Origin of the sequence: Pseudomonas putida, assembly GCF_002741075.1 — a bacterium.
GTDB lineage: Bacteria > Pseudomonadota > Gammaproteobacteria > Pseudomonadales > Pseudomonadaceae > Aquipseudomonas > Aquipseudomonas putida_T.
Genome location: NZ_CP016634.1, coordinates 5,306,381 through 5,364,051 on the forward strand (window position 1 = coordinate 5,306,381; position 57,671 = coordinate 5,364,051).

Sequence of the window (57,671 nt, forward strand, 5' to 3'; positions counted from 1 at the left end):
TCTCACATAGGCTGCCGCCAGCCCTGACAGCAACAGAAACAACGAGGGCAGGAAATGGCTCGCGCGTACAGCGGATAAACGAAACAAAAGGCAATCTCCGACCCGGCAGATCAATAATAGCATTGTGCCTCTACTTCATCGGCAGCGCACATGAATAGATGAATACATCGGGCGATCTGTGCAGACGGGAACTGTGTCCGGGCATGTCGGATAGCGGGTCGTCAGGACTCGCTGTAATGGCGCCTGCCCGTGAAAGGGCCTGGACAGGCAATACCCGCTGGGTTGGTACGCGGGCATAAAAAAACCGCCTGCCGGTGAAGGCAGGCGGTTTTTCAGGCTACTGCTTGGCTCAGCAGGACAGACCGAAGTCTTCTTCCTTCATGGCCATCAGGTTGCCCGCGCCGGACAGCATTGCTGCCACGTGTGCACGGGTACGCGGCAGAATACGCTGGAAGTAGAAGCGCGCGGTTTGCAGCTTGGCGGTGTAGAACGCCTCTTCGCTGGTGCCGGCTGCCAGCTTCTCGGCGGCCAGGCGGGCGATGTCGGCCCAGAAGTAGGCCAGGCAGGCGTAGCCGGAGTACATCAGGTAGTCCACCGAGGCGGCACCGACTTCTTCACGGTCTTTCATCGCGGCCATGCCCACTTTCATGGTCAGCTCGCCCCATTCCTTGTTCAGCGCTGCCAGTGGCTCGACGAACTCCTTGACGGCTTCGTTGCCTTCCTGGGCCTGGCAGAACTTGTGCACGATCTTGGTGAAGCCTTTGAGTGCCTCACCTTGGGTCATCAGCACCTTGCGACCGAGCAGGTCCAGCGCCTGGATACCGGTGGTGCCTTCATAGAGCATGGAGATACGGCTGTCGCGCACGTTCTGCTCCATGCCCCATTCGGCGATGAAGCCGTGGCCACCGTAGATCTGCACACCGTGGTTGGCGGCTTCGAAGCCGACTTCGGTCATGAAGGCCTTGGCGATCGGGGTCATGAAGGCCAGCAGGGCGTCGGCTTTCTTGCGCTCTTCCTCGTCCTGGCTGTACTTGACGATGTCCACCTGTTTGGCGGTGAAGTAGACCATGGCGCGGTTGCCTTCGGCGAAGGCCTTCATGGTCAGCAGCATGCGACGAACATCTGGGTGCACGATGATCGGGTCGGCGGCTTTTTCCGGGGCCTTAGGACCGGTCAGCGAACGCATCTGCAGACGCTCGCGGGCGTATTTCAAGCCGCCCTGGAACGCCACCTCGGCATGGGCCAGGCCCTGCAGCGCAGTGCCCAGGCGAGCGGTGTTCATGAAGGTGAACATGCAGTTCAGGCCCTTGTTGGCAGGGCCGATCAAGAAGCCGGTGGCGCCGTCGAAGTTCATCACGCAGGTAGCGTTGCCGTGGATACCCATCTTGTGCTCGAGGGAGCCACAGCTCACGGCGTTGCGCTCGCCCACACCACCTTCGGCGTTGGGCAGGAACTTCGGCACGATGAACAGCGAGATGCCCTTGGTGCCCGCCGGGGCATCGGGCAAGCGGGCCAGGACGATATGGACGATGTTGTCGGCCATGTCGTGTTCGCCAGCGGAAATGAAGATCTTGGTGCCGGAGACCTTGTAGGAACCATCCGCCTGAGGCTCGGCCTTGGTACGCAGCATGCCCAGATCGGTGCCGCAGTGCGGCTCGGTGAGGCACATGGTGCCAGTCCACTCACCGGTCACCAGCTTGGTCAGGTAGGTGTGCTGCTGCTCGGCGGTGCCATGGGCAGACAGGGTGTTCATGGCGCCATGGGAGAGGCCAGGGTACATGCCCCAGGACCAGTTGGACTCACCGACCATTTCGCTGATGGCAAGGCCCAGGGACTCCGGCAGGCCTTGGCCGCCGTGTTCGACGTCATGCGCCAGGCTTGGCCAGCCGCCTTCTACGAACTGCTGGTAGGCCTCTTTGAAACCGGTGGGGGTCTTAACGCCCGACTCGCTCCAGGTGCAGCCTTCCAGGTCACCGACGCGGTTCAGCGGAGCCAGTACCTGTTCACAGAATTTCGCGCCTTCCTCGAGGATCGCGTCGACCATGTCGGGCGTGGCGTCCTGGCAACCCGGCAGGCTCTGATAATGCGCCTCGTAGCCGAGCAACTCGTCACGAACGAAGCGAATATCACGCAAGGGGGCTTTGTATTCAGGCATAGCGATGAACCTCTGTGATGAGTCCAGTGAAGAGACCGCAGATACCAACCAGCTCTTGGCGGCTTTCGGTCAAACAGTTGTTTGAAACTTACGTTTAGCTCAGCCCAATGTCAAGGATGGACCATCGTTCCATTTACGCCGCGAAACATGACATAAACGCCATCGGCTCAGATAACGGCGCAGCCGCGGATTTACCCGCGAACAGGGCTATGCAGACAACGGAGTGTCTGACCTCAGAAAATCAGCGTGCAAGACCACCGCTCCACAAGGAGTCTAGGCGGTACGTGAGGGGTTGGATCAGGCGTAGGTATCGATGAACCGGCCAAGCATTTCGTCCGAGGCCTTGGCGACTTTCACGCCCAGTGCGACTTCATGCTTGCCCAGCGCCAACTCGACGGTGCTGGTGGCCATGTCCATCTGCTGGCTGCGATCGACCGCGCGCAAGCGCTCGGCCTGATAGTCGCTGGACTGGCTGGTGGCGGCACGCTCGACGGTGCTGCTGGCGATTTGACTGGCGGCTTGGTCGACTCGGTTCTGCCCGGCCTGGATAGCGCCAAGGCCCGCGTAATAGGCAGTACTACCGGTGATTTCCATGTCAGGACTCCAAAGACGCAGGATGCAAGGTCAGGCTTATTAAAGCAGCCGATCGCGCAAAAGGCCCGTTTAAATACCTAATAGCCTTGTGCCACTCAATAGACAATATTGTCGGTTTCAATCCAGCAGATCCAGATGCAGGTGCTCCGCCACCGCCTCGGCCGTGGCCTGCTTGAGCCTGGGTACCCGCCCTAGGCAAGGGGCCGGCAACCGCTCGGCGAGGCTTGCGAGATTTTCTTCCAGGCGCGAGGTCCTAGGATCGACGATGTTGGCCACCCAACCTGCCAGTTGCAGCCCATCACGGGCGATCGCTTCCGCGCTCAACAGCGCGTGGTTGATGCAGCCCAGGCGCACACCCACCACCAGGATCACCGGCAGCTTCAAGGCGATGGCCAAGTCCGACAGGTTGGCATGCGCAGACAACGGCACCCGCCAGCCCCCCGCGCCTTCCACAAGGGTGAAGTCGGCGCCTTGGGCCAGTATGTGATGCATGGCCGTCAGCAGCACGGGGACGTCCAGGCTGACACCCGCCTCCCGCGCAGCCACATGAGGCGCGATGGCCGGCTCGAATGCGAACGGGTTGACCTGTTCATAAGGCAGCTTCACCGAACTCTCGGCGATCAGCGCCAACGCGTCGGCGTTGCGCAGGCCCTTGCCCCCCACTGTACAACCAGACGCCACCGGCTTGGCGCCCAGGGTGCTCAAACCCTCCAGACGCGCGGCGTGCAACAGCCCGGCGGCGATGGTGGTCTTGCCGACATCGGTGTCGGTGCCAGCGATGAAATAGGCCTGGCTCATCTCATGCCTCATCTGCCAAGGGGTTGCGCAGCACGCCGTAGACCACCTGGTAGGTGGCCGGCAGGCCCTCGGGCTGGCGGAAGCCTTCGTAGGCCTGCAACAAGCCCTGCATCCGCGCCCGCCCGGTCAGGCCCGAAGGCCGCCCAGGGTTGAGGTTGTGCGCCCCCAAGGCCTTGAGCTCGTGGGTCAGGCTGCGCACGTCCGGGTAATGCAGTACATGCGGGCGACGCTCCAGGCCCAGCACCTGCAGCCCACTTTGGCTACAGAGTCGCTGGTAGTCCTCGAAGCGTCGGAAGCGATTGACGTGAACCAGGCCGTCTACCGCCTGCCAACTGGCGCGCAACTCATCCAGGGTGCCGACGCATAGACTACTGAACGCCAGCACGCCGCCTGGACGCAGCACACGGCGGGCTTCGCTCAGCACACTGCCAAACTGGTCGCACCATTGCACCGCAAGGCTCGAGAACACCAAATCCACACTTCCATCGCGCAGCGGTAGCCGTTCTGCATCGCCGGCAACGTGGTGACGCGCACCGCCCTGTTCACGGGCATGGCGCAGCATGCCTTCGGCGATGTCCACCGCCACACCGGTCGCCGCGCTGAAGCGCTCGGCCAGCGCACGGCTGAAATGCCCGGTGCCACTGCCAAGATCGAGCCAGTGCGCAGGCTGCAGATCGGCAGGGAGCTGGTCGAGCAGCGCCAGGCCCACCGCCCGCTGCAGGGCCGCCACGCTGTCGTAGCTGGCCGCGGCGCGGGAGAACGAGGCCGCCACCTGGCGCTTGTCCGGCAGGGTGCCGGGCAGGGTCGGACGGGAAAGATCAGTCATCGCCACTCTCATGCAGGAAACTCTTGATGCCCGCCGCCAGCTCCTGTGGATATTCCAGCAGGAAGGCGTGGGAACTGTCTTCGACCAGGCCGACTTCCACGTCAGGCAACAGCTCGCTCAAGGCCTTGGCTGCCTCCGCCGGTACCAGCGCATCGCTGCCGGCGAACAGGTGCAACTGAGGCCCGCCGTATTGCTCCAAGGCGTTGCGGGTATCCAGCTTGGCCAAGACTTCCAGCCCTGTGGCCAGGTAAAGCGGATCGGTGTCCGGCACGCCGACACCCAATTGGCGCAGCAGCGTGCGCGGCATCTGCGCGCCATCGCTGCACAGGCTGCGGAACCGCTTGAGGGTCACCTGGGGGTGGCTGCGACATCCATCGAGAAAGGTGCCGAAGGTGTCTACCGCCATGCCGTGGGGCCAGTCGAGACGTTGGACGAAGCTCGGGTTGCTGCCGAGCGTCACCAGGCCACAGCAGTGATCGCCGCGCTTGTGCGCCAGCGCACTGGCGAGCATGCCGCCGAACGACCAGCCGCCCAGCCAGCTGTCGGTGGGCAGCTTGCGGTCGAGGTAGTCGACCCAGGCCTGGACATCGTCATCGGCAAGCTCCGGCAGCGGCATCAGCTCGACCTGCAGACGCGAATCCTGGGCCCTGAGACTTGCTGCCAGTGGCTCCAGTGCAGCGGTGCCCAGGCCCCAGCCGGGCAAGAGGATCAGTCGGTTACGCATCGGCGGACTCCAGCAGTGGGTAACACTCGGCCAATGCATTCAACAATAGCTGGACCTGGGCCTCGCTGTGGGCTGCACTCAAGGTCACGCGCAGGCGGGCGCTGCCGGCGGGAACAGTCGGCGGGCGGATCGCGGTCACCAGCAATCCCCGCTCGCGCAGCATCCGCGACAACTGCAGGGCGCGCGCGCTGTCGCCGATCAGGATCGGCTGGATCGCGGTCGGGCTGTCCATCAGCGCCAAGCCAATCTGCTCGGTGCCCTCGCGGAACTGGCGGATCAACGCCGCCAGGTGCTCGCGACGCCACGTCTCGCGGCGCAGCAGCTCCAGGCTCTTGAGCGTGGCGCAGGCCAGCGCCGGCGGCTGACTGGTGGTGTAGATATAAGGGCGGGCGAACTGCACCAACGCTTCGATGAGCTCCTCGCTGCCAGCCACGAAAGCGCCAGCGGTGCCGCAGGCTTTGCCCAGGGTGCCGATCAGCACCGGGACGTCCTCCACGCCGAGCCCGAAATGCTCGACGATGCCGCCACCGTGGGCCCCGAGCGTGCCCAGACCATGGGCGTCATCGACCATCAGCCAGGCGTCACGGGCGCGGGCGGCCTTGGCCAGCGCGGGCAGGTCGGCCAGGTCGCCATCCATGCTGAACACGCCATCGGTGACCACCAGGGTATTGCCGCTCGCCTTTTCCAGGCGGCTGGCCAGGCTCACGGGGTCGTTGTGCAAGTAGCGGCTGAAGCGCGCGCCACTGAGCAGACCGCCATCGAGCAGCGAGGCATGATTGAGACGATCCTGCAGCACGGTGTCGCCCTGCCCCACCAATGCGGTGATGGCGCCGAGGTTGGCCATATAGCCGGTGGAAAACAGCAGCGCACGTGGGCGCCCGGTCAGCTCGGCCAGGGCTTCTTCCACCTGGTGATGAGGCGTGCTATGGCCGACCACCAGGTGCGAGGCGCCCCCGCCCACACCCCAGCGCTCGGCACCTGCACGCCAGGCGGCGATCACTTCGGGGTGGTTGGCCAGACCCAGGTAATCGTTGCTGCAGAAGGCCAGCAGCGGCTGGCCGTCGACCACGACTTCCGGCCCCTGGGGGCTTTCCAGCAACGGCCGCTGCCGGTATAGGTCCGCGGCGCGCCGTTCGGCCAGGCGCGCCGCCAGGTCGAAGGCCATGTCAGGCCTGTGCTGCGTCGTAGAACAGCTCGCTGCTGCGTTGCTCGACCAACGCCTGCTCGATGGCCGCCTGGTGCACTTCATCGGCGTGCTCTTCACGCGCTTCGGGCTGGATGCCGAGACGGGCGAACAGTTGCATGTCCTTGTCGGCTTGCGGGTTGGCGGTGGTCAGCAGCTTCTCACCGTAGAAGATCGAGTTGGCGCCAGCCATGAACGCCAGGGCCTGCATCTGTTCGTTCATCTGTTCGCGGCCGGCAGAGAGGCGCACATGGGACTTGGGCATCAGGATGCGTGCTACCGCCAGCATACGGATGAAGTCGAACGGGTCGACGTCTTCTTCTTCGGCCAGCGGCGTACCGGCAACTTTGACCAGCATGTTGATCGGCACCGACTCCGGGTGCTCCGGCAGGTTGGCCAATTGGATCAGCAGGCCTGCACGATCATCGAGCGACTCACCCATGCCCAGGATGCCGCCGGAGCAGATCTTCATTCCGGCATCGCGCACATAAGCCAGGGTCTGCAAACGCTCGCCGTAGGTGCGGGTGGTGATGATGCTGCCGTAGAACTCCGGCGAGGTATCCAGGTTGTGGTTGTAGTAGTCCAGGCCGGCTTCGGCCAGGGCCTTGGTCTGCTCCTGGTCGAGCTTGCCGAGGGTCATGCAGGTTTCCAGACCCATGGCCTTGACGCCTTTGACCATCTCCAGCACGTACGGCATGTCCTTGGCCGAGGGGTGTTTCCAGGCAGCGCCCATGCAGAAGCGGGTCGAGCCGATGGCTTTGGCCCGAGCGGCCTCTTCCAGCACCTTCTGCACTTCCATCAGTTTCTGTTTTTCCAACCCGGTGTTGTAGTGACCGGACTGCGGACAATATTTGCAATCTTCCGGGCAGGCACCGGTCTTGATCGACAGCAGCGTAGAGACCTGCACACGGTTGGGGTCGAAGTGGGCGCGATGCACGGTCTGCGCCTGGAACAGCAAATCATTGAACGGCTGTTGGAACAGAGCTTTGACCTCGGCCAGGGACCAGTCGTGACGTGTTGTTGCAGTTGTGCTGGCGCTCATTGGCGTTTCCTTGTTTAGGCTCTTGCTGGCGCCGGGACAGGAACAGCCCGCCAGCGCATCACGGATAGCTCGCATACTCAGGGAAGGCCCATGAACTGTCAACCACTCGCGAAATACCTGGTTTACAAGTGTACAAATATTAGTCAGCACTGTTTGCTTTGCGACGAACCCACTGACCTGGCCTACCCTCTGTGTACCGAATGCGAGCACGCGCTGCCGTGGCTGGATGATCACTGCACCCGCTGCGCGCTGCCGCTGCCCATGGCCGATTTGACCTGCGCTCAGTGCAGCCGCCGCACACCGGCCTTCGACCAGGTTGTGGCACCTTGGTATTTCGGTTTTCCCATCGACACGCTGGTGAGCCGGTTCAAGCATCACAGCCAATGGCCACTCGGTCGGTTGATGGCGCGATTGCTGGGTCAGGCGCTACTGCATCGCTTCGCCGAAGGCTTGGCAAAACCTGACCAGTTGTTGCCTGTGCCCCTGACTGCCCGTCGACTGCGCCGACGAGGCTTCAATCAGGCGGCCTTGCTGGCGAAATGGCTGGGCGTACAGACGGGCATTCCCTGCAACGAGCAGTTGTTGCGACGGACGCTCGACACCCCTGCCCAACAAACCCTCGGCGCCAAGGCCCGTCGACGCAACCTGCGCCAGGCATTCGGGCTTGTGTCCGATGCGCGGCTCGACGGCCTGCACCTGGCTGTCGTCGATGATGTCCTGACCACCGGCGCTACCGCCCAGGCCATCGCCGCGCTGCTGCGCAGGGCCGGTGCCCGTCAGGTCGATGTGTATTGCCTGGCGCGCACGCCCAAGCCAGGCCAGGTGTGAGGGCCACATCGCCGACACCTTCGCGGGGAAACCCGCACCCGCAGTTGCAATGCAGCCACCTTGTCTTGACTTGCCAGCAGGCCAACGGCACCGTCTGAGCATCTTCACCGAGACCGACGCCTGCCATGTCCCTACCTGCCCTGCTCACCCAGCACATCGCCCGTCGTCCCCAGCGCATCGCCTTGCTCCAGCATGTCGCCGAACAAGGCTCGATCACCCGCGCAGCCAAGGCCGCCGGCATCAGCTACAAAGCGGCCTGGGACGCCATCGATGAGCTCAACAACCTGGCCACCCAGCCGCTGGTGGAGCGCAGCACGGGAGGTCGCGGAGGTGGCGGCGCACGCCTGTCGGTCGAAGGTGAACGGGTATTGCGCTTGTATCAACGCCTGCAGACCCTGCAGGCACAGCTGCTGGAAGCCGCCGAAGACAGCAGCGACCTGGACCTGCTCGGCCGCCTGATGCTGCGCACCAGCGCGCGCAACCAACTGCAAGGACGTATCAGCGGGTTGCGCCGCGAAGGGCGGCATGACCGCGTCAGCCTGAACCTGGGCAGCGGGCTGCAGATCGAAGCGCTGATCACCCGCGGCAGTACCGAACGCCTGGAGCTGGCGCTCGATACCACGGTGGTCGCGCTGCTCAAGGCCGGTTGGGTGCAGCTACTGGTCGCGTCCGACCCGGTCGAAGCGGGGAGCAATTGCCTGAAGGCGACCGTCGAACATGTACTGGCCGACGACGATGGGCCCAGCGAAGTGCGGCTGGTCCTGGGCAACGGGCAGACCTTGTGCGCCTTTGCCGAAGTGGACTGGCTGGCACAGCACCAGGTGCAGACCGGTAGCACAGTGCGGGTGCAGTTCCATCCGTCCTATGTGCTGCTCGGGGTGCCGGTGTAACGGAGCCGCTCCTACACGGGCCGGGCGCGGCCGCTGGGCAACCTGCGGTACCATGGCACCTTATCCTGCCGCCGTGCCCGGAGCCTTCATGTCCCACCCCTTCGATACCCTCACACCCGACCTGGTCCTGGACGCCGTGGAAAGCCTGGGCTTTCTCAGCGATGCCCGGGTGCTTGCCCTCAACAGCTATGAGAACCGGGTCTATCAGGTAGGTATCGAAGGCGCGCAACCGCTGATCGCCAAGTTCTACCGGCCCGGGCGCTGGACGGACGACGCCATCCTCGAGGAACACCGCTTCAGCGCCGAACTGGCCGAATGCGACGTCCCAGTGGTAGCCCCCCTGCTGCACGAAGGTCGCAGCCTGTTCGAACATCAGGGCTTTCGCTTCACGCTGTTTCCACGCCGCGGTGGTCACGCCCCGGAGCCGGGCAACCTCGATCAGCTCTACCGCCTGGGCCAATTACTCGGTCGCCTGCACGCGGTAGGCGCTGCCCGTCCTTTCGAGCATCGCGAAGCCCTGGCGGTGGATAACTTCGGACACGCCTCGCTGCAAACCTTGCTCGACGGCAATTTCGTGCCCAACGAATTGCGACCGGCGTTCGAGTCCGTGGCCCGCGACCTGTTGCAACGGGTCGAGCGCCTCTATGCCCGCACCCCACATGAGGTGATCCGCCTGCACGGCGATTGCCATCCAGGCAATCTGATGTACCGCGACGAGGCCTTCCATATCGTCGATCTGGATGACTGCCGCATGGGCCCTGCCGTCCAGGACCTGTGGATGATGCTCGCCGGCAGCCGCGAAGAGCGCATGGGGCAGTTGGCGGAGCTGATCGATGGCTATAACGAATTCCACGACTTCGACCCACGCCAGCTGGCCTTGATCGAACCCTTGCGCGCCCTGCGTCAGTTGCACTACAGCGCCTGGCTGGCAAGGCGCTGGGACGATCCGGCGTTCCCACCGAGCTTCCCCTGGTTCGGCCAGCCGCGCTACTGGGGCGACCAGATCCTCGCCCTGCGCGAACAGATCGCTGCACTCGATGAAGAACCACTGAAATTGTTTTAGAAGCGATAGGCGGTCTGTCTACAATAGGCGTGCAGTATTTAGCTACCTAAGCAAGGAATCTCCATGCACGCCGCCAACCCGCGCCGCGGGTATATCCTGGGCCTGAGCGCCTACATCATCTGGGGACTGTTCCCCCTGTACTTCAAAGCCATCCAGAGCGTCCCGGCGGTGGAGATCATCGTTCACCGGATACTCTGGTCGGCGCTGTTCGGCTCGCTTCTGTTGCTGGTCTGGAAGCACCCGGGCTGGTGGCGCGAACTGCGTGAAAACCCGCGCCGCCTGGGCATCCTGGCCCTGAGCGGGGCATTGATCGCTGGCAACTGGCTGACCTACGTGTGGTCGGTGAATAACGGTCGCATGCTCGAAGCTAGCCTGGGTTACTACATCAATCCGTTGGTGAACGTCCTGCTGGGCATGCTGTTGCTCGGTGAGCACCTGCGTCGGTTGCAATGGCTCGCGGTGGGCCTGGCAGCGGTGGGTGTGGCTCAGCAGGTGTGGCAGGTCGGCAGCTTGCCTTGGGTATCGCTGGTATTGGCGTTGTCGTTCGGCTTCTATGGCCTTATCCGCAAGCAGGCACCGGTGGCGGCCCTGCCTGGCCTGGTGGTGGAAACCTGGATGCTGGTGCCCCTGGCCGCCGGTTGGTTGCTTCTCAACCCAGAGGCGAGCAGTGCTCAAGCTAGCTTCTACACCGGCAGCGAAGCTCTCTGGCTAATAGCAGCCGGGCCGGTCACCCTGATCCCGCTGGTGTGCTTCAACGCCGCCGCGCGCCACCTGCCCTACACCACCCTGGGCTTCCTTCAGTACTTGGCACCGACGCTGGTCCTGCTACAGGCGGTGCTGCTGTTCGGTGAACACCTGTCGTCGAGCACCTTGCTGGCATTCGTCTTCATCTGGGCAGGCCTGGCTCTCTACAGCGTCGATGCCTGGCTGAGCCTGCGCAAGCGAGCCTGATCAAAAAACAATCAAATCCTTGCAGGCCATGTGTGCCGTGGTCTGCAGCGATATCTCCAAAGGTTATCCACACCCTCGTCCCCGTGCTTTGTGCACAACGCCTTGATATCTGGACATTTTTTGCTCAAATCCAGGGAGGCCCCGGCAGGCTTGGGCTACAGCGGTACGCCCCCAGGTTATCCACAGCGCCGCCCCCATGAATCTGGGATAACCCTTCCACGGGATTACCCGCCAGCATTCACTCCTCTGGTCGCAGCTTCAACTCGACCATCAGATCATCCGCCAGGCTTTCCAACCGTCGCTGCAGGTCATCCAGCGACAGCGTCAACGGCAGTGCCAGCAATGCATCAGCGCAGAACAGCGGCTCGCTGCTCATCGGCGCCGGACGCACCTCGGTGGTGAAGCGCTCCAGGTTGACGCCCTGCTCGGCCAGCAACCGGGTGATATCACGCACGATCCCCGGCCGGTCGTTACCCACCAGCTCCATGGCGATCGGTTTCCAGGTACAAGAGGGCTCGATGCCGCTCTCGGCGATCAACACGCGGATGTCATGGTTTGAAAGCTTGTGCAGCGCCTCCACCAGGTCGTCATAGGACTCAGCCGGCACCGCCACGCGCAAGATACCGGCAAATTGCCCGGCCATCCGCGACATGCGACTCTCCAGCCAGTTACCGTTATGCTCGGCAATGCATTGAGCGATACGCTCGACCTGCCCGGCTTTATCGGGGGCGATCACTGTCAGTACGAGATGGTCCACGGGCCGCTCCTGAGCTCTGCTGTTGGGTCTTGGACACCGCTGCGCGCGGCGAAATACGGGGACATCGCCTCAGTATAGGCAAGGCGCGGCAACCTGCCGCAGGGCGGTTCGCACAACGAATCGTGTACTGTTTCAAGATTTATCTGGAACAATCCACCTGTTTTTTGCGAACATATCCACTCCCAGCGTGACCATACGCGACCGATTGGTCGCACAACGACGCTTTTAGTCTGATTTTCACCTGCCTACTGCCTCATGTAGTATGCCTCGGTGCGGACTACAAAACGTCGTTTGGATGTCTGCCAAGGCGCCTGTGAAAATACGCAACCCGCCCGCCAGCCCGTCTGGCGAGCCGCACCCAGCCGCGCTCATATCACGAGGGCAAGTACTGGTGCCGTGTTTAGAGAAGCGCTACAGGCTTAATACAGAAGAGCGAAATAGCTGAGCAGAGTGAGGCAAGCAATGACTGGATACGTTCAAGTCGGTGGCCTTCAGGTCGCCAAGGTCCTGTACGACTTCGTCAACAACGAAGCCATGCCAGGTACCGGCATCGTCGCCGAGCAGTTCTGGGCGGGTGCGGAAAAGATCATCAACGACCTCGCTCCAAAGAACAAAGCCCTGCTCGCCAAGCGCGACGAACTGCAAGCCAAGATCGATGCCTGGCACCAGGCACGTAAAGGCCAGGCCCATGACGCCGTGGCCTACAAGAGCTTCCTCCAGGAAATCGGCTACCTGCTGCCACAAGCCGACGATTTCCAGGCCACCACCGAGAACGTGGACGAAGAAATCGCCCACATGGCCGGCCCACAACTGGTCGTGCCGGTGATGAATGCCCGCTTCGCCCTGAACGCCGCCAATGCCCGTTGGGGTTCGTTGTATGACGCACTCTACGGCACCGATGCCATCAGCGATGAAGGCGGCGCCGAGAAAGGCCAGGGCTATAACCCTGTCCGTGGCAACAAGGTCATCGCCTTCGGCCGCGCCTTCCTCGACGAAGCCGCGCCGCTGGCCGCTGGTTCCCACGTGGACTCCACCGGTTACCGCATCGACGGCGGCAAGCTGATCGTCGCCCTCAAGGGCGGCAGCAACAGCGGCCTGCGCGATGACGCCCAGCTGATCGGCTGGCGTGGTGACGCAAGCGCCCCGACCGCCATCCTGCTCAAGCACAACGGCCTGCACTTCGAGATCCAGTTCGACGCCAGCACCCCGGTCGGCAGCACCGACGCCGCCGGCGTGAAAGACATCCTGATGGAATCGGCACTGACCACCATCATGGACTGCGAAGACTCCGTCGCCGCTGTCGATGCCGACGACAAAGTCGTGGTCTACCGCAACTGGCTGGGCCTGATGAAAGGCGACCTGTCCGAAAGCGTGACCAAAGGCGGCAAGACCTTCACCCGCACCATGAACCCTGACCGCGAGTACACCGCAGCCGCCGGTGGCACCGTCACCCTGCACGGTCGTTCGCTGCTGTTCGTGCGCAACGTCGGTCACTTGATGACCAACCCGGCGATCCTCGATGCCCAAGGCAACGAGATTCCCGAAGGTATCCAGGACGGCCTGTTCACCAACCTGATCGCCCTGCACAACCTCAAGGGCAACACCAGCCGCAAGAACACCCGCACCGGCAGCGTCTACATCGTCAAGCCGAAGATGCACGGCCCAGAGGAAGTGGCGTTCGCCGCCGAAATCTTCAGCCGCGTCGAAGACCTGCTGGGCATGAAGCGCAACACTGTCAAGGTCGGCATCATGGACGAGGAGCGTCGTACCACGATCAACCTCAAGTCCTGCATCAAGGCCGCCGCCGAGCGCGTGGTGTTCATCAACACCGGCTTCCTCGACCGCACCGGTGACGAAATCCACACGTCCATGGAAGCCGGCGCCGTAGTGCGCAAAGGCGCCATGAAGAACGAGAAGTGGATCGGCGCCTACGAAAACAACAACGTCGACATCGGCCTGGCCACCGGCCTGCAAGGCCGTGCCCAGATCGGCAAGGGCATGTGGGCCATGCCGGACCTGATGGCCGCCATGCTCGAGCAGAAGATCGCTCACCCACTGGCCGGTGCCAACACCGCCTGGGTACCGTCGCCGACCGCCGCCACCCTGCACGCCCTGCACTACCACAAGGTCAATGTGCAGGAGCGTCAGCGCGAGCTGGCCAAGCGCGCGCCGGCTTCGGTCGACGACATCCTGGCCATCCCACTGGCGGCCGACACCAACTGGTCGGACGAAGAGATCCGCAACGAGTTGGACAACAATGCCCAGGGCATCCTGGGTTACGTGGTCCGCTGGATCGACCAGGGCGTGGGTTGCTCCAAAGTGCCGGACATCAACGATGTCGGCCTGATGGAAGACCGCGCCACCCTGCGCATCTCCGCCCAGCTGCTGGCCAACTGGCTGCGTCATGGCATCGTCAGCCAGGAGCAGATCATGGAAAGCCTCAAGCGCATGGCCGCAGTGGTCGACAAGCAGAACGCCGGGGATTCTCAGTACCGCCCGATGGCACCGAACTTCGATGACAACATCGCGTTCCAGGCCGCTATCGAGTTGGTCGTCGAAGGCACCAAGCAGCCGAACGGCTACACCGAGCCAGTGCTGCACCGCCGCCGCCGCGAGTTCAAGGCGCGCAACGGGCTGTAAAACCATTGGGGCCGCTCTGCGGCCCCCAATGCGTTACCCGATCCCCAACTCCTTCCTCACCAGCTCAAGCAACCTGTCCAGGTTCACCGGCTTGAGCAGAAAATCCACCACCCCCAGGTGCATCACGTCCACCGCCTCCTTCACATCGGTGTCGCCCGACACCACGATGATCGAGAGGGCCGCGCACTGGGATTCGCGCACCTGCCGAATCAGTTCCAGCCCGTCCTTGGGCTCCATGCGCAGGTCGGTGATCATCAGGCCGATGTTAGCCCTGCGCTTGAGCAGGCCCATCGCCGCCTGGGCACCGTCAGCGGTGAGGCAGTCGATGCCCTTGGACTTGAGGTAAACGCACAACGCTTCGCGGTTCGCGACATCGTCGTCCACCACCAGCACCCTTTGCGCAGGGGCCGGCGGAGCGGTCAGCGTGGCCAATGCCTCGCGCTCGTCGTCACTCAGGATGTCGTCATGCTCGGCCATGGTCATCTCGTCAAAAAAATCCCGTTCTACCAGTTCAGACCGCAAAACAACGCTATGCAAGGCACCTTTCGTCGTCTATTTGACACCCAGGCGCCTTCCAGGCAGGACACGTCGCACCTTATAGACTTACGTCCAATGGGCACCGCAGGGCCGGCGACCGACCATGGAGCCTTAGAACAACAGGGCCTGCGCCTAGTGCCCCCTACATGCGGTCAGTTCCATGAGCAAGAAGGACGCCTACAGCCAGGCCGGCAGAACGGCAGTGCTGCAGAACATCCAGGGTACCCTGCAGTTCCTGCAGCGTTTCCCGCCGTTCAACCAGATGGAGCCCAGCCACCTGGCCTACCTGGTGGAGCAGTGCCAGCTGCGCTTCTACGCCAGCGGCGAGAGCATCATCAAGCCGGCCGACGGCCCGGTCGAACACTTCTACATCGTCAAGCAAGGCCGAGTGGTCGGCGAGCGCCAGCACGTCACCAAGCCGGGCATGGAAACCACCTTCGAGATCGCCAGCGGCGAGTGCTTCCCCCTGGCGGCACTGCTGGGCGAACGGGCCACGCGCACCGAGCACCTGGCCGGTGAGGACACTTTCTGCCTGCAACTGAACAAGAGCGCGTTCATCCGCGTGTTCTCGTTGTCCGAGCCGTTTCGCGATTTCGCCCTGCGGGGCGTCAGCAGCCTGCTCGACCAAGTCAACCAGCAAGTGCGCCAGCGCGCCGTGGAAACCCTGGGCACCCAGTACTCTCTCAACACGCCGCTGGGCGAGCTGGCCATGCGTCACCCGGTGGTCTGCGCGCCGGACACGCCCTTGCGCGAAGCCGTGGGGCTGATGCACGAGCAACAGGTCGGCAGCATCGTCATCATTGACCCACAGCGCTTCCCCATCGGCATCTTCACCCTGCGCGACCTGCGCCAGGTGGTGGCCGACGCCAGCGCCGAGCTGACCGCGCCGATCGAGCGCTACATGACGGCCAAGCCGTTCTACCTCAGCCCTCAGGCCAGCGCATTCGACGCCGCCATGGCCATGACCGAACGGCATATCGCCCACGTCTGCCTGGTGGACAACCAACGCCTGTGCGGCGTGGTCTCCGAGCGCGACCTGTTCTCTCTGCAACGGGTCGACCTGGTGCCCCTGGCCCGCACCATCCGCCATGCCCCACGCCTGGAGAACCTGGTGTCGCTGCGCGGCGAAATCGGCCAGTTGGTCGAACGCATGCTCGCCCACGGTGCCTCTTCGACACAGATCACCCAGATCATCACCCTGCTCAACGACCATACCGTGTGCCGGGTGATCGAGCTGGCCCTGGCTGAGCGAGGCGACCCGGGTGTGCCGTTCAGCTGGCTGTGCTTTGGCAGCGAAGGCCGCCGCGAGCAGACCCTACACACCGACCAAGACAACGGCATTCTCTTCGAAGCCAACGACGCCACCGAGGCCGAGGCGATCCGCGCACGTCTGTTGCCGCTGGCCCAGTACATCAACCAGTGCCTGGCCCAGTGCGGCTTCACCCTGTGCAAGGGCAATGTCATGGCCGGCAACCCCGAACTGTGCCTGTCACGCAGTGAATGGGCGCAGCGCTTCGCCGGCTTCATCCGTGAGGCCAGCCCCGAAAACCTGCTGGGTTCGAGCATCTACTTCGACCTGCGGGTGGTCTGGGGCGACGAACAGGGCTGCGAACAATTGCGCCGAGGGATTCTTGAGCAGGTCGCCGACAACCGCATCTTCCAGCGCATGATGGCCGACAACGCCCTGCGCCAACGCCCACCGGTAGGGCGTCTGCGCGAGTTCGTGCTGACTCGCCAGGGCGACGACAAGGCCGCGACCCTCGACCTCAAGGTCCAGGGCCTGACCCCCTTCGTCGATGGCGCTCGCCTGCTGGCACTGGCCAACGGCATCAAGGCCTGCAACACCCTGGAACGTCTGCGTCATCTGGTCGCCCGGGGCATCATCGAGCCGCTGGACGGCGCTGCCTATGAAGAGGCCTACCACTTCATCCAGCAAACCCGCATGCAACAGCACCAGCGCCAGAGCCGCGACAACCTGCCCTATTCCAACCGGCTCGACCCGGACAGCCTCAACCACCTGGATCGACGCATCCTGCGTGAGTCCCTGCGCCAGGCCCAGCGCCTGCAAAGCAGCCTGGCCCTGCGGTATCAGCTATGAGCCTGTTCGCCTGGCTGCGACCGGCTCCGCTGGCACTGAACGACGAGCTACGCCAGCGCATTGCACGCCTGCCCAAGACAGCACCGACACTGAGCGTGCTGTCGTTGCGCGAGCAGCGTTGGGTGGTGCTGGATCTGGAAACCAGCGGCCTGAACGTCAACCGTGACCAAGTACTGTCGATCGGTGCAGTGGCCATCGAGGATGGCGCTATCGATTTTCGCCAGCAGTTCGAACGTACCCTGCATCGGCCGGCGCAGAAGACCAATTCCAGCGTCCTGATCCACGGCCTGGGCCCCAGTGCCCTGGCCGCCGGCTGCGACCCAGCCACCGCCCTGCTCGATTTGCTGGACTTCATCGGCGACAGCCCCGTGCTGGCCTTCCACGCGCCCTTCGACCAGCGCATGCTGGCCCGGGCCTTGAAGGACAGCCTCGGCTATCGCCTGCAACACCCGTTCTTCGATGTGGCCGAGATGGCCCCGATGCTCAACCCCGACACCGTGCTGCGCGAAGCCAGCCTGGACGATTGGATCGCCCGCTTCGGCCTGCATGCCGAAGAACGCCACCACGCCAGCGCCGACGCCTTGGTGACTGCAGAACTTGCGCTCATTCTGCTCAGCCAGGCCCGCCGCCAACAGCTCGACAGCCCTCTGCAACTGAACCTGCGTCTGCAGCAGTGGCGTCGGCGCAAGACGCAGCAATACAGCCTGTAGTCCTTCGCGCCATCTCCGATCAATGCGCTTGCATCGGCCCCCGTGAGCCCGCCGAGGTTTTCACGGACAAATCCGCTCGCACAATCCGATAAGCGTCAATTGCACCTGATGTCCTCGCTCTGTCACAATCGCGAATAATTATCGTTAGTTAACGCATTCTTTTCGGGGGACGCTTCTTGTCGTCTGCGCAGAGCCCACATGCCCGGTTGCTGGGTACGTTGTACCGCGACCATCGCACCTGGCTGCTGGCCTGGCTGCAACGCAGCACAGCCTGCCGTCAGCGTGCCGAAGACCTGAGCCAGGACACCTTCGTGCGCCTGCTCGGTCGCGAGCAGCTCGACGTCCCCCGCGAACCCCGTGCCTTTCTGGTCGCCGTGGCCAAGGGCTTGCTGTTCGACCACTTCCGCCGCACGGCCCTGGAGCAGGCCTACCTGGCCGAGCTGGCCTGCCGGTCCGAGGCCGAGCAGCCTTCCCCCGAAGTCCAGCACCTGATCCTCGAAGACCTCAAGGCCATCGACCGCTTGCTGAGCAAGCTGTCGAGCAAGGCCCGGGCGGCCTTCCTGCACAGCCGCCTCGATGGCATGGGCCATGCCGAGATCGCCGAGCGCCTGGGCGTATCGGTTTCACGGGTGCGTCAGTACATCGCCCAGGGCATGCGCCAGTGCTACGTGGCGCTCTATGGAGAGCCGACGTGAACCCCACGCCCGTCTCGGCCAAGGTCCTGGACGCCGCCATTGCCTGGAAGCTCAGCCTCGATGGCGGCGGCGGCACCGCGGATGAACGCATCGAATTCGTGCGCTGGCATGCCGCCAGCGAAGAACATGCCCGTGCCTGGCAACAGCTGGGCATGCTCGACCGGCGCGTCAGCGCTGCGGCAGGCCCGGCACGCAAAGCCTTGGTGCAATCGCGCGCGGGCCTGCGCCAGCGGGTCGGCAGACTCGGCGGCGGGCTGGCCGGGTTGCTGTTGGTAGGGGCACTGTTGGTCGGGCTCGGCGCGCCTTCACTGTCGCCAGACTATTGGCTGGCCGACCAGCGCACCGGCACCGGCGAGTTGCGCACCCTGCGCCTTCAAGACGGCACCTTGTTGCGCTTGAACACCACCACGGCGGTGGACATCGATTTCGCCGGCGCGCAGCGGCTGATCGTCCTGCACCAGGGCGAGATTTCCGTCGAAACCGGCCACGGGGATACCCGACCACTGCTGGTGCGTACCGACGATGGCCGCCTGCGACCACTGGGCACACGCTTCCTGGTCAAGCGTGAGGGTCATGGCACCCGCCTGGAGGTGCTCCAGGCCTCGGTCGCAGCCAGGCCACTGAACAGCATTGATGAGCAGGTGCTGCGCGAAGGGCAGCAGGTGCTGATGACCGCCGATGGCCTGGGTCAGGTCGACCCCGTCGCGGTCGGTGCCGATGCGTGGACCCGCGGCATGCTGGTCGTGGACAACGTACGCCTGGCCGACCTGGTCGCCGCACTCGCCCACTACCGCAACGGTCATCTAGGGGTGGCCGCCGAGGTCGCCGACCTGCGCGTGAGCGGCAGCTTCCCACTGACCGACACCGACCTGGCCCTGGCATCGCTGACGCCAGCCTTGCCGGTGAAGATCGAGCGGCATACGCCATGGTGGGTGACCGTCACCGCCAAATAGACCCGCGACACTCAGTCTCCCTCCGTGGGAGGCGAAGCCTGCGGTGGGCTGCAAAGCAGCCCTCTACACCCATCGCACTTTTTTCCAGCAGCCCCTGTCACTTTTCAAATCTCGCTCGGCAAGGAAGCAATCAGCACTTATTCGTCGAGGAGCCGCTGCATGTCCCGCGCCGTAGATTCTTTCCTGCGCCCCAGCCTGATGGCCCTGGCCATCGCCCTGGCCGCCCCGCTGGCCAGTCCTGCCCTGCAGGCCGCCGAGCAGTCGGCCCTGCGTGCCTATGACTTGCCCAGCGCACCGCTGGCCAGCACGCTGAACCAGATCGCCAGCCAGGCCGGTATCGCACTGGCCCTGGACCCGGCGCTGGTCGATGGCCGCACCTCGGCCCCGGTCAACGGCCAGTACGATGCCCTCGGGGCCCTGCATGCAGCCTTGCGTGGCACTGGGCTGCAACTGCAGCAGAGCAGCGTCGGCAGCTACAGCCTGATAGCCACCCCCGACGGCACCCTGGCGCTGCCGGAAACCGCGATCAATGCCAGCGGCGACTTCGAGACGGCCTGGGGCCCGGTAGAAGGCTACACCGCCACGCGTACCGCCGCAGGCACCAAGACCGACACGGCCATTGCCGAACTGCCACGCTCGGTCAGCGTGATCACCCGCCAGCAAATGGAAGATCGCCCCGTTCTCAACCTCAACGATGCCCTGCGCTATACCGCCGGCGTACAGAGCAGTGGCTACGGCGCAGACTCACGTAGCGACTGGCTGCTGGTACGGGGCTTCGTGCCCACCCAGTTTCTTGATGGCCTGCCGCTGCCCGTGGGCAATTACGCCACACCCAAGATCGAACCCTGGAACCTGGAACGGATCGCCGTGCTGCGGGGCCCGGCATCATCTGTCTATGGCCAGACTCCACCCGGCGGCTTGCTGGACATGACCACCCGCCGGCCACAAGCCTTGAGCGGCCATGAGTTCGAAGCTCAGGTCGGCAGCAACGAACACCGGCAGATCAACTTCGACAGCACCGGCAAGATCGATGACGAAGGGCAGTTCCTGTATCGCCTCAGCGGCACCGTGCGCGACAGCAATGCGCCCGTGGACCACATTCCGGACAAGCGCTACAACATCGCCCCCAGCCTGACCTGGAACATCAACGACGACACCAAGCTGACCTTCATCTCCCAGTACACGCGGGACGATACCGGCATCACGGGCCAGTTCCTACCGCTGCAAGGCACCAAGCTGGACAGCCCAGCCGGAAAGATTTCCCATCACAAGAACCTCGGCGATCCGGACTGGGAGTCCTACGACCGCACCTACTACGCCCTGGGCTATGCCTTCGAGACGCGCCTGAGCGACACCTGGCAGTTCCGCCAGAACCTGCGTTACACCCGCAACGCGCTGGATTTCAAAGGCATCACCGCGGGCGGCCAGATCTGGCCTAACGGCCCAGACGTTGCGGTCAGCCCCGATGGCACCGTGCAACGCACCGCCGGTATCGTCGAGGAAGACATCAGCCAGTTCGCCGTGGACAACAATTTCCAGGCCGACTTCCAGACCGGCCTCGTCAGTCATACCCTGCTGCTGGGCCTGGACCACCAGCGCTCGACCAGCGACGCCCACTGGCGCTGGGGTTCGGCAGGGGTTGCGCCAAGCAATATCCACAACCCGGTGTACGGCCAAGACTTCTCCAAGGTCCAGTACATCGACATGTACGACTACAACCAGAAGACCCAACAGACCGGTGTCTACCTGCAAGACCAGATGGCCCTGGACAACTGGCGCCTGACCTTGGGCGGTCGCGAAGACTGGGTTCATACCGGTACGACCTTCCACAACTTTGGCGATGCCACCAATACCCAACGTGACAAGCAGTTCAGCGGCAATGCGGCGCTGAGCTACGTCTTCGATAGCGGCCTGACGCCTTACGTTTCCTACGCCGAGTCGTTCCAGGCCGCCAGGGGCGCGAATGTCAGCCGAACCGAGGCCTTCAAACCAACCGAAGGCAAGCAGTACGAAGTGGGTCTGAAGTATCAGCCACCGGGTAGCCAGACACTGCTGACCGGTGCAGTGTTCGACCTTACACAGGAGAACGTTTCGGTCTCCGAGGGAGGCGTGACCCGCCAGGTCGGCAAGGTCCGTGTACGCGGCCTGGAGCTGGAAGCCATTTCCGACGTCACGGAAAACCTCAAGCTTGTGGGTTCCTACACTTACAACGACAGCGAAATCCTCAAGGGTGCCACCGGTGAGAAAGGCAAGCGCATGGCCCAGGTGCCACGCAACCAGGCCACCGCCTGGGCCGACTACACCTGGCACAGCGGGCCACTCGACGGCTTCGGTGTGGGGCTGGGCGTGCGCTACGTGGGCGACTCCTACGGCAATACCACCAACACTGACTGGGGCTACACCGGCTCCTATACCGTCTACGACGCCTCGGTGCATTACGACCTGGGCCGGGTGAACAACACCCTGAAAGGCGTGACAGTGGCGGTGGATGCCAAGAACCTCTTCAACAAGGACTACCTGTCCACCTGTGACGGGTACTACTGCTACTACGGCGATGAGCGCAACGTGACCGCCAGCGTCAATTACAAGTTCTGATCCACAGGGCCGCTGCGCAGCCCGTCGCGGGACTAGCCCCTCACCTGCAGGGGCGGGCTTGTCCCGCGATGACGTTGGCAGCAACACCGCCGAGCCCCCAGATTTCCCGGAACCGTAATGAAAAGCCAAACCATCCGCCGCTGGTCGGTGATCCACACCTGGACCAGCCTGGTCTGCACCCTGTTCCTGATGCTGCTGGCCCTCACCGGCCTGCCACTGATCTTCCATCACGAACTCGAGCACCTGCTCGGCGATGCCCCCGAGCTGCGCGAGATGCCTGAGGGCACGCCGCACCTGGACCTGCAACAACTGGTACTCAAGGCACAGGCCCACCGCCCGGGCGAAGTCATGCAGTACTTCGGCTACGACGAGGACGACCCAAACGGCGTGGTGGCGATCATGGCCGCCACCGCCAGTACCGAACCCAACTCGTCGCACACCTTCATGCTCGACGCCCGCACAGGCGAAGCCGTGGCGATGCCTGCGGCCAACGGCGGCCTCATGATGACCCTGCTGCGCCTGCATGTGGACATGTTCGCTGGCCTGCCCGGCAAGTTGCTGCTGGCGTTCATGGGCGTGTTGTTCGTGGTGGCGATCGTCTCCGGCACCGTGCTCTACGCGCCGTTCATGCGCCGCCTGAAGTTCGCCACCGTGCGCCATGATCGCTCGCGTCGCCTGCGCTGGCTCGACCTGCACAACCTGATCGGCATCGTCACCCTGACCTGGGCCTTGGTGGTCGGCGTCACCGGGGTGATCAGCGCCCTCTCCGACTTGGTCATCGCCGCCTGGCGCAACGACAGCCTGGCAGCGATGGTCGCCCCCTACCGCGATGCCCCACCACTGACTGAGCATGCACCGGCCAGCCGTCTGCTGGAGATTGCCGGGCAGGCCGCACCAGGCATGCGACCAGACTTCATCGCCTTCCCCGGCACACGCTTTTCCAGCGAGCACCACTACGCCGTCTTCATGAAAGGCGCCACGCACCTGACCTCGCACCTGCTGACCCCGGTACTGATCGACGCCCGCACGCTTCAGGTCACGGCGGTCGGCGAGCGTCCCTGGTACATGGATGCCATGGGCCTGTCACAACCGCTGCATTTTGGTGACTACGGCGGGCGCCCCATGCAGATCTTGTGGGCGGTGCTCGACGTGCTGACCCTCATCATCCTGGGCAGCGGCCTGTACCTGTGGTGGGGCAAGCAGCGCAAGGCGCAGGAGGTGCCGGCATGAGCCACAAGTCGCAATCGACCCGGCGTATCTTCGCCTGGCCGGCGGTCATCGCGGTGCTGGGAGCAGTGGGGTTGTTTGCCGCGTTGCTGGGGGATGGCGGGTGGGACGTGTTGTCCTGGGTGGGGCTGGGTGTGCCCGCGCTGCTGGGGGGCCGTGGGCTGATCGGCCGCGCCTGAGCACCTCAGAGCAATAGTCTTGCTCCGTGGCGCCTTCTTCGCGGGTAAACCCGCTCCCACAGGTACAGCGGTGCTGTCGAGAGCACCGCAGCCCCAGGATGCGGTGCCGGGACCTACTGATCAATGCGCGGCAGTACCGCATCCAGCCGTTGGTGCAGGGCGCTGCCGCTCGGCCAGTTGCGCAACATCCGCGCCCGGTCGCGGGCATAGGCCGGCGCAAAGCTGAGCTGGGTGGCATGCTGGCACATGGCATCGAGATCGATCAGCGACCATTGGCCGTTCTGCCAGAACAAATTGTGCCCCTTGAAATCGCCATGGCTGATGCGCTCGCGGATCAGCTGCTGCATCAGGTGCACCAACGCCTGGACCTGTTCTTCGGGTGCCTCGCCGCTCTCGACATATGGCTGGAAACACTCGATCAGGTCCGGCCCGTCGGCATACTCGGTCACCAAAAAGGCCCGGCTGCGCAGGCCCATGACCCGTTGCTCCAGCACTGCCAACGGCCGCGGCGTGGCGATGTCGAGGAACTCAAGGCGATGCCCTTCGATCCAGGAGTGCCAGGCGCGGCTGGGCCGCCAGAAGCGCTTGAACCAGTGCGCGGTGTTCTTGATGTTGTAGCGTTTGAGCACCAACGTGCGGCCATCGACCTCGATACGCGCCACGCTGGCCGCACCGCCGGTCTTGTACAGATGCCCCTCGTCGATCAACGCATCGGCGTTCTGCAGCACCGGCAGCATGGCTGGCACTTCGGCCCGGCGGATCGCCCGCAGGCCCGAAAGGCTGCGCTCCACGCTGAACAGCGTGCACTCGCGCCCGGCCTTTTCCAGATAGTCCTTCAAGCGCCAGTTGCGCACCTTGTCGATCTGCTTCTGCAGGGCTTCCAGCGGCAGGGCGTGCTCGGCATTGGCCAGCAGGTAATGGACCAGCAGCTCTTCGATGAATGGCTCCAGGCGCTTGGGCAACTGGGCGAAGAACACCCCGAGATTCTCCAGCACGCGCTGGCGCGACAGCTGCTGCCCCGGGGTCTCGGCCTTGATGCCGCCGCCGTCGATCAGGTACAGCTGACCGCCATGACGCAGCAGGTTGTCCAGGTGCAGGTCTTCCTGCCACAGGCCCTTGGCATGCATGTGTGCCACAGCAGCGAGCGCTTCGCCCAGTACCTGCTGCTGCTCGTCGGCCAACACGGGCAGGTTTTCCACCGCTGCCCAGGCGTCGGCCAGGCTCTGGGCGCCATCGAGAAACTCAAAGAGCAACCAGCCGCCTTCACCCTCTTTCAGGCCGTCGGCCAACAACTGCGGGGTCGTCAGGCCTTGGCTGGCGAGCAGCTTCACGCCCTCCAGCTCGCGCTGGAAGTGACGGGCCGCGTTACCACCGACCAGCAGCTTGGCCAGCACCGGTGTACCACGCCAGATTCCAGCGCCGACATAGCGCTGGCCAGGCAGCACGCGCAGCAGACTGAGCAGTTGCAGGTCGGCGCTGCCGGCCGCATCGGCCAGGGTCACGCTCAGGGGTAACGACGGGCTGCGCCCGGCACTTTTGAGATCAGACAAACGCATCAACGCGCCTCCTTTTCACGGCGACGGCGCACCAGACGTTGCAACCACGTGTCGACCAGACTGCTGTCGCCAGGCTGCTCAAGGTAAGCCGCCAGCAGGCTGCGCACATCCCCCTCGCTCCAGGCGCGGGCGCGGCGCAGCAAGGGCTCCAGGTCCTTGAGCCGGTCACGCATGCCCATCAGTAGCGGACGGGTCTTTTCGAGGTCGATCAACTGGGCCTGCCAGCCTTCGCGACGCTCGCGCAGGAAGATGTGCTTGGGGTAGAAACAGCCATGCACCTGGCCTGCCGCGTGCAGGGTGCGGGCCAGTTGACCGCAGGCCTTGAGGATACCCGCGCGCTGCCCGGCCGCCAGTTGCGGCCACTGGGCCAGCAGGCTGTCCAGGTCGCGCCAGTCATCCAGTGCTCGGGTCATGAGAATGGCACGGTGCTGACCGTTGCCCTTGCGTTCACCATAGAACACCGCCTGCAAGGCGGGAATCCTGAGTTTCTGGTAGCGGCTGATGTTGCGAAACTCGCGGGCGAAGGTCGGCTCGCCCAATGGCCGGTGCAGGGTCCGGGTGAGGTAGTTGCTCTGGCGCTTGAGGTAGAACCCCTTGCCCTCGAGCTCCAGGCGGAACACGCTGCTCCAGCCACCACGGCCGGTGTTGGGTTCGTCCACTGCGTCGAGCTGCAGCGCCCACAGCGCCTCGAAGTCGTTCAGCCCATGGCGTTGCAGCAGCGCCTCGTCGGCACTGGCCAGGTAATCGGTCATTCCCTTCCCTCGAAGAAGCTCACCACCTCACGGATCCTTCGCTTGTCTCTCGAATCCAGGCGCTGGTGGCCGCGGTACTGCAGGTAAAAGCGCAGACGTTGGGTCGCCGAAAGGTGATATTTGGCGACCTTGTCCAGGCACGCCAGGTCCTTGATCAGGCGGTGACGCAGCATCAGGGCACGACAGCCGCGCCAGAAGTCGCCGGTCGGGCAGTCGATGAAGAACAGCGTCGCCTTGTCGTCCACCAGCAGGTTGCGCCACTTCAGATCGTTGTGGGCGAAGTGGTGATCGTGCATGGCCCGGGTATGCCTGGCCAACTGACGGCTGACATGGTCGACCCAAGCGCGGTCGGCCAGCCGCGGATCCCTGCGCTCGGCCAGGGCGGACAAATCTTCAGTGTTTGGCAGCTCGCGGGTGATCATCGCACCGCGGCCAAAGCCCAGACCGTTGCGCTCCAAGCCCCAGGCCACCACGTCAGCGGTGGGGATACCCCACTTGGCGAACTGCTTGAGGTTCTGCCACTCGGCCTTGATACGCGGCCGGCCCAGGTAACGGCGCAAGGCCTTGCCGGCACCGGTATAGCGTTTGACGTAGTAGTTGACCCCGTCCCGCTCGATGCGCACCACTTCGCTGAGCGGGTCACGGGTGAGACGTTCGCCCTGCAGGGCGAATACCGCCTCGAGACTGCCGAAATCCGCCGCCAGGCTTTCGTAGCCTGGTGCCAATGTCCAACCCGCCATCAGAGCGCATCCCCATAGCGTTGCTTGCGATCGTAGAGTTTCTGCGCCTTGCGTTCGAGCCAGGCGAGCAGCGCGGCCTCATCGGCCAGGACCTGGCGCAAGGGACGCTGGAAGTAGCCACGCAAAAAGCGCAGCTTGTCGCGGCGGGTCAGGCCGATGTCCAGGGCCGAGAAATACAGGGCCGCCAGATCCTTGTCACGCCAGCGGCGGGTGATCTTGTCACGGGTCTGGGCACGGTGCAGGTCGATGACCGACAGTTTGAAGTCTTCCGGCGTCACCGGGCGATCGGTGTGCAGCAGGAAGTGGCAGATGTAGCAGTCGCGGTGGTTGACCCCAGCACGGTGCATGCCGCCGGTCATCTTCGCCACCTCGGCGATCAATGCCCATTTCAGGCGTGCCTGGGGCGGCTGTTTGACCCAGTCGATGCTGAAGTCTTCGAGGCTGATGGTCGGCGCCAGTTCTTCGGTGACGATGAACGAATGCTGACTCGCCGGGTTGCTGCCGCGCTCACCGTAGGCCACGGCGGTCATGGTCGGCACGCCGGCTTGATGCAGACGCTGGATCGCGCGCCACTCCTGACCGGCGCCGAGCACCGGCAGCTTGGCGCTGAACAGGTTCTTGAAGATCTCGCCCCAGCCGATGCCACGGTGGATCTTGACGAAATAGCCCTCGCCCTCGACTTCGGTGCGCAGCGTGCGGCGTCCTTCCAGTTCACGGAACACCTCGCCCTGCAAGGCTTCGACGGCCTCGAAGGGATCACGCCCGGCCCATAGGCGCTTGAACGGCTCGGCCAAAATCAGCTTCATGCCTGCTCCTGCCCGAGGATCACGTCGGCGGCGTGCTGCGGCATGCTGTACAGGTCCGCGGTATCGGCGAAGGCCAGCCCGTTGCGCGCCCAGGCGGCACGCGCCTGGCCGTCTTCGAGCATGCGTTGCAGGTAGCGGTTGAGCTGCTCCTGCTCGAACGGCTCGTCCAGCACCAGGCCGCTGTCGGCTTCGGCGATGTAATGGGCATAGCCGCACACTTGGGAGACCAGCACCGCCAGGCCGGCCACCAGGGCCTCCAGCAGCACGGTGCCGGTGTTTTCGTTGTAGGCCGGGTGGATCAGCAAATCGGCTCCAAGCAGGAAGCGCGGGATATCGCTGCGCCCCTTGAGGAACTGCACCTGCTCGCCCAAACCCAGCGTGGCGCTCTGCAATTGGAACACCTTCGGGTCATCCTGGCCGATGACCATCAGCCGGGTGCGCTTGCGCAGCGCCGAGGGCAGCGCCGCCAAGGCCTTGAGGCTGCGGTCCACGCCCTTGGTCTTGAAGCCCGAGCCGATCTGCACCAGCAGCAGGTCGTCGTCACCCAGGCCGAACTCCTTGCGGAACTGCGCGCGGATCGCATCGGCGTCGGCCGGGCGGCGGCGGTCCTGGGAGATCCCCGGCGGCAACAGGTGGAAGCGCTCCAGCGGGGTGCCATAGTGCTTGATGAACAGCGGCTGCTGCACCTCGGAGATCATCAGCACCTCGGTGCGGGCGTCCTTGGCGAACACCGCGCGCTCGTACTCGGCAAAATGCCGGTAGCGGCCCCAGCGGCGGTACAGGCCGCCGCGCAGGGTCTGGGCCTTGTCCTCGAAGCAACCGTCGGCGGCGTAGTAGACGTCCAGCCCGGGCATCTTGTTGAAGCCGATCAGGCGATCGACCGGGCGCTTGGCCAGGTCCGCGGCCATCCAGGCGCTGAGCTTCTCGTTGCGACGGTGGTTGAACAACGCCTTGACCGGCGCCACCAGCACCTCGAAGCCCGGCGGAATGTCACCCTCCCAGATCAACGTGTACACACGGATCTGGTGGCCCCGCTTCTGGCACTCAAGGGCAATGCGCATGAAGTCGCGCTGCAGCCCGCCGAACGGGAAATATTTGTAAAGCACGAAAGCCAGTTGCATCAACGAACATCCTCAGCCAGCAGCAGCGCGCTCAAGCGGCTCGCCACATGCTCGGGATTCAGGCGAGTGAAGCACAGCGGCCACTCGCGTTTGAGATCGAACCGGCGCAGATCCTCGGCGCTCGGTTTGTAGGTGCACTTCTTCTGCAGGCAGGGCGCGCAGGGGAAGTCGCTGGCCTGATGGACCTGCACACGCCCATAGGCGCCGGTCAGGCCGGGGTTGGTCGGGCCGAACAGGGAAATGGTCGGAACATCCAGTGCCGCCGCCAGATGCCCCAGGCCGGTGTCCACCGCCACGCAGGCCTTGGCCGCCGCCAGTACGCGGGCGACACCGGCCAGGTTCAACTTGGGCAGGACTTCGCAGTTCTTCAGGCCCTGGGCGATGCGCTCGGCGCGGGCTTTCTCGGCCGGGTTGCCCCACGGCAGGCGCACCTGCAGGTTGCGCCGGCCCAGGCGCTCGGCCAGCTCGCGCCAGTAGGCCTCGGGCCAATGCTTGGTGGCCCAGGTGGTGCCATGCAGGAACACCACATACGGCGCGGCAGGCGGCAGTTGCAGACGATCCAGGTCCAGACCATAGCGACCGATGCCTTCAGGCAGGTCGTAGGCCAGGGCCAGGGCGAACAGCTGACGCACCCGCTCCACGGCATGCTGGCCGACAGCGACCGACAGACGTCGGTCATAGAAGCGGCTGGCCCAGCCTTCACGGGCGGAGTAGCGATCGAGCCCCGCCACCGGCGCTTTGACATAGCGCGTCAGCCAGGCCGACTTGACCAGGCCCTGGGCGTCGATCACCAGATCGTACTTGCGCGCGCGCAGACGTTGCTTGAACGCCTTCCATTCGCCGCTCTTGATCGTCTGCCAGAGATTCTTGCGCCAACGCCGGATGGCTACCGGAATGACCTGGTCGACCGCCGGGTGCCAGCTGGGGATCTCGGCGAAACCTTCCTCCACCACCCAGTCGAAGCGGATCCCGGGGATAGCGTGAGCGGCGTCGGTGACCGCTGGCAGCGTGTGGATCACGTCGCCCAGCGAAGATGTCTTGATGATCAGGACCCGCACTTAGTCGACCTCGGCCATGACATCGATCAGGTTCGGCCCGCCCAGGTGCGTGAGCGCGGCGATCACTTTGCCGGGCTCCAGCAGACGCAGACAGTTGTAGTGGCCAAAACGGCAGGTGCGGTCGAAGCAGGGGCTGCACTCGATGCCCAGGCGAACGATTTCCACGTGTTCGGCCAAAGGCGGGGTGAAGCCCGGCGAGGTGGAGCCGTAGACCGCCACCAGCGGGCGGTTCAACGCAGCGGCCACGTGCATCAGCCCGGAGTCGTTGGACACCACGGCATCGGCGCAGGACAACAGGTCGATGGCTTCGGCGAGAGAGGTTTCCCCGGCGAGGTTGTAGGACTCCTCACGGAACCCTGGAATCAGCCGGTCACGGATCGACTCACCCACTGGATGATCGTTTTTCGAGCCGAACAGCCACACCTGCCAGCCCTGGCGGATCATCGCGTCAGCGACCTCGGCGTAGTGCTCGGCCGGCCAGCGCTTGGCCTCGCCGAACTCGGCGCCTGGGCACAGCGCCAGCACCGGTCGATCGAGCTCCAGGCCGAACTTGGCCAGTGCGGCGTCGCGGCTCTGCGCTTCGATGCGCAGGCTCGGTCGTGGGTAAGGCTGCGGCAGCTCGGCACCCGGCGCATAGGCCAGGGCCATGAAGCGCTCGATCATCAGCGGGTAGCGGGCTTTGTCCAGCTTGCGCACATCATTGAGCAGGCCGAAGCGCATTTCGCCGCGCCAGCCGGTGCGCTTGGGGATGCCGGCGAAGAACGGCACCAATGCCGACTTCAGCGAGTTGGGCAGGAGGATCGCCTGGTCATACTGGCCCGCCAGGGATTTTCCGATGCGTCGGCGCGTGGCCAGCTCCAGCGCGCCGTGACCGAGCGGGAAGCTCAGGGCCTGGCGCACCTCGGGCATGCGTTCGAGGATCGGCCGGCTCCACTCGGGCGCCAGCACGTCGATCACGCATTCGGGGTGCTGTTGCTTCAGGCACTGGAACAAGGTCTGCGCCATCACCATGTCGCCGACCCAGCTGGGCCCAATGATCAGTATTCTCATGCTTAGTCCAGAAACGCTCGGGGAGGCTCAGCGTTGCCCTGGCCTCCCCTCTTTATATTCAGGCTATGTGGCGGACAGTGTAACACTGGTGGTGAGCCAAGGCTTTTGGGGCTGCCTTGAGCCCCAGCCCTCTCACGTCAGCCCCAGCTCGCTCCAGATCCGCCGCACCTCGCGGCGCTGGTCGGCGAACTGCCCCGCATCGACGACGCCTGCCTGTTTCTGCAGGGCCTGGCGGTGCGAGGCCGAGCGGAACGCCTTGTACACCTCGCGCAGCAGCACCGCGTCGCTGGCCGGCATCAGGCCCGCCTGCTCCAGCTCCTCGAGGATGCGAATGTTGTCGGTCCAGCGCAGCAGGGCCGGATGGTCGTGGGACCAGGCCAAAGCGGCGTATTGCACCATAAATTCGATATCCACGATACCGCCGGCATCCTGCTTGATATCGAAGGGCATCCCAGCCTCGAAGGCGTTGGCGGCAGTGCCTGCGGCGGTGCTCTTGGTGCCGAGGTTGTCGCGCATCTTGGTGCGCATTTCGCTCACTTCCTGGCGCAATTTATCCAGCTCACGGGGTTTGCCCAGCACCCGGGCGCGCACCTCCTCGAAGGCCGCTGCGACCTGCTTGCAGCCCACCAGCACCCGTGCCCGCACCAGGGCCTGGTGCTCCCAGGTCCAGGCCTCGCCCTGCTGGTAGCGCTCGAAGGCGCCCACGGAGCTGACCAGCAGCCCCGAGGCGCCAGAAGGACGCAGGCGCATGTCCACGTCATAGAGCTGACCGGAGTTGGTCTGGGTGGTCAGCATGTGGATGATGCGCTGACCCAACCGGGTGAAGAACTGCGCGCCGTCGATGGGTTTGGCACCGTCGGTCTCGCCCTGGGGATCGCCATCGTGGATGAACACCAGGTCCAGGTCCGAACCATGCCCCAGCTCGATGCCACCGACCTTGCCATAGCCGACGATGATGAAGCCCGGATCGCACAGGCTGCCATCGCTGCGCTTGGGCTGACCGTGACGGGCAACCGTCTGACGCCAGGCCAGGGCCAGCACCTGATCGAGGATCGCCTCGGCCAGCCAGGTCAGGTAGTCGCTGACTTTCATCAGCGGTAGATTGCCAGTGATTTCCGAGGCAGCCACCCGCAGGCTGTGGGCCAGCTTGAAGTGACGCAAAGCCTCCATCTGCTGCTCCAGATCGTCCTCGGGAATGCGCGTCAGGCGCTCGCGCAGCTCGCAGGCCAACTCCGGCGCCAGGGGCGGGCTGAACAGCCGGCCTTCATTGAGCAGCTCGTCGAGCAGCAACGGGTAGCGGGCAATCTGCTCGGCAATCCAGGGGCTGGCCGCACACAGCGTCAGTAAGCGGCGCAGGGCGCCTGGGTTCTCGGTCAGTAGCACCAGGTAGGCCGAGCGTCGCGCCACCGCCTCGACCAGAGGCAATACCCGCTCCAGGACCAAGTCCGGATCATCGTGCTCCACTGCCTGGGCGAGCAGACGCGGAATGAAGGCATCCAGGCGCTCGCGTCCGATCCGCTGCATGGAACGCAGCGACGGGCTGGAGCGCAGCAACGCCAGGCGACGCAGGGCCTCGGCGGGGTGCTTGAAGCCGGCTTCCTCCAACTGACGGCAGGCGGCCTCTTCATCCTGGGCCTGCTCCCACAGGGGCGACCACTCGCCACCGACGACCAGCTCGCCCTCGCCTTCCTCGTCATCCGGGTCGGCGATTACCTGGCGGAAATGCCAGTCGATCCGGCCGCGCCAGTGCATGAGCTGGTCATGGAAGCCCTGCCAGTTAGCAAAGCCCAGGATAAAGGCCACACGCTCACGGTCCTTTTCGTCCTCCGGCAGCATTTGCGTCTGGCGGTCGGCGATGGCCTGGATCGCATGTTCGGTATAACGCAAGAACTCATAGCCCTCGCGCAGCTCCGCCACCACTGCCGGCGGCAGGTAGCCCTGGCCTTCGAGGGTCGCCAGCACCTTGAGCAGTGGCCGCTGTTGCAGGCTCAGGTCGCGCCCGCCGTGAATCAACTGGAACGCCTGGGCGATGAACTCCACTTCGCGGATGCCGCCAGCGCCAAGCTTGATGTTCTCGGACATGCCCTTGCGCCGCACTTCCTGCTGGATCAGTTGCTTCATGGTGCGCAGCGCCTCGATGGCCGAGAAATCCAGATAACGACGGTAGACGAACGGGCGCAGCATCTTCTGCAACTGGGCGCCGGCCACCTGGTCGCCGGCCACGACGCGCGCCTTGATCATGGCGTAGCGTTCCCAGTCGCGGCCTTGGTCCTGGTAGTACTGCTCCAAGGCATTGAACGACAGCGTCAGGGCACCGGCCGAGCCGTAGGGGCGCAGGCGCATGTCGACGCGGAACACGAAACCATCGACGGTCACCGGATCCAGTGCCTTGATCAGCCGCTGGCCCAGGCGGGTGAAGAACTCCTGGTTGTCCAGCGAGCGCTTGACCCCTTCGGTCTCGCCGCCCTCGGGGAAGGCGAAGATCAGATCGATGTCCGAAGACAGGTTCAGCTCCACCGCCCCCAACTTGCCCATGCCCAACACCACCAAATGCTGCGGCTGGCCGCTGCGGTTGCCGATGGGGGTGCCGAACTGCTGGCAATGGCGCGGATACAGCCATTGATACGCCTGGTCGATGGAAGCATCGGCCAGGTCGGACAGGTCGCGGCAGGTTTCCCCCAGCGCCGCCTGACGGGTGATGTCGCGCCAGATGATGCGCACTTGCTGGCGGTTGCGCTCACGGCGCAGGTTGCGCGCAAGCTCCTCTTCGCTCTGCGCCGCTTCGGCGGCGGCGGCGATGCGCGCGCGCAATTCACCCGGGGCGAAAGGCCGCTCCAACTCACCGCTGGCCTGCAGGGCGAAGAACATGGCTGGCTCACGCAAAGCCACTTCCAGCACGAAGTCGCTGGCGGCGGCGACCTGGTCGAAGGCATGGCGCTGGGCAGGGCTCCAGGCATCGAAGTCCAGCCCTTCCAGGCCGGCGATGGCCTCACGCAGTGATTGTTGGTTACGGACGACCAGCGGTTGCAGGACGGCGGGCAGATCGAGCGGCAAAGGCAGGCGCATGGTCTATCCTTGATCGGCGTGAGTGAGAGGGGTAGCGGCGGTCGAGGGGATGCCGAATGACGGTTGGACTGTCATACAAAAGTTGGAAATAGCTGAAAAAAACGAATCATTGGTTAAAAACATCAAGATTCACCCGATCAGAGCCCAGTCCAAACCTACGGGAACGTTTTTCCCCACAACCCGGCATGCGACAAAATGCCGCTTTTCTGTAGTTTTACTACTACCCCGGCTGTTCAAAAGCATGAAATGCCAAACCATTTGTAGTAAAACTACACGGCGCCGGATGACTGTCCGGCTAATCCAAGAATTCACGACGTCTGCCCAAAAGGCCAGTCGCAAACTCAGGCCACCGATTCTGGTTGCCTTTCCGCCCTGGAGCAAGCCATGCAAGACCTCGATCCCGTCGAAACCCAGGAATGGCTGGATGCCTTGGAGTCGGTCCTCGACAAAGAAGGCGAAGACCGCGCTCACTACCTGATGACCCGTATGGGCGAGCTGGCCACCCGTAGTGGCTCTCAGCTGCCGTACGCAATCACCACGCCATACCGCAACACCATCCCTGTTACCCATGAAGCACGCATGCCTGGCGACCTGTTCATGGAACGCCGCATCCGCTCGATGGTACGTTGGAACGCCCTGGCCATGGTCATGCGTACCAACCTGCGGGATTCGGACCTGGGCGGCCACATCTCGAGCTTCGCCTCCAGCGCCACCCTGTACGACATCGGCTTCAACTACTTCTTCCAGGCTCCTACCGAGGAGCACGGTGGCGACCTGATCTTCTTCCAGGGCCACGCCTCCCCAGGCATCTATGCCCGCGCCTTCCTCGAAGGTCGCATCAATGAAGACCAGATGAACAACTTCCGTCAGGAAGTGGACGGCAAAGGCCTATCCTCCTACCCGCACCCTTGGCTGATGCCTGACTTCTGGCAGTTCCCGACCGTTTCCATGGGTCTGGGTCCGATCCAGGCGATCTACCAGGCACGCTTCATGAAGTACCTGGAAGCCCGTGGTTTCATCCCGGCCGGCAAGCAGAAGGTCTGGTGCTTCATGGGCGACGGCGAGTGCGACGAGCCGGAATCCCTGGGCGCGATCGCCCTGGCCGGCCGCGAGAAGCTGGACAACCTGATCTTCGTCATCAACTGCAACCTGCAGCGCCTCGACGGCCCGGTTCGCGGCAACGGCAAGATCATCCAGGAACTCGAAGGCGTGTTCCGTGGCGGTGGCTGGAACGTCAACAAAGTCGTCTGGGGCCGCTTCTGGGATCCGCTGTTCGCCAAGGACACCAACGGTGCCCTGCAGCGCCGCATGGACGAAGTCATCGACGGCGAATACCAGAACTACAAAGCCAAGGACGGTGCGTACGTCCGTGAGCACTTCTTCAACACCCCAGAACTCAAGGCCATGGTCGAAGACCTGTCCGACGACGAGATCTGGAAGCTCAACCGTGGCGGCCACGACCCGTACAAGGTCTACGCGGCCTACCACCAGGCGACCAACCACAAAGGTCAGCCGACCGTCATTCTGGCCAAGACCATCAAGGGTTACGGTACCGGTGCTGGCGAAGCCAAGAACACCGCGCACAACACCAAGAAGGTCGACGTCGACAGCCTGCGTCACTTCCGTGACCGCTTCGACATCCCGGTCAAGGATGCCGATCTGGAAAACCTGCCGTTCTTCCGTCCGGAAGAAGGCAGCGCCGAAGCCAAGTACCTGGCCGAGCGTCGCGCAGCCCTGGGTGGCTTCGTACCACAGCGCCGTGCACAGAGCTTCAGCATCCCGACGCCGCCACTGGAAACCCTGAAGGCGATCCTGGACGGTTCGGGCGACCGCGAAATCTCCACCACCATGGCCTTCGTGCGCATCCTGGCGCAACTGGTCAAGGACAAGGAAATCGGCCAGCGCATCGTTCCGATCATCCCGGACGAAGCCCGTACCTTCGGTATGGAAGGCATGTTCCGCCAGCTGGGCATCTACTCGTCCGTAGGTCAGCTCTACGAGCCGGTCGACAAGGACCAGGTGATGTTCTACCGCGAGGACAAGAAGGGTCAGATCCTCGAGGAAGGCATCAACGAAGCCGGCGCCATGTCGTCGTTCATCGCCGCCGGTACCTCGTACAGCAACCACAACCAGCCGATGCTGCCGTTCTACATCTTCTACTCGATGTTCGGCTTCCAGCGTATCGGTGACCTGGCATGGGCCGCTGGCGACAGCCGCACCCGTGGCTTCCTGATCGGCGGTACCGCCGGCCGTACCACTCTCAACGGTGAAGGCCTGCAGCACGAAGACGGTCACAGCCACCTGATGGCCGCCACCATCCCGAACTGCCGCACCTATGATCCGACCTACGGCTACGAGCTGGCGGTGATCATCCAGGACGGCATGAAGAAGATGACCGAAGAGCAACAGGACGTCTTCTACTACATCACCGTGATGAACGAAGCCTACACCCAGCCAGCCATTCCGGCCGGCGCCGAGGAAGGCATCATCAAGGGCATGTACCTGCTCGAGGAAGACACCCGCGAAGCCGCGCACCACGTGCAGCTGCTGGGTTCGGGCACCATCCTGCGCGAAGTCCGCGAAGCGGCCAAGATCCTGCGCGAGGATTACAACGTCGGTGCCGACGTCTGGAGCGTCACCAGCTTCAACGAACTGCGCCGTGACGGCCTGGCCGTGGAACGCGCCAACCGCCTCAAGCCTGGCCAGAAGCCACAGCAGACCTACGTCGAGCAGTGCCTGGCCGGTCGCAAGGGCCCGGTTGTAGCCTCCACTGACTACATGAAGCTCTTCGCCGAACAGATCCGTCAGTGGGTTCCGAGCAAAGAGTACAAAGTCCTGGGTACCGATGGCTTCGGTCGCAGCGACAGCCGCAAGAAGCTGCGTCACTTCTTCGAAGTCGACCGTCACTTCGTCGTGCTGGCTGCCCTGGAAGCCCTGGCTGACCGTGGCGAGATCGAACCGAAGGTGGTGGCCGATGCCATCGTCAAGTTCGGCATCGATCCGGACAAGCGCAACCCACTGGACTGCTGAGGAGTATTTTTAAGTGAGCGAACTCATTCGCGTACCTGACATCGGCAGCGGTGAAGGTGAAATCATCGAGCTGTTCGTCAAGGTCGGTGACCGTATCGAGGCAGACCAGAGCCTGTTGACCCTGGAGTCCGACAAGGCCTCCATGGAGATCCCTGCCCCCAAGGCCGGCGTGATCAAGGAACTGAAGGTCAAGCTGGGCGATCGCCTGAAAGAAGGCGACGATCTGATGGTCCTGGAAGTCGAGGGCGCCGCTGCGGCGTCCGAGGCTCCGGCCGCTGCCGCCCCGGCCGCCGCAGAGCAACCGGCTGCCGCGCCTGCGCCAGCCGCAGCCCCTGCCCCGGCCGCAGCACCTGCCGCCGCCAGCGTGCAGGACATCTACGTGCCGGACATCGGCTCGTCGGGCAAGGCCAAGATCATCGAAGTACTGGTCAAGGCCGGCGACACCGTCGAAGCTGACCAGTCGCTGATTACCCTGGAGTCCGACAAGGCCTCCATGGAAATCCCATCCCCCGCCGCTGGCGTGGTGAAGGAAGTGATCGCCAAGCTGGACGACGAAGTCGGCACCGGTGACCTGATCCTGAAGCTGGAAGTCGCGGGCGCAGCCCCGGCTGCCGCTCCAGCCGCTGCCGCTCCGGCACCTGCCAAGGCCGAGGCAGCTCCAGCCGCCGCGCCTGCCGCAGCGTCGGCTCCGGCTGCTGCACCGGCCCCAGCTGCCACCGCACCGGCTGCCGGCAGCAACGCCAAGGTCCACGCCGGCCCTGCCGTGCGCCTGCTGGCCCGTGAATTCGGTGTCGACCTGGGCGCGGTCGCCGCGACCGGTCCGCACGGCCGCATCCTGAAGGAAGACGTGCAAGTCTACGTCAAGGCCATGATGCAGAAGGCATCGGCCGCTCCAGCCGCCGGCGCGACCGGTGGTGCTGGCATCCCGCCGATTCCGGCCGTGGACTTCAGCAAGTTCGGTGAAGTGGAAGAAGTCGCCCTGACCCGCCTGATGCAGGTCGGTGCCGCCAACCTGCACCGCAGCTGGCTGAACGTGCCGCACGTCACCCAGTTCGACTCCGCCGACATCACCGAGCTGGAAGCCTTCCGCGTTGCGCAGAAGGCCGTGGCCGAGAAGGCTGGCGTCAAGCTGACCGTGCTGCCCCTGCTGCTCAAGGCCTGCGCCTTCCTGCTCAAGGAACTGCCGGACTTCAACAGCTCGCTGGCGCCAAGCGGCAAGGCGATCATCCGCAAGAAGTACGTGCACATCGGCTTTGCCGTGGACACTCCGGACGGCCTGCTGGTCCCTGTGATCAAGAACGTCGACCAGAAGAGCCTGCTGCAACTGGCTGCCGAAGCCGCAGCGCTGGCCGAAAAGGCCCGCACCAAGAAGCTGTCGTCCGACGAGATGCAGGGCGCCTGCTTCACCATCTCCAGCCTCGGCCACATTGGCGGCACCGGTTTCACGCCGATCGTCAACGCGCCTGAAGTGGCGATCCTGGGTGTCTCCAAAGCCACCATGCAGCCGGTCTGGGATGGCAAGGCCTTCCAGCCCAAGCTCATGCTGCCGCTGTCGCTGTCCTACGATCACCGCGTGATCAACGGCGCCGCCGCCGCGCGCTTCACCAAGCGCCTGGGCGACGTGCTCGCGGACATCCGCACCATGCTGCTGTAATGCAGCCCCTTGCCTCACCCTTCACGGGGTGAGGCAAGCCTGTTTCGAGCTGCCACGCTCGTACCTCAACCCCGCCACTTTGGCGGGGCTTTTTTTTTGCCCCCGACAAACGACACGGAGGCTGTGAAAGGTCCATCGATGCCGTACCGATCGACGCGGGCGTTGGGGGAGCAGGTTCACCCGCGAATACTGGCAACGCCGGCGCCATCCCGCGCGGAGTCTGCTTCGCGGCGGTTCGCCGCCTCAATAAACCCGCCTCCAAAAGCGCCCTCAGCCTTCAGATTTCCGTACAACCGCCGACAAGCTGCTTACAGCTCCCCGCATGGCCGCTTGCCAGCCTTCGGGACATGATGCAACCTTGCCTTAGGCGCCGCCGCATAGCCCGCGACCCGCCGCGCCAACCGCCCTCTTCAAGCGAGTCTTCGATGAAAAGCCAACCCGATGCCGCCAGCCGAGTGGCGGCCGAGGTCGTCACGCAGCTCCCCGTGCCTTCACGGCTCGGCATGCTGCGTTTCGAACGGCTCAACGAAGCCAGTTGGGCGATGCTCTATCTCGATCCTGCCTGCGAGCGCCAGTTCGGCCTGCCTGCCGCCGACCTCTGCGCCCTGATCGGCTCCCCCTACGCCAGCCTCATGGAGCCAGAGGCGCGCTACAGGCTGCATGACGAGATCCAGCTGCAATTGGCCCGGCGCAACCACTACCGAATCCGCTACACCCTGCACACCAACGGCACAGCCCTGCGCCTGCTGGAGATCGGTGAAGCCTACCGCCAGCACAACCGCCAACTGCTGCGCGGCTATCTTACGGTGCTCGATGATCAGCAGGACGACGAGCCAGACCTCGGCGATGACGACCTGGAGTCGCGCAACAGCCGTCTGCAACTGGCCTTGCAGCTCAACCAGCGCGCCCAGCAGGAGCAACTGCAGCACCTCGAGCGTGTGCGCGCCCAGCAAGACCTCATCCTACGCCTGGCCCGCCAGCGCTACAGCGCCGATAACTCGTTGCAGGAAGCGGCCGAGCTGATCACCCGCAGTGCCTGTGAAATCTACAAAGTCGATTGCGCCAGCCTCTGGCATCTGCAGGATCAACACCTGGAGCCGATCAGTGCCTGGCACAGCCTGGAACAGCGTCACTACCTGCCCCAACCCATCGACGCCAGCTGTTTCCCGGACTACCTCGACGCCCTGCACGCCAGCCGCGCCATCGATGCCCATAACGCCGGCCAAGACCCACGCACACGCGACATGGCCGAGAGCCTGTATGCGGCGACCAACAATGCCATGCTCGATGCCAGCATTCGCGTCGATGGCCAGGTCGTCGGCGTGCTGTGCCTGGAGCAGATCGGCAAGGCCCGTGCCTGGCAGGCCGACGAAATCGCCTTTGCCGGCGAACTGGCCGACCAGGTTGCCCAGGTCATCACCAATCACAACCGACGCACGGCAGCCAGTGCCTTGCACCTGTTCCAGCGGGCCGTGGAACAGAGCGCCAGCGCCTTTTTGCTGGTCAACCGCGACGGCGTGGTGGAGTACGTCAACCCAAGCTTCACCGCCATCACCCAGTACAGCACCGATGAAGTGCAAGGCCGCCACCTGGCGGAACTGCCCGCCCTGGAAAACCTTAGCGAACTGCTGTTCGACTCGCCCTCGAGCCTGGCCATGGGCAACAGCTGGCAAGGCGAGTTCAAGAGCCGACGCAAGAGCCTGGAGCCTTACTGGGGCCAGTTGTCGATCTCCAAGGTCTTCGGCGACAACCGCGAGTTGACCCACTACATCGGCATCTACGAAGACATCACCCAGAGCAAGCTGGCCCAGCAGCGCATCGAACGCCTGGCCTACACGGACAACCTGACCAACCTGGGTAACCGCCCTTCGTTCATCCGTAATCTCGACGAGCGCTTCGTGCGCATCGGCGACAATCCCCTGTGCCTGCTGCTGGTGGATATCGACAACTTCAAGCGGATCAACGACAGCCTCGGCCATCAGACCGGCGACAAGCTCCTGGTCAGCCTGGCGCGGCGCCTGCGCAACAGCCTGGGCAGCAGCGATATCCTGGCGCGCTTTGCCAGCAATGAGTTCGCCGTGCTGCTCGACGATGCGAGCCTGGAAACCGGCCAGCAGGTGGCTCAGCAACTGCTGCACACCCTCGACAAACCGATGTTCGTCGACAACCAGCTGATCAACGTCACCGCCTCGGTGGGCCTGGCCTGTGCGCCCCTGCACGGCAGCGACCCGCAGAGCCTGATGAAGAACGCAGGCCTGGCGCTGCACAAGGCCAAGGCCAACGGCAAACATCAGGTCCAGATCTTTACCGAAGTGCTCAATGCCGAGGCCAGTTACAAGCTGTTCGTGGAGAACAACCTGCGCCGCGCCCTGACCCAGAACGAGCTGGAGGTGTTCTACCAGCCCAAGCTGTGCCTTCGCAGTGGGCGCCTGCTCGGTTTGGAGGCGCTGCTGCGCTGGAACCACCCTGAAAAAGGCATGATCCGGCCCGACCAGTTCATCAGCGTGGCCGAGGAAACCGGCCTGATCATCCCCATCGGTAAATGGGTGGTGCGCCAGGCCTGCCGCATGAGCCAGCACCTGCGCAAGGTCGGCGTAGGCAACCTGCACGTGGCCATCAACCTTTCGCCCAAACAGTTCTCCGATCCAGAGCTGGTGGCCTCGATCGGCACCATCCTCAAGGAAGAGGCCCTGCCCCCTCACCTGCTGGAGCTGGAGCTGACCGAAGGCCTGTTGCTTGAAGCGACCGTCGACACCCATCGCCAGCTTGACGAGCTCAAGGCTCTGGGCCTGATCCTGGCCATGGACGACTTCGGCACGGGCTATTCGTCGCTGAGCTACCTGAAGAAGTTTCCGATCGACATCATCAAGATCGACCGTAGCTTCATCAACGAGATCCCCGACAACCAGGACGACATGGAGATCACCTCGGCGGTGGTGGCCATGGCCCACAACCTCAAGCTCAAGGTCGTTGCCGAAGGCATCGAGACCGCCGAACAGCTGGCCTTCCTGCGCCGGCATCGCTGCGACGTGGGCCAGGGCTACCTGTTCGACAAGCCAATCCCGGGGCGCGAACTGGTCGAGCGACTCAAGCGTTATCCACGCGGCCCGGTGGCCTGACAGCGACGCCAAGCTCGGGCACTATAGAACCCACTCTGGCCCAATCGCGGGACGAGCCCGCTCCTACAGGCACCCCACTGCACTCCGGGGCATGGAATACCTGTGGGAGCGGGCTTGTCCCGCGATGAGGTCACAACCTATCTCACTGAAAAACAGAGGAACGGCCATGGTCCTGCGTTCGGAAATCCTGGTGAACAAAAACGTCATGCCTACCGCGGAGCAAGCTCTGCCTGGCCGCGAAACCCCGATGGCCCTGCCCGAGTTCCACTACGTGTTCAAGGAGACGCCGCTGCTCGGCCCCTTCTTCGAGGGCAGCATCGATTTCGCGATCTTCGGCCTGGGCTGCTTCTGGGGCGCCGAACGTCGTTTCTGGCAGCGCGAGGGCGTAGTCAGCACCGTGGTCGGCTACGCCGGCGGCTTCACCCCTAACCCGACCTACGAAGAAGTCTGCTCGGGCCTGACCGGCCACACCGAAGTGGTACTGGTGGTGTTCGACAAGGACAAGGTGAGCTATCGCGAACTGTTGGCGATGTTCTGGGAACTGCACAACCCGACCCAGGGCATGCGCCAGGGCAACGACGTCGGCACCCAGTACCGCTCGGCGATCTATTGCACCAGCCCCGAGCAACTGGAGCAGGCCAAGGCCAGCCGTGACGCCTTCCAGGCCGAACTGAACAAAGCCGGCTTCGGTGAGATCACCACCGAGATCGACCAGGCGCCGACCGTGTACTTCGCCGAGGCCTACCACCAGCAGTACCTGGCCAAGAACCCCGACGGCTACTGCGGCATCGCCGGCACCGGCGTCTGCCTGCCCCCAAGCCTGCAAGGCAACTGAGGCCAGGCCATGACGACCATGACCCTGTTCCACTCGCCGCTCTCGCCGTTCGTTCGCAAGGTGATGGTCGTGCTGCACGAAACCGGTCAGCTCGACCGTGTGACCTTGCAAGCCGTCAACGTCAGCCCTGTGAATGGCGACCAGCAGCTCAACCAAGGCAATCCGATCGGCAAGATCCCGGCGCTGCGTCTGGAAGACGGCACGGTATTGCACGACAGCCGGGTGATCTGCGAGTACCTCGACCTGCAGCACGTCGGCAACCCGCTGATCCCCCGCGAAGGCTCTGCCCGCTGGCGGCGCCTGACCCTGGCCTCCCAGGCTGACGCGATCATGGATGCGGCAGTCTCGACCCGCTACGAAACCTTCCTGCGTCCGGAGGACAAACGCTGGGACGGCTGGGTCCAGGCCCAAGGCGAAAAGATCCGCCGCAGCCTGGCAGACTTGGAGCAGGCGCACCTGGCGGAGCTTGCCTCGACCTTCGACATCGCCGCCATCGGCGTGGCCTGTGCACTGGGCTACCTGGACCTGCGCCAGCCGCAGTTCGGCTGGCGTGAGCAGCAGCCAGGGCTTGCGGCCTGGTATGCCGAGGTGCTCAAGCGGCCGTCGATGGCCGCGACGGTACCGGTGATCTGACGGGACTGCCTGCGGATAAACCCACTCCCACACGGATTGCCGCCAGCCCTGTGGGAGCGGGTTCACCCGCGAAAACCTCACCCCGATGCCACAGAACAAGCATCCCGATTCGATAGGCCAACCACCGCCCCACTTCCCGATCCTCCCTCATGCTGCCCTCCCCACCTGCGCCCAGTCCAGGCGACGGGTCAGCACCATGAACACGCCGAGCAGGCCAAAGCACAGCAGCGAGCCCATCAGCAGCGCATAGTCCTCGGCGCTGAGCAGGGCGAAGAGCATCCCATACAACACCGCCAGCCCCGCTGCAAAGCCGACTCCCCGTGCCAGGCTGCACAGCACGTGGCTCAGGTAGAAGCCGATCAGCAGCACGCACGCCGCAGCCGACACCCCATAGGCCAGGCCAAAGCCCAAGTGCTCGGACAACGACAGCAACAACAGGTAGAAGAAGGCCAGCGCCACACCCACCAACGCGTATTGCACCGGATGCACGCTGAGGTTCTTCAGTACTTCGAAGAGGAAGAAGCCCGCGAAAGTCAGAGCGATGAACAACAGCGCGTATTTGATCGCCCGTTCACTCTTGAGGTATTGGTCCACCGGATCGATGAAACTGACGCCAAAGGCGCGCTCATTGAAACCGGCGCATTGCCCCTGGCCGGCACACTGGCGCAGTGCATCCTCAAGGTTGGTGGCGAAGAACGAGGCCTGCCAGTGGGCCGTGAAGCCCTGGTCGTCCACTTCCCGACGGCTGGGCAGGTAATTGCCGACAAAGCTTGGGTGAGGCCAGTTGGCGCGCATGTCCACATTGCTGCTGCGCCCCACCGGCACGACATGCAATTGGCCAGTGCCCTGCAGGGCCAGGTCGAAGCCATAGGTGAACTCACGGGCCTGGCCACCTTCGAGCATCGGCAACGTGACATGCACACCACCGCCCAGCCAATCCAGGCCCGTGCCGGGCTCGAACGGCAGACGCTGGTCGTCCAGGGTCAGTTCCAGGGCGCTCTCGATGCCGCGGATATCGCTGATACCCACCACCAGATAGGGCTTGTCGAAGCGGTAGTCCTCCCACTCCTTGTCGATCCCCCAACGCGCCGGGATCTTGAAGCGGCCGCTGATCCTGCTCTTGGCGTGAAACAGCCGGGCCTGGTAGATACCTCGGGCCCGTAGCTCGGTGTCGATATCGCTGTCGAGGTCGAAGGTTTCGGGGAAGAAGTACAGCTGACCATTGAACGTGCTGGTTTCCTGCACGCTCTGGCCATTCTTCTCGATCCAGCGCCGCTCGTACTTGCGGTAGGGCACTACCAGCAGCGGGCCGCTGACCTGCTGGGCGAAGCTCGAGCTTTCGGCGATATCCTGCAGCACACTGTCGCGCAGGGCCTGCCGTTCGCCGATCAAGCCTCCGATCATCAATAGTGGGATCAGCAACAACAACATCAGCAGGGCAATCATGCCGAGCTTGAAACTCAAGGTTTTGGTCATGGGCAAGGGCTCCGTTTGCGATGGGCGCAGTGTGGAACCGCTGCGTGGAGCCTTTATGGAGCGCGTGTGGAGATTGGGTGGAGCCAGGACCGTCCTTCGGGTTTACCCGCGAAAGGCTGCGCAAATGACTGCCGGGATCAACTCACACGTTGCGCCGGCAACCACAACCGCACGCGTACCCCGCCCTCGACGTTCTCCACGGCCAACGACCCACCATGCAATTGCATCACCTCCGCCACGAAGTTCAGCCCCAACCCCGTACTTTTGCGCCCACTGCCTGGCCTCGGCAGTGAATAGAAGCGCTCGCTGACGCGCCCGATGGCGTAATCGGGAATCGCCTCGCCCTGGTTGAACACACTCAGCGCCACCCGTTCGCCTTCGTGCTCCAGTTCGAACAGCAACGCGCCGCCTGCCGGCGAGAAATCCAGCGCATTGTCCAGCAGGTTGGCCAATGCCTGGCGCATCAGGAAAGGATCGCACAGCAACCTCAGCTCCGCCGGCACCCGCTGGCGCACCTGCAGGCTGGCACCCTCGATGCGCGCCGCATGGGTCAGCAGCAGTTCATCGACCAGCGCAGCCAAGGCTATCTGCTGTTCGTCTTCCAGCGCCTGCATCTGCTCGACCCGGGCCAGGTTGAGCAAGCGCTCGATCATCTGCTGCAAACGCCCACTTTCGCGCTCGATGTTGCTGGCAAAACGCACGCGCTGTTCTTGCGGCATGTCCCCCTGAAGCAGCTCGGATGCTCCACGGATCGCCGCCAGCGGGCTCTTGAGCTCATGGGTCAGCGTGTGCACGTAGCGCTCGACATAGGCCTTGCCTTCGAGCTGGGTGCGCATGCGCTCCACGGCTGTGGCCAACTGCCCCAACTCGCCCCCCTTGTAATGGGGCAAGGCCGCGCGCTGGCCTTCGCTGACCGCCTGGGCATAGCGGGTCAGCCGCCGCAGCGAGCGCGCCAGCCACCACGACAGCGCCGCCCCCACCAACAGGCCAAGGCCGATCAAGCCCAGGCCCAGGTTCATCAGCCGCTGTTCGGCGCGATCGACATAGGGTTGCAGCGAACTGTTGGGCTTGGCCACCGTCACCACGCCGATGATGCGGCCCTGGTCGAGGATCGGCGCGGCCACGTGCATTACCGACGTGGTTTCATCGGCCGGGTCGCTGCGCGTGGAGCGTGCGCCGTATTGGCCGCGCAGGGTGAGGTAGACATCGTTCCAGCGGGAATAGTCCTTGCCCACGTCCTGGCCGCTGGAGTCGAGCAGCACGGTCCCCTTGGCGTCGGTGACGTAGATGCGGTGGCTGACCTGGTTCTTCGCCAGCCCCCAGATCCGCGCGTCGGGGCGGCGCTCGCCATAAGACGCTAACACTTGAGGCAGCCGCCCTTGGTTCAGGGTGCCGGCCTTGACGTCGTCATGGAGAATCTCCGCCAGCAGGTTCGCGGTGTCCACAAGGGTTTCCTCGGACGACTGGCGCACCACAGGGCGGATCTGCTCGCGCACGGTACTGAGCAAAAAGTAGCCGGACAACCCGACGAACAGGAAATACACCAGGAAGATGCGAATACCCAGGCGCATCAGGCGTGGTCCGGGCTGTAGCTGTAACCCAGACCGCGATGGGTCTGGATGGGCTCGGCGTCGGCAGCGACCTGGCGCAGCTTGGCACGCAGGCTCTTGATATGACTGTCGATGGTGCGCTCGTAACCGACATCGGAGGCGACACCCACCGCATCGAGCAACTGCTCGCGGCTGAACACTCGCCGCGGTTGCTCCAGCAGGCATTGCAACAGACGAAATTCATGACGGGTCAGGGCCAACGGCTGAGTGCGGTAGCTGATCTGCATGCTCACGGTATCGAGCTGGAACACCGAGGCTTGGGCCGACGTCTGCACCTGAGGCCCCATGCGCTTGAGGATCGCCCTCACGCGGGCCGCCACTTCCCGTGGGCTGAACGGCTTGACCACGTAATCGTCGGCGCCGATCTCCAGCCCCACCACCCGGTCGATTTCAGCATCGCGGGCGCTGAGGAACATCACCGGCACGTCGCTGAAACGGCGCAATTGCCGACAGGTTTCGAAGCCGCTGATGTCCGGTAGGCCGATGTCGAGAATCACCAGATCCGCCGGGCGCAGACGCTGCTGTTCGAGGGCTGCGCCGCCGAGGGTCACCCACTCGGTACTATGGCCATCGGCCTGCAGGGCATAGACCAGGGTGTCGGCAATGGCGGATTCGTCTTCGACGATGAGGATGTGGGGCATGGCGTCCGGCCTTGCAGGTGGTGGCGAAGCTGGACATATAGGCAAGTTTCACGGACGACGCAATCCCTTGCAGGAGCGGCCTTGTGCCGCGAAAGGGCTGCAAAGCAGCCCCAGGGGATCGGGTGATGCCACAAAAGTAGCCGGGGCCGCTTAGTGGCCCTTTCGCGGCACAAGGCCGCTCCTAAAGGACGACGGGGCCCGCTTTGGATCAGCAGTCCGGCTTGCCGGCAGTGAACTTCTTCGCCGGGTTCACCGCCGCCTTGAACTCGCGCAAGGCCTTGGCGCCGATCAGCAGGGGGTAGTTGAAGTGGCTGCGGTCGACCAGGTTGACCTCCACCGTGCGCTTGACCTCACCCAGGCACAGCTCCAGGTCGATCACCGGGCGCTTGGAGACTTCCGGGACATCACCCTCTTCGTCCTCGTCCACACGGTTCTTGATCTTGCTGATGCGCGACAGCTCATGCTCGTAGACCTTGCCGTCGGCGTCCTTGGTCGCCAGGCGGAAGCGCACCCACTCACGGCCATCGCGGGTGAACAGCTCGATGTCCTTGGCCGACAGCGAGGCGGTGTAGGCACCGGTGTCCATCTTGGCCTTGAGGGTTTCGCCAAGCTCCGGCAGGGCAATGTTCTCGTAGCGGCCATACAGGGTGGGCTCGGCGGCCATGACCGGAAGGGCGAGGATCGACAGCAGGGCAAGCAGTGATTTCACGGGTTACGCTTCCTTGAGGTGGGACAGCACTTAGACTGCCTGGGCACGATAGGTTCGTTGTCACAGCTTATCCAACACAATGTGAAACATTTGTCCCAGTAATTGGCCAATGCGCATTTGGCGTAGGCCAATGCCCCACTTATCATTGCCAACCGTTTTTATCCCACAACAAGAGTTTCTTTATGCGTCGCCTGCTCACCGGCATCCTCACCACCGTCCTGCTACTGCTCAACACCCTGGTGCTGATCTGCCCGCTGATGGTGTTCGCCCTGCTCAAGCTGGTGCTGCCAGGGCGTGGCCGCGACTATGCCTCCTGGGCGGTGATGTGGATCGCCGAGACCTGGTCGGAAATCGACAAGGCGATCTTCGCCCTGTGCATCCCCACCCTGTGGGATATCCGCGGCATCGAGAAGCTGCGCCAGGACACCTCCTACCTGTGCGTGAGCAATCACCAGAGCTGGGTGGACATCCCGGCCCTGATCGAAAGCCTCAACCGCCGGGTGCCGTTCTTCAAGTTCTTCCTCAAGAAGGAGCTGATCTGGGTACCGCTGCTGGGCCTGGCGTGGTGGGCACTGGACTACCCGTTCATGAAGCGCTACAGCAAGGCCTTCCTGGACAAGCACCCGGAACTCAAGGGCAAGGACCTGGAAATCACCAAGGCAGCCTGCGAGCTGTTCAAGCGCCAGCCAGTAACCGTGGTCAACTACCTCGAAGGCACGCGCTTCAGCGAAGCCAAGCGCCAGGCCCAGCAATCGCCCTACCAGCACCTGCTCAAGCCCAAGGCGGGCGGCGTGGCATTCGTGCTGGCGGCACTGGGCGAACAGCTCGACGCCCTGCTCGACGTCACCATCGTCTACCCCGGCAACAAAGCGCCGGGGTTCTGGGACCTGCTCAGCGGCAACATCAGCCGGGTGATCATCGACATCCGCGTGCGTGAACTGGACCCGGCGCTGTGTGCTGGCGACTACGAGAACGACCCGGCATTCCGCCAGACAGTACAGGCATGGGTGAACCAGCTGTGGGTCGAAAAGGACCAGCGTATCGAGCAGTTGCGCACCGAAATGCGATAGGGCGCGGGTCGTCTGGGCGGGCCCTACTGCGGGCTAGCCCACGCTCACAGGGGGCTGCACACCATAGGATGCCGATTAAAATCCAGATTTATAATCGACATTAGCAACTCTTTGTTTGTCATCACCTAGTCAGGTGGATAAAAATCGATCAACGCACAACTACAAAAATGCTTGGATCGATCGATGGCCAAACAACCTCGCACCGCTGCCGAGGCAGCTCCCGCCCAACTTCGCCGCGTTCTCGGGCTGCCCGCCCTGGTGTTCTTCGGCTTGGTGTACATGGTCCCGCTGACCATTTTCACCACCTACGGAATCGTCACCGAGATCACCGGAGGCCGCACCGCTGGTGCTTACCTGGTGACTCTGCTGGCGATGCTGTTCACCGCCACGTCCTACAGCTTCATGGTCAAGCGCTTTCCGGTCGCAGGCTCGGCGTACTCCTACACCAACCTGGCCTTCGGCCCCAACGTGGGCTTCCTGGCCGGCTGGTCGCTGCTGCTCGACTACCTGTTCATCCCGATGATCAACTACCTGCTCATCGGCCTGTTCCTGAACATCGCCTTCCCGGCCATCCCGGCCTGGACCATCATCCTGGCCTCGATCGCCCTGGTCACCGTGCTCAACGTGGTCGGTATCCATTCGGTGGCCAAGGCCAGCAACCTGATCGTCGGCGCGCAGATCGTCTTCATCGGCGTATTCGTGGCCTTGTCCTACCAGTCGCTGGCAGGCCAGCCGATGGACCTCCTCTCGCCGCTGATCGGCGATGGCAGCCAGCCGGGCTTCGGTCATCTGATGGCGGGCGCAGCGGTGCTGTGCTTGTCGTTCCTGGGCTTCGACGCGGTCTCGACGCTGGCCGAGGAAACCCGTGACGCCCGCCGCGATGTACCGCGCGCGATCATCCTTACGACCCTGGGCGCAGGCCTTCTGTTCACCCTGTTGGCCTACATCAGCCAGTTGGTACTGCCTGGCAGCACCTTCGCCAATGCCGATGCCGCAGCCAACGAAGTGATGTTCAAGGCCGGTGGCCAGTTCCTGGCCAACTTCTTCACCGCCGCCTTCGTCGCCGGCAGCCTGGGCTCGGCCCTGGCGTCTCAGGCTGCGGTGTCGCGCATCCTCTACACCATGGGCCGCGACAACGTGCTGCCGCAGCGCACCTTTGGCCGGCTGTCGCCGCGTTTCGGCACCCCGGTGTTCGCCATCGTGCTGGTGTCGGCGTTCTCGCTGTTGGCGTTGGTGATCGATCTCGCGACCCTGGCCTCGCTGATCAGCTTCGGCGCCCTGGTGGCCTTCTCGGCGGTCAACCTGGCGGTGGTGCGCACTCACCTGATCAACGAACGCTCCCACCGCAACTTCAAGGGCCTGCTGTGCTACGGCCTGGTGCCGCTGGTCGGCCTGGGGCTGACCCTGTGGCTGTGGACCAGCCTGTCGGCGCTGACCCTGGTGATCGGCCTGTGCTGGTTCGCCTTGGGCCTGGCCTACCTGGCCGTGCTTACCTCGGGCTTCCGCCGCCCGATGCGCCTGGTGGACTTCTCCGAAGCGGCCTGACGCGCCACGGCCGTTTGAGGGCGCGGCGTTTACCGGGGAAAAGGTGGTGAATCGGCCATCGCATTCGCGGGTAAACCCGCCCCCACAGGGCTGGCGGTGTCCCAGCTAGGTGAGGCTGGCCGCACCTCCATAGGACTGGAGGTGATTCTTGTGGGAGCGGGTTTACCCGCGAAGGGAACGCCTCGGTAGCGGGCACGGGCCAAGCCCGTGCGCCCCATGAGAAACACTTATACCGACGGCACAGCCACTGGTGCCGCTGGGGTCATCCACAGGTTGCCCAGGTTCTGCAGCAACGACCCGGCAAGCCCCTGCTGGCCCAGGTACTGAAGGATCAGCGGGGCGAATTGGCCGATCATGCCGGTATCCATGCCCAGCAGCTTGAAAGCGTTGTCCAGGTCATTCCGGTTCTCGACGTTACCCAACGCATTGCTCAGTGGCGATGGGCTCTGGCTGCTCTTGCCGAGCAGTTCTCCCAAGCCGCTCAAACCGCCCAGGGCGTTGGCACCGGAGAGCAGGTCCAGGCCCGGTACTGCCTGGGTCAGTTGGCCATAATCAGCCTCGCTCAGGTTGTTGCGCGCCAGCCCCAGCATGGCCCCGGCGCCACCAATGGCCTGTTCAGGAGTGATCTTCAGTTCACTGCCCAGGGTATTGAGCAGGTTGGCCTGCCCTTCAGGGGCCTGTACCGCGCCCTGCTGGCTCGAGTTCTGGTTCTGCATCGCCGACACAGCATTGGCCGCATCGCTCAAATTGAAGGCGAACACCGGGCTTGCGGCCAGGGTCATCAGGGTTGCCAGGGTGAATGCTTTCATCGGGAGGGACCTCGTCGGCCGGGATGGCCGGGGAAACGAGGCATTGGACTGGAGCTGCGGGGGTTTGTTCCGGGCCGGTTATCGGCCTGCTGGAGGCCTTGTGGCTAACGCTGCTGACAGCACAACGCCCCCGCAGGGGCGTTGAGTCTGAAGGTTAAGCCGCGCCCCACATCTTGTGTGGGTCGATCACGAACTTCTTCGGTACGCCTGCATCGAACTCGCCGTAGCCTTGCGGCGCCTGGTCCAGGTTGATCACCTGAACGCCCACCACTTCGGCGATGTTGATCCGATCCCACATGATCGCCTGCATCAGCTGGCGGTTGTACTTCATGGTCGGGGTCTGACCGGTGTGGAAGCTGTGCGACTTCGCCCAGCCGAGACCGAAACGGATGCTCAGTGCGCCGATCTTGGCGGCGGCATCGACCGCGCCCGGGTCTTCGGTCACATACAGGCCCGGGATACCGATGTTGCCGGCAACGCGGGTCACCTGCATCAGGGAGTTCAACACGGTAGCCGGCGCCTCGTGCTTGGCACCCTCGTGGCCATGGCCGCGAGCCTCGAAGCCTACGGCGTCGATGGCGCAGTCCACTTCCGGCTCGCCCAGGATGTCGACGATCTGCTCGTGCAGCGGGGTGTCCTTGGACAGGTCGACCACTTCGAAGCCCTGGGACTTGGCGTGGGCCAGGCGAGCCGGGTTCAGGTCACCAACGATGACACAGGCCGCGCCCAGCAGGCGCGCCGAGGCAGCGGCGGCCAGACCGACCGGGCCGGCGCCGGCAACGTAGACGGTGCTGCCTGGACCAACGCCCGCAGTCACAGCGCCGTGGTAGCCAGTCGGCAGGATGTCGGACAGGCAGGTCAGGTCACGGATCTTCTCCATGGCCTTGTCGCGCTCAGGCAGTTTCAGCAGGTTGAAGTCGGCATATGGCACCAGCACGTACTCGGCCTGGCCGCCGGTCCAGTCACCCATGTCGACATAGCCGTAGGCACCACCGGCGCGGGCCGGGTTGACGGTGAGGCAGACACCGGTGTGCATCTCTTTGCAGGAACGGCAACGACCGCAGGCGACGTTGAAGGGCACCGAGACCAGATCGCCGATCTGCATGCGCTCGACATCGCGGCCCTTCTCGATGATTTCACCGGTGATTTCGTGACCAAGGACCAGGCCAACCTGGGCAGTGGTACGGCCACGGACCATGTGCTGGTCGGAACCACAGATGTTGGTGGAGACCACCTTCAGGATCACGCCGTGCTCGATCTTGTTGCCGCGTGGGTCCTGCATTTTGGGGTAGTCGATCTTCTGTACCTCAACCTTGCCGGCGCCGAGATACACCACTCCACGATTACCAGACATGCTCTTACCTCGCTCGATTTTTATTTATGCAGCGGTGGTGGAAAGCGCCGCCCTTCGTGAGCGGCATGTGTTACTGGAATGCGGAGAATTGTGGGCCTGATACAACTTGTCGCAGTGACTGGAAGCGACAGGGGGTTGCCTGTTAACGGCAGGTGAAAAGTGGTGAATCCATTCGCGGATAAACCCACTCCCACAGACGGCTGCGCAGAGCCTGTGAGAGCGGGTTGACCGCGGACAAGACAACGAGGACTGTCAGAGCACTACGGTGCGATTGGCGTTGAGGAACACCCGGCGCTCGATGTGATACCCCACCGCCCGCGCCAGGGTCAGGCACTCGATGTCGCGGCCCTTGGCGATCAGGTCCTCAGGGTAGTGGCTGTGGTCCACCACCTCGACGCCCTGGGCGATGATCGGCCCTTCGTCCAAGTCGTTGTTGATGTAGTGGGCCGTGGCACCGACCATCTTCACGCCCTTGTTGTAGGCCTGGTGGTACGGCTTGGCGCCCTTGAAACCTGGCAGCAGGGAGTGGTGGATGTTGATCGCCCAGCCGTCCAGGCGACGGCACAACTCGGGCGACAGCACCTGCATGTAGCGAGCAAGAATCACAAGCTCAGCGCCCGTCTCCTCGATCACCTGGAGCACCTTGCGCTCCTGGGCGGGCTTGTCCTTGGGGTCCAGGGCGAAGTGGTAATAGGGGATCTTGTGCCACTGCGCCAGCGGTTCGAGGTCGGGGTGGTTGGACACCACCGCCACCACGTCCATGGCCAATTGGCCAATGCGCTGGCGATACAGCAAGTCGTTGAGGCAGTGATCGGCCTTGGACACCATGATCACCACCTTGGGGCGGTGATTGGGCGCGGTCAGCTCGAAGGTCATGCCGAAGGCGTCACTGCGCTCGGCGAGGCCGGCCCGGAAGCCTGTCTCGTCGAAATCGTCCGGCTGGCGGAACTCCACGCGAATGAAGAACCGCCCCGAGAGCCGGTCATCGAAAGAGTGGTGCTCCGTGACATAGCAGCGCTGTTCATAGAGATAACGCGTCACTACGTCGACGGTGCCGAGCATGCTCGGGCAGTCGGCGGTAAGAATCCAGGTATCCGGTGCCCGACTCATGCGTGTTCTCCTTTTTATGCCTCGATGGCCAGGCCGTACTCGGCCGAAGCGTCCTGCAGCCACAGCCACCAGTAGTCGGAGAAGCTGCGGCGGATCACCAGTTCCCAGGTGTCTTCGGCGGTGCGGCGAATCACCAGCTGCGACTTGGCGAACACAGTGCCGACAGCCTTGCCGACCGGGAAGTTGTTCGGGTGTACATCATAGCTGGTGGATTTCATCAGCACATCGCGCACATTGGGGCCGCGCAGCTCGAGCAGGGTCTGCCCACCGCTGACGTTGACTACCTGGATGTGCTGGCCGTCGAGGGCCTCGCGCAGCTTCTGCTCGGTGGCGAATTCCTGGCCACCAGGAACAATCAGCAGCCACTCATCCGGGCCAACCCACTGCAGCGACATCTCGTCGTTGGCGACCACGGTCAGGGCGACCGGCAGCTCCAGACCCAGGGCCTTCTTCACGCCTGCGGCGAAGGCGGCATCGTGGCCATCGCCACGAAGGGTCAGGTGACCGAGGAACTTGTGTTCACGCAGGGTTACGCCTGCATTCTTGCGGCCTTTGCCGACCAGGCTGGCCAGGTCAGCGTGGTGCAGTGGCGACTCGGCCCGGGCGTTGGAGCCCGGATTTTGCTGGAAGACGTTGATTACGCTCATTTCTTACCTGCCTTGAATTCTGTTGTGCCGAACGGCGCCGAACCTGTGGGAGCGGGCTTGCCCGCGAATGGGCCGGTGAGGCCAACATCGCATTCGCGGGTAAACCCGCTCCCACAAGATCCAGCACTGCCTTCCGGAGGCCTTAGACGTTCTGCCGCTCACCCTTCGGATCGAAGAACACCGAAGACACGATCTCCGCCTCGATCACGCTGCCGTCAGCCTGCGGCGAGTAGACACGCTCGCCCATGCGCTTGAGGCCGCCCTTGACCACACCCATGGCGAACGAATAGCCCAGGGAGTTGGAGGCATAGCTGGAGGTCACGTGACCGACCATGTCCATCGGGATCGGCTGGTTCGGGTCGAACACCAACTGGGCGCCTTCGGGCAACCATTTGGTCGGGTCGACAGGCTTGAGGCCCACCAGTTGCTTGCGGTCTTCGCGCAGGCAGTCCGAACGGGTCATGCCGCGTGCACCGATCCAGGAGAACGGTTTGTTGCGACCGACACACCAGCCCATGTTCAGGTCGTCCGGGTTCATCGAGCCGTCGGTGTCCTGACCGACGATGATGAAGCCTTTCTCGGCGCGCAGTACGTGCATGGTTTCGGTGCCGTACGGGGTCAGGTTGTACTTCTTGCCTGCCTCGACGATCTGCTCCAGCACGCCCATGGCGTAGTTGGCCTGAACGTTGATTTCGTACGACAGCTCACCGGTGAACGAGATACGGAACACACGGGCCGGCACGCCGCCGACCAGGCCTTCCTTCCAGCTCATGAACGGGAAGGCTTCCTTGTCCAGGTCGATGTCGGTGACTTCGGCCAGCAGCTTGCGGCTGTTGGGGCCGGACAGGGTCATGGTGGCCCAGTGGTCGGTCACGGAGGTGAAGTACACCTTCAGGTCCGGCCATTCGGTCTGGTGGTACAGCTCCAGCCACTGCAGCACACGTGCGGCGCCGCCAGTGGTGGTGGTCATGATGAAGTGGTTGTCGCCGACGCAGGCGGTCACGCCGTCGTCGAAGACCATGCCGTCTTCCTTGCACATCAGGCCGTAACGGGCCTTGCCCACATCGAGCTTGGTCCAGGCGTTGGTGTACACGCGGTTGAGGAATTCACGCGCATCCGGGCCCTGGATGTCGATCTTGCCCAGGGTCGAGGCGTCGAGCAGGCCCACGCTGTCGCGCACGGCCTTGCATTCACGCTCCACGGCGGCATGGATGTCTTCGCCGGCTTTAGGGAAGTACCACGGACGCTTCCACTGACCGACATCTTCGAATTCGGCACCGTTCTTCAGGTGCCAGGCGTGCAGCGCGGTGAAGCGCACGGGTTCGAACAGGTGGCCACAGTGACGGCCCGCTACCGCACCGAAGGTCACCGGCGTGTAGTTGGGACGGAACATGGTGGTGCCCATCTGCGGGATGGTGATACCCATCGAACGCGCAGCGATGGCCAGGCCGTTGATGTTGCCCAGTTTGCCCTGGTCGGTACCGAAGCCCAGCGCGGTATAGCGTTTGACGTGCTCGACCGACTCGAAGCCTTCGCGGGTGGCCAGTTCGATGGCGGCCGCGGTGACGTCGTTCTGCTGGTCGACGAACTGCTTCGGCGCACGGGCAGTGCCTTTGTCGTGCGGCACCTGGAACAGCGCCACAGTGGCCTCTTCCTTGCGGGCAACGACTTTCGGCAGGGTGCCGACGGACGCCTTGAAACCTGCTTCGGTGGCTGCCTGAACGCCGCCTTCGAAACCATCGGCAATCGCGTCGCCGAGCGGGTAGACGCCATTCACGCCACCCACGCAGACACGCTTCTGCGGCGCATCGCCCGGCACGAAGCCGAGGATGTCGTCACGCCAGATCGGACGACCACCCAAGTGGGACGCCAGGTGCACCACCGGGCTGTAGCCACCGGAGCTGCCGATCAGGTCGCACTCGAGCCATTCGCCTGGGCTGGTGACCTTGTGTGCCACGGCATCGATCGCGGCGACGCGGGCGCCGGTCACATGCTTGGTGCCCTTGGCCTCGATCACGGCGCTGGAGGTCAGGATGCGGATGCCCTTGGCACGCGCTTCCTCGACCAGCGAGCCGCGCGGGTTGTGGCGCGCATCGGCGATGGCGACCACCTGCAGGCCAGCGTCGTGCCAGTCCAGGGCGGTGCGGTAGGCGTGGTCGTTGTTGGTCGACAGCACCAGCTTGCGACCCGGGGCGACGCCGTAACGGCGCACGTACACCGAGATCGCGCCGGCGAGCATGTTGCCCGGCACATCGTTGTTGCCGTACACCAGTGGACGCTCGTGGGTACCGGTGGCCAGTACGACACGCTTGGCACGCACGCGGTGGACGCGGTGACGGACCTGGCCGATCGGGGCGCGGTCACCGAGGTGATCGGTCATGCGCTCATGGATGGTCAGGAAGTTGTGGTCGTGGTAGCCGTTGACCGTGGCGCGTGGCAGCAGGGTCACTTCCGGCAGCGATTGCAGCTCGGCAACGACGGCGGCAACCCAGTCAGCGGCAGGCTTGCCGTCGAGGGTCTCGCGGGTGTCGAGCAGGCTGCCGCCAAACTCTTCCTGTTCATCGGCAACGATCACACGGGCGCCGCTGCGACCAGCAGCCAGGGCCGCAGCCAGGCCAGCAGGGCCGGCACCGACGATCAGCACGTCGCAGTGCTGGTTCATGTAGTCGTAGCTGTCCGGGTCGTTCTGCAAGGGCGCACGGCCCAGGCCTGCCGCTTTACGGATGTACTTCTCGTAAGTCATCCAGAACGACTTGGGATACATGAAGGTCTTGTAGTAGAACCCGGGCGGCATCATGCTGCCGCCGACCTTGCCGAGGATGCCCATCACGTCGTTGTTGACGTTCGGCCAGCCGTTGGTGCTGGTGGCCACCAGGCCCGAGTACAGGGCTTGCTGGGTGGCGCGCACGTTCGGCACCTGGGTGGCTTCGCTTGAGCCCAACTGCAGGATGGCGTTCGGCTCTTCGGGGCCTGCGGCGATGATGCCGCGAGGACGCGAGTACTTGAAGCTGCGACCGACGATGTCGACGCCGTTGGCCAGCAGCGCAGCGGCCAGGCTGTCACCGGCATAACCCTGGTAGGTCTTGCCGTTGAAGGTGAAGTTCAGGACCTTGCTGCGATCGATGCGACCGCCGCTGGCGAGGCGATAGACCTGGCTCATACTTTTTCTCCCTGGCCTTTGACGGCCGACTGCGCGGGGTTCAGCTTGTTCGCGGTGACCTGCGGCTTCTCACCGATCTTGTAGGTTTCCAGGATCTCGTAGGTCTCGGTGTTACGCGTGACGTTGAAGTACTGGCGGCAGCCGGCGACGTGGTCCCACAGTTCATGGTGGATACCGCGCAGGTTGTCGCGGAAGAACATGTAGGTACCCCATTCCTCGTCGGTGCAGGCGCTAGGGTCCAGCGGGCGGGCGATGTGCGCCTGGCCGGAGGAGTGGAACTCTTCTTCGGAGCGCAGCTCGCCGCAGTGGGGACAGAAAATATGCAACATGACGATTGTCTCCGATTAGTGGGCGACGGCTGCGGCGCCGTGTTCGTCGATCAGCGCACCGCTGTAGAAGCGGTCGATCGAGAACGGTTTGGCCAGTGGGTGCATCTCGCCTTTGGCAAGGCTCGCGGCGAAGACGTTGCCCGAACCCGGGGTCGCCTTGAAGCCGCCGGTACCCCAGCCGCAGTTGAAGAACAGGTTTTTGACAGGCGTCTTGGAGATGATCGGGCACGCGTCCGGGCAGGTGTCGACGATGCCGCCCCACTGACGGTTCATGCGCACACGCGAGAGGATCGGGAACATCTCGACGATCGCCTGCATGGTGTGCTCGATGATCGGGTACGAACCG

48 protein-coding genes (2 of these 48 running past the window's edge) are annotated in these 57,671 nt (G+C 63.9%); 19 read left to right on the forward strand and 29 right to left on the reverse strand.

Features of this window, described 5'->3' with window-relative positions:
* From IEC33019_RS24840 to bioB, 8 genes are all read right to left on the reverse strand, one after another.
* Positions 1–87: the start of a GGDEF domain-containing protein gene (locus IEC33019_RS24840; RefSeq protein ID WP_070090690.1), read on the reverse strand. The gene continues 1,200 nt to the left of window position 1, outside the view; only the first 87 of its 1,287 coding nucleotides appear in the window; its start codon is at positions 85–87; its stop codon lies beyond the left edge, outside the window.
* Between the two features lie 262 nt (positions 88–349).
* The gene (locus IEC33019_RS24845; RefSeq protein ID WP_070090691.1) at positions 350–2,155 is read right to left on the reverse strand and encodes a phenylacyl-CoA dehydrogenase; all 1,806 of its coding nucleotides are present in this window, start codon (positions 2,153–2,155) and stop codon (positions 350–352) included.
* Positions 2,156–2,452: 297 nt separating this feature from the next.
* Positions 2,453–2,749 (reverse strand): pyrroloquinoline quinone biosynthesis protein PqqE, encoded by a 297-nt coding sequence (locus tag IEC33019_RS24850; protein WP_070090692.1) that lies wholly within the window; start codon positions 2,747–2,749, stop codon positions 2,453–2,455.
* Positions 2,750–2,866: 117 nt separating this feature from the next.
* The gene (bioD, locus tag IEC33019_RS24855; protein WP_070090693.1) at positions 2,867–3,547 is read right to left on the reverse strand and encodes a dethiobiotin synthase; all 681 of its coding nucleotides are present in this window, start codon (positions 3,545–3,547) and stop codon (positions 2,867–2,869) included.
* A 1-nt stretch (position 3,548) separates the two neighbouring features.
* Entirely contained in the window at positions 3,549–4,373 is an 825-nt protein-coding gene (gene bioC / locus IEC33019_RS24860) for a malonyl-ACP O-methyltransferase BioC (RefSeq protein WP_070090694.1), read from the reverse strand.
* Complete coding sequence (locus IEC33019_RS24865) at positions 4,366–5,097, reverse strand: alpha/beta fold hydrolase (protein WP_070090695.1); 732 nt, start codon at positions 5,095–5,097, stop codon at positions 4,366–4,368. Before IEC33019_RS24865 ends, bioC begins: the two co-directional genes overlap by 8 nt.
* Positions 5,090–6,262, reverse strand: a complete 1,173-nt coding sequence (gene bioF / locus IEC33019_RS24870; protein ID WP_070090696.1) for an 8-amino-7-oxononanoate synthase — start codon at positions 6,260–6,262, stop codon at positions 5,090–5,092. Before bioF ends, IEC33019_RS24865 begins: the two co-directional genes overlap by 8 nt.
* 1 nt (position 6,263) lies before the next feature.
* A complete protein-coding gene (gene bioB, locus IEC33019_RS24875) occupies positions 6,264–7,322 on the reverse strand; it encodes a biotin synthase BioB (protein ID WP_070090697.1) in 1,059 nt (352 codons plus the stop codon).
* 90 nt (positions 7,323–7,412) lie between these two features.
* On the opposite strand from bioB, the gene IEC33019_RS24880 reads away from it, so the two are divergent.
* The 4 genes from IEC33019_RS24880 (at position 7,413) to rarD (ending at position 11,054) form a co-directional block, all read left to right on the forward strand.
* Positions 7,413–8,150 (forward strand): ComF family protein, encoded by a 738-nt coding sequence (locus IEC33019_RS24880; protein ID WP_070090698.1) that lies wholly within the window; start codon positions 7,413–7,415, stop codon positions 8,148–8,150.
* 125 nt (positions 8,151–8,275) lie between these two features.
* Positions 8,276–9,040 carry a TOBE domain-containing protein gene (locus IEC33019_RS24885; protein ID WP_070090699.1) on the forward strand — a complete coding sequence of 255 codons (765 nt, stop codon included), beginning with the start codon at positions 8,276–8,278 and terminating at the stop codon, positions 9,038–9,040.
* A gap of 88 nt (positions 9,041–9,128) precedes the next feature.
* Positions 9,129–10,103, forward strand: a complete 975-nt coding sequence (locus IEC33019_RS24890; RefSeq protein WP_070090700.1) for a serine/threonine protein kinase — start codon at positions 9,129–9,131, stop codon at positions 10,101–10,103.
* A gap of 63 nt (positions 10,104–10,166) precedes the next feature.
* Positions 10,167–11,054 carry an EamA family transporter RarD gene (rarD, locus tag IEC33019_RS24895; RefSeq protein WP_070090701.1) on the forward strand — a complete coding sequence of 296 codons (888 nt, stop codon included), beginning with the start codon at positions 10,167–10,169 and terminating at the stop codon, positions 11,052–11,054.
* A gap of 238 nt (positions 11,055–11,292) precedes the next feature.
* On the opposite strand, the gene IEC33019_RS24900 is transcribed toward rarD, so the two are convergent.
* Complete coding sequence (locus tag IEC33019_RS24900; RefSeq protein WP_070090702.1) at positions 11,293–11,811, reverse strand: glycine cleavage system protein R; 519 nt, start codon at positions 11,809–11,811, stop codon at positions 11,293–11,295.
* A 462-nt stretch (positions 11,812–12,273) separates the two neighbouring features.
* Between IEC33019_RS24900 and IEC33019_RS24905 the strand changes: the two genes are divergently transcribed.
* Positions 12,274–14,451 (forward strand): malate synthase G, encoded by a 2,178-nt coding sequence (locus tag IEC33019_RS24905; protein WP_099593987.1) that lies wholly within the window; start codon positions 12,274–12,276, stop codon positions 14,449–14,451.
* Positions 14,452–14,484: 33 nt separating this feature from the next.
* Here the strand turns inward: IEC33019_RS24905 and IEC33019_RS24910 are convergent, their stop codons facing one another.
* Entirely contained in the window at positions 14,485–14,934 is a 450-nt protein-coding gene (locus IEC33019_RS24910; RefSeq protein WP_244509663.1) for a response regulator, read from the reverse strand.
* Positions 14,935–15,148: 214 nt separating this feature from the next.
* Between IEC33019_RS24910 and IEC33019_RS24915 the strand changes: the two genes are divergently transcribed.
* The 7 genes from IEC33019_RS24915 to IEC33019_RS24945 all read left to right on the forward strand — a co-directional run bounded on the left by IEC33019_RS24915 (position 15,149) and on the right by IEC33019_RS24945 (position 23,445).
* Complete coding sequence (locus tag IEC33019_RS24915; protein WP_070090705.1) at positions 15,149–17,086, forward strand: DUF294 nucleotidyltransferase-like domain-containing protein; 1,938 nt, start codon at positions 15,149–15,151, stop codon at positions 17,084–17,086.
* Positions 17,083–17,796, forward strand: a complete 714-nt coding sequence (locus IEC33019_RS24920) for a 3'-5' exonuclease (protein ID WP_070090706.1) — start codon at positions 17,083–17,085, stop codon at positions 17,794–17,796. The genes IEC33019_RS24915 and IEC33019_RS24920 overlap by 4 nt, the downstream gene beginning before the upstream one ends.
* Before the next feature lie 176 nt (positions 17,797–17,972).
* Positions 17,973–18,491, forward strand: a complete 519-nt coding sequence (locus tag IEC33019_RS24925; protein ID WP_070090707.1) for an RNA polymerase sigma factor — start codon at positions 17,973–17,975, stop codon at positions 18,489–18,491.
* Positions 18,488–19,444 carry a FecR domain-containing protein gene (locus IEC33019_RS24930; RefSeq protein ID WP_070090708.1) on the forward strand — a complete coding sequence of 319 codons (957 nt, stop codon included), beginning with the start codon at positions 18,488–18,490 and terminating at the stop codon, positions 19,442–19,444. The genes IEC33019_RS24925 and IEC33019_RS24930 overlap by 4 nt, the downstream gene beginning before the upstream one ends.
* 159 nt (positions 19,445–19,603) lie before the next feature.
* The gene (locus IEC33019_RS24935) at positions 19,604–22,039 is read left to right on the forward strand and encodes a TonB-dependent siderophore receptor (RefSeq protein ID WP_070090709.1); all 2,436 of its coding nucleotides are present in this window, start codon (positions 19,604–19,606) and stop codon (positions 22,037–22,039) included.
* Positions 22,040–22,156: 117 nt separating this feature from the next.
* Positions 22,157–23,269 (forward strand): PepSY-associated TM helix domain-containing protein, encoded by a 1,113-nt coding sequence (locus IEC33019_RS24940; RefSeq protein ID WP_070090710.1) that lies wholly within the window; start codon positions 22,157–22,159, stop codon positions 23,267–23,269.
* Positions 23,266–23,445: a hypothetical protein gene (locus tag IEC33019_RS24945; protein WP_070090711.1), complete on the forward strand. Its 180-nt coding sequence runs from the start codon at positions 23,266–23,268 to the stop codon at positions 23,443–23,445. The genes IEC33019_RS24940 and IEC33019_RS24945 overlap by 4 nt, the downstream gene beginning before the upstream one ends.
* A gap of 113 nt (positions 23,446–23,558) precedes the next feature.
* Here IEC33019_RS24945 and IEC33019_RS24950 read toward each other — a convergent pair whose 3' ends face one another.
* From IEC33019_RS24950 to glnE, 8 genes are all read right to left on the reverse strand, one after another.
* Positions 23,559–25,001: a lipopolysaccharide kinase InaA family protein gene (locus tag IEC33019_RS24950; protein WP_070090712.1), complete on the reverse strand. Its 1,443-nt coding sequence runs from the start codon at positions 24,999–25,001 to the stop codon at positions 23,559–23,561.
* Positions 25,001–25,753, reverse strand: coding sequence for a lipopolysaccharide kinase InaA family protein (locus IEC33019_RS24955; RefSeq protein ID WP_070090713.1), 753 nt, complete (start codon positions 25,751–25,753; stop codon positions 25,001–25,003). The genes IEC33019_RS24950 and IEC33019_RS24955 overlap by 1 nt, the downstream gene beginning before the upstream one ends.
* Positions 25,750–26,493, reverse strand: coding sequence for a lipopolysaccharide kinase InaA family protein (locus tag IEC33019_RS24960; RefSeq protein WP_070090714.1), 744 nt, complete (start codon positions 26,491–26,493; stop codon positions 25,750–25,752). Before IEC33019_RS24960 ends, IEC33019_RS24955 begins: the two co-directional genes overlap by 4 nt.
* Positions 26,493–27,299 carry a lipopolysaccharide core heptose(I) kinase RfaP gene (gene rfaP, locus IEC33019_RS24965; protein ID WP_043212621.1) on the reverse strand — a complete coding sequence of 269 codons (807 nt, stop codon included), beginning with the start codon at positions 27,297–27,299 and terminating at the stop codon, positions 26,493–26,495. The genes IEC33019_RS24960 and rfaP overlap by 1 nt, the downstream gene beginning before the upstream one ends.
* Positions 27,296–28,420 carry a glycosyltransferase family 4 protein gene (locus tag IEC33019_RS24970; RefSeq protein WP_070090715.1) on the reverse strand — a complete coding sequence of 375 codons (1,125 nt, stop codon included), beginning with the start codon at positions 28,418–28,420 and terminating at the stop codon, positions 27,296–27,298. Before IEC33019_RS24970 ends, rfaP begins: the two co-directional genes overlap by 4 nt.
* Positions 28,420–29,478, reverse strand: coding sequence for a lipopolysaccharide heptosyltransferase I (gene waaC / locus IEC33019_RS24975; RefSeq protein WP_070090716.1), 1,059 nt, complete (start codon positions 29,476–29,478; stop codon positions 28,420–28,422). The genes IEC33019_RS24970 and waaC overlap by 1 nt, the downstream gene beginning before the upstream one ends.
* Positions 29,479–30,528, reverse strand: coding sequence for a lipopolysaccharide heptosyltransferase II (waaF, locus tag IEC33019_RS24980; protein WP_070090717.1), 1,050 nt, complete (start codon positions 30,526–30,528; stop codon positions 29,479–29,481). It abuts the gene before it with no gap.
* 132 nt (positions 30,529–30,660) lie between these two features.
* The gene (glnE, locus tag IEC33019_RS24985; RefSeq protein WP_070090718.1) at positions 30,661–33,594 is read right to left on the reverse strand and encodes a bifunctional [glutamate--ammonia ligase]-adenylyl-L-tyrosine phosphorylase/[glutamate--ammonia-ligase] adenylyltransferase; all 2,934 of its coding nucleotides are present in this window, start codon (positions 33,592–33,594) and stop codon (positions 30,661–30,663) included.
* A gap of 384 nt (positions 33,595–33,978) precedes the next feature.
* On the opposite strand from glnE, the gene aceE reads away from it, so the two are divergent.
* From aceE to IEC33019_RS25015, 5 genes are all read left to right on the forward strand, one after another.
* Entirely contained in the window at positions 33,979–36,624 is a 2,646-nt protein-coding gene (gene aceE / locus IEC33019_RS24990) for a pyruvate dehydrogenase (acetyl-transferring), homodimeric type (RefSeq protein WP_070090719.1), read from the forward strand.
* Between the two features lie 13 nt (positions 36,625–36,637).
* Positions 36,638–38,278, forward strand: a complete 1,641-nt coding sequence (gene aceF / locus IEC33019_RS24995; protein ID WP_099593990.1) for a dihydrolipoyllysine-residue acetyltransferase — start codon at positions 36,638–36,640, stop codon at positions 38,276–38,278.
* Between the two features lie 425 nt (positions 38,279–38,703).
* Entirely contained in the window at positions 38,704–41,397 is a 2,694-nt protein-coding gene (locus tag IEC33019_RS25005; protein ID WP_070090721.1) for a putative bifunctional diguanylate cyclase/phosphodiesterase, read from the forward strand.
* 166 nt (positions 41,398–41,563) lie between these two features.
* A complete protein-coding gene (msrA, locus tag IEC33019_RS25010) occupies positions 41,564–42,232 on the forward strand; it encodes a peptide-methionine (S)-S-oxide reductase MsrA (protein WP_070090722.1) in 669 nt (222 codons plus the stop codon).
* Between the two features lie 9 nt (positions 42,233–42,241).
* A complete protein-coding gene (locus IEC33019_RS25015; protein WP_070090723.1) occupies positions 42,242–42,865 on the forward strand; it encodes a glutathione S-transferase in 624 nt (207 codons plus the stop codon).
* Between the two features lie 147 nt (positions 42,866–43,012).
* Here IEC33019_RS25015 and creD read toward each other — a convergent pair whose 3' ends face one another.
* The 4 genes from creD to IEC33019_RS25035 all read right to left on the reverse strand — a co-directional run bounded on the left by creD (position 43,013) and on the right by IEC33019_RS25035 (position 47,301).
* Positions 43,013–44,341, reverse strand: coding sequence for a cell envelope integrity protein CreD (gene creD, locus IEC33019_RS25020; protein WP_070090724.1), 1,329 nt, complete (start codon positions 44,339–44,341; stop codon positions 43,013–43,015).
* A 137-nt stretch (positions 44,342–44,478) separates the two neighbouring features.
* On the reverse strand, positions 44,479–45,912 hold the full coding sequence (creC, locus tag IEC33019_RS25025; protein ID WP_070090725.1) for a two-component system sensor histidine kinase CreC: 1,434 nt from the start codon (positions 45,910–45,912) through the stop codon (positions 44,479–44,481).
* On the reverse strand, positions 45,912–46,592 hold the full coding sequence (gene creB / locus IEC33019_RS25030; RefSeq protein ID WP_070090726.1) for a two-component system response regulator CreB: 681 nt from the start codon (positions 46,590–46,592) through the stop codon (positions 45,912–45,914). The genes creC and creB overlap by 1 nt, the downstream gene beginning before the upstream one ends.
* A 208-nt stretch (positions 46,593–46,800) precedes the next feature.
* Positions 46,801–47,301, reverse strand: a complete 501-nt coding sequence (locus IEC33019_RS25035) for an ATP-dependent zinc protease family protein (RefSeq protein WP_070090727.1) — start codon at positions 47,299–47,301, stop codon at positions 46,801–46,803.
* A gap of 182 nt (positions 47,302–47,483) precedes the next feature.
* Between IEC33019_RS25035 and IEC33019_RS25040 the strand changes: the two genes are divergently transcribed.
* Positions 47,484–48,371, forward strand: a complete 888-nt coding sequence (locus IEC33019_RS25040) for an acyltransferase (protein WP_070090728.1) — start codon at positions 47,484–47,486, stop codon at positions 48,369–48,371.
* A 183-nt stretch (positions 48,372–48,554) separates the two neighbouring features.
* Positions 48,555–49,916, forward strand: a complete 1,362-nt coding sequence (locus IEC33019_RS25045) for an APC family permease (RefSeq protein WP_070090729.1) — start codon at positions 48,555–48,557, stop codon at positions 49,914–49,916.
* Between the two features lie 227 nt (positions 49,917–50,143).
* On the opposite strand, the gene IEC33019_RS25050 is transcribed toward IEC33019_RS25045, so the two are convergent.
* The 7 genes from IEC33019_RS25050 to IEC33019_RS25085 all read right to left on the reverse strand — a co-directional run.
* Complete coding sequence (locus IEC33019_RS25050; RefSeq protein WP_070090730.1) at positions 50,144–50,725, reverse strand: DUF2780 domain-containing protein; 582 nt, start codon at positions 50,723–50,725, stop codon at positions 50,144–50,146.
* A gap of 154 nt (positions 50,726–50,879) precedes the next feature.
* The gene (fdhA, locus tag IEC33019_RS25055; RefSeq protein ID WP_070090731.1) at positions 50,880–52,079 is read right to left on the reverse strand and encodes a formaldehyde dehydrogenase, glutathione-independent; all 1,200 of its coding nucleotides are present in this window, start codon (positions 52,077–52,079) and stop codon (positions 50,880–50,882) included.
* Between the two features lie 252 nt (positions 52,080–52,331).
* Positions 52,332–53,189: a formyltetrahydrofolate deformylase gene (purU, locus tag IEC33019_RS25060; RefSeq protein ID WP_070090732.1), complete on the reverse strand. Its 858-nt coding sequence runs from the start codon at positions 53,187–53,189 to the stop codon at positions 52,332–52,334.
* Between the two features lie 14 nt (positions 53,190–53,203).
* Positions 53,204–53,836: a sarcosine oxidase subunit gamma gene (locus tag IEC33019_RS25065; RefSeq protein WP_070090733.1), complete on the reverse strand. Its 633-nt coding sequence runs from the start codon at positions 53,834–53,836 to the stop codon at positions 53,204–53,206.
* A 142-nt stretch (positions 53,837–53,978) separates the two neighbouring features.
* Positions 53,979–56,996, reverse strand: a complete 3,018-nt coding sequence (locus tag IEC33019_RS25075) for a sarcosine oxidase subunit alpha (RefSeq protein WP_070090734.1) — start codon at positions 56,994–56,996, stop codon at positions 53,979–53,981.
* The gene (locus tag IEC33019_RS25080; protein WP_043211106.1) at positions 56,993–57,325 is read right to left on the reverse strand and encodes a sarcosine oxidase subunit delta; all 333 of its coding nucleotides are present in this window, start codon (positions 57,323–57,325) and stop codon (positions 56,993–56,995) included. The genes IEC33019_RS25075 and IEC33019_RS25080 overlap by 4 nt, the downstream gene beginning before the upstream one ends.
* A gap of 15 nt (positions 57,326–57,340) precedes the next feature.
* A protein-coding gene (locus IEC33019_RS25085) for a sarcosine oxidase subunit beta family protein (RefSeq protein WP_070090735.1) crosses the window boundary here: on the reverse strand, positions 57,341–57,671 show its final stretch. Its footprint extends 920 nt past the window's final position; the window shows 331 of its 1,251 coding nt (coding positions 921–1,251); the start codon falls outside the window, past its right edge; the stop codon is at positions 57,341–57,343.

What these genes read in the sequence shown, in the direction of transcription:
- IEC33019_RS24845 (WP_070090691.1), bottom strand. Translation starts at nt 2,155, where the DNA reads ATGCCTGAATACAAAGCCCCCTTGCGTGATATTCGCTTCGTTCGTGAC.
- IEC33019_RS24850 (WP_070090692.1), bottom strand. Translation starts at nt 2,749, where the DNA reads ATGGAAATCACCGGTAGTACTGCCTATTACGCGGGCCTTGGCGCTATC.
- bioD (WP_070090693.1), bottom strand. Translation starts at nt 3,547, where the DNA reads ATGAGCCAGGCCTATTTCATCGCTGGCACCGACACCGATGTCGGCAAG.
- bioC (WP_070090694.1), bottom strand. Translation starts at nt 4,373, where the DNA reads ATGACTGATCTTTCCCGTCCGACCCTGCCCGGCACCCTGCCGGACAAG.
- IEC33019_RS24865 (WP_070090695.1), bottom strand. Translation starts at nt 5,097, where the DNA reads ATGCGTAACCGACTGATCCTCTTGCCCGGCTGGGGCCTGGGCACCGCT.
- bioF (WP_070090696.1), bottom strand. Translation starts at nt 6,262, where the DNA reads ATGGCCTTCGACCTGGCGGCGCGCCTGGCCGAACGGCGCGCCGCGGAC.
- bioB (WP_070090697.1), bottom strand. Translation starts at nt 7,322, where the DNA reads ATGAGCGCCAGCACAACTGCAACAACACGTCACGACTGGTCCCTGGCC.
- IEC33019_RS24880 (WP_070090698.1), top strand. Translation starts at nt 7,413, where the DNA reads ATGAACTGTCAACCACTCGCGAAATACCTGGTTTACAAGTGTACAAAT.
- IEC33019_RS24885 (WP_070090699.1), top strand. Translation starts at nt 8,276, where the DNA reads ATGTCCCTACCTGCCCTGCTCACCCAGCACATCGCCCGTCGTCCCCAG.
- IEC33019_RS24890 (WP_070090700.1), top strand. Translation starts at nt 9,129, where the DNA reads ATGTCCCACCCCTTCGATACCCTCACACCCGACCTGGTCCTGGACGCC.
- rarD (WP_070090701.1), top strand. Translation starts at nt 10,167, where the DNA reads ATGCACGCCGCCAACCCGCGCCGCGGGTATATCCTGGGCCTGAGCGCC.
- IEC33019_RS24905 (WP_099593987.1), top strand. Translation starts at nt 12,274, where the DNA reads ATGACTGGATACGTTCAAGTCGGTGGCCTTCAGGTCGCCAAGGTCCTG.
- IEC33019_RS24910 (WP_244509663.1), bottom strand. Translation starts at nt 14,934, where the DNA reads ATGACCATGGCCGAGCATGACGACATCCTGAGTGACGACGAGCGCGAG.
- IEC33019_RS24915 (WP_070090705.1), top strand. Translation starts at nt 15,149, where the DNA reads ATGAGCAAGAAGGACGCCTACAGCCAGGCCGGCAGAACGGCAGTGCTG.
- IEC33019_RS24920 (WP_070090706.1), top strand. Translation starts at nt 17,083, where the DNA reads ATGAGCCTGTTCGCCTGGCTGCGACCGGCTCCGCTGGCACTGAACGAC.
- IEC33019_RS24935 (WP_070090709.1), top strand. Translation starts at nt 19,604, where the DNA reads ATGTCCCGCGCCGTAGATTCTTTCCTGCGCCCCAGCCTGATGGCCCTG.
- IEC33019_RS24940 (WP_070090710.1), top strand. Translation starts at nt 22,157, where the DNA reads ATGAAAAGCCAAACCATCCGCCGCTGGTCGGTGATCCACACCTGGACC.
- IEC33019_RS24945 (WP_070090711.1), top strand. Translation starts at nt 23,266, where the DNA reads ATGAGCCACAAGTCGCAATCGACCCGGCGTATCTTCGCCTGGCCGGCG.
- IEC33019_RS24950 (WP_070090712.1), bottom strand. Translation starts at nt 25,001, where the DNA reads ATGCGTTTGTCTGATCTCAAAAGTGCCGGGCGCAGCCCGTCGTTACCC.
- IEC33019_RS24955 (WP_070090713.1), bottom strand. Translation starts at nt 25,753, where the DNA reads ATGACCGATTACCTGGCCAGTGCCGACGAGGCGCTGCTGCAACGCCAT.
- IEC33019_RS24960 (WP_070090714.1), bottom strand. Translation starts at nt 26,493, where the DNA reads ATGGCGGGTTGGACATTGGCACCAGGCTACGAAAGCCTGGCGGCGGAT.
- rfaP (WP_043212621.1), bottom strand. Translation starts at nt 27,299, where the DNA reads ATGAAGCTGATTTTGGCCGAGCCGTTCAAGCGCCTATGGGCCGGGCGT.
- IEC33019_RS24970 (WP_070090715.1), bottom strand. Translation starts at nt 28,420, where the DNA reads ATGCAACTGGCTTTCGTGCTTTACAAATATTTCCCGTTCGGCGGGCTG.
- waaF (WP_070090717.1), bottom strand. Translation starts at nt 30,528, where the DNA reads ATGAGAATACTGATCATTGGGCCCAGCTGGGTCGGCGACATGGTGATG.
- glnE (WP_070090718.1), bottom strand. Translation starts at nt 33,594, where the DNA reads ATGCGCCTGCCTTTGCCGCTCGATCTGCCCGCCGTCCTGCAACCGCTG.
- aceE (WP_070090719.1), top strand. Translation starts at nt 33,979, where the DNA reads ATGCAAGACCTCGATCCCGTCGAAACCCAGGAATGGCTGGATGCCTTG.
- IEC33019_RS25005 (WP_070090721.1), top strand. Translation starts at nt 38,704, where the DNA reads ATGAAAAGCCAACCCGATGCCGCCAGCCGAGTGGCGGCCGAGGTCGTC.
- msrA (WP_070090722.1), top strand. Translation starts at nt 41,564, where the DNA reads ATGGTCCTGCGTTCGGAAATCCTGGTGAACAAAAACGTCATGCCTACC.
- IEC33019_RS25015 (WP_070090723.1), top strand. Translation starts at nt 42,242, where the DNA reads ATGACGACCATGACCCTGTTCCACTCGCCGCTCTCGCCGTTCGTTCGC.
- creD (WP_070090724.1), bottom strand. Translation starts at nt 44,341, where the DNA reads ATGACCAAAACCTTGAGTTTCAAGCTCGGCATGATTGCCCTGCTGATG.
- creC (WP_070090725.1), bottom strand. Translation starts at nt 45,912, where the DNA reads ATGCGCCTGGGTATTCGCATCTTCCTGGTGTATTTCCTGTTCGTCGGG.
- creB (WP_070090726.1), bottom strand. Translation starts at nt 46,592, where the DNA reads ATGCCCCACATCCTCATCGTCGAAGACGAATCCGCCATTGCCGACACC.
- IEC33019_RS25040 (WP_070090728.1), top strand. Translation starts at nt 47,484, where the DNA reads ATGCGTCGCCTGCTCACCGGCATCCTCACCACCGTCCTGCTACTGCTC.
- IEC33019_RS25045 (WP_070090729.1), top strand. Translation starts at nt 48,555, where the DNA reads ATGGCCAAACAACCTCGCACCGCTGCCGAGGCAGCTCCCGCCCAACTT.
- IEC33019_RS25050 (WP_070090730.1), bottom strand. Translation starts at nt 50,725, where the DNA reads ATGAAAGCATTCACCCTGGCAACCCTGATGACCCTGGCCGCAAGCCCG.
- fdhA (WP_070090731.1), bottom strand. Translation starts at nt 52,079, where the DNA reads ATGTCTGGTAATCGTGGAGTGGTGTATCTCGGCGCCGGCAAGGTTGAG.
- purU (WP_070090732.1), bottom strand. Translation starts at nt 53,189, where the DNA reads ATGAGTCGGGCACCGGATACCTGGATTCTTACCGCCGACTGCCCGAGC.
- IEC33019_RS25065 (WP_070090733.1), bottom strand. Translation starts at nt 53,836, where the DNA reads ATGAGCGTAATCAACGTCTTCCAGCAAAATCCGGGCTCCAACGCCCGG.
- IEC33019_RS25075 (WP_070090734.1), bottom strand. Translation starts at nt 56,996, where the DNA reads ATGAGCCAGGTCTATCGCCTCGCCAGCGGCGGTCGCATCGATCGCAGC.
- IEC33019_RS25080 (WP_043211106.1), bottom strand. Translation starts at nt 57,325, where the DNA reads ATGTTGCATATTTTCTGTCCCCACTGCGGCGAGCTGCGCTCCGAAGAA.